The following is a 57,671-nucleotide window of genomic DNA, read 5'->3' on the forward strand; positions in this document are numbered from 1 at the left end:
TAGAGATGAACATGCCCATAGTCCCCAAGTCGGATGCGACCAGACGTCGCTCACAGTTGGGAGGCCGTGTAACGGAGTTCCCGGCCCCAGACAGTTGGACAAAATGTCCTATACCTATGGTTACTTTACAGGCTGTTTCGCCAGTTTGCGAGTCAGGGTGCGACGGTGCATCCCAAGTCGACGGGCGGTGGCGGAGATGTTGTAGTTGGTCTCGACCAGCATCTCGTGAATGCGTTCCCATTCCAGATTCTTGATCGAGGTCGGGCGTGGGGTCAGGGCCACGTCGGTACTGGGTTCATCGTGCTCGAACGCCGCGATAATCTCATCGGCGTTGGCGGGTTTGGCCAGATAATGCGTGGCCCCCAGCTTGATGGCCTGCACCGCCGTATTGATGCTGGCATAGCCGGTCAGAACAACAATACGCATGTCCGGGTCGAGCGCATGCAGGCCTTTGACGCACTCCAGGCCCGACGCTCCGGGCATTTTAAGATCGACCAGCGCAAAAGCGGGTTTCAGGGTCTCAGCCAGCGCAACCCCGTCTTCCGCCGTGTGGGCGACATGGGTCTTAAAGCCGCGTCGGCCCAATGACCGGGCCAGAGACGCGGCCAGATCCTTGTCGTCATCAACAATCAGGGTCGTCAGATTGGTCACAGGTCACGCTCATCTTGCAAAAGGATGGCCCCCAGAGGCAGCCTCAGTTCGACACGCGCACCCGGCCCCTTCCCATCTGTACTCGCCCGGTTCGAAGCGATGAGTTGTCCGCCCAGCGAACGGAGCGTGTTATGCCCCAGAAAGAGGCCGAGTCCCCGACCACTCCGGCCGGCCTCGTCCTTTGTTGAGAGATAGGGTTCACCGATCCGCGATAAGATATCCGGATGGAAGCCCGGCCCTTCGTCGTCAACGGCCAGGATCAGCGTGTCAGCTTCTACTCTGGCCATAAATACTACCGTCTTGTCTCGGCCAGCGGCTTCAACGGCATTATCCAGAAGGTGCGTCAGGGTCTGAGACATGACGCGGTCAGCGGCCACGCTGACATCAGGCACATCAAGGTAGGCATCCAGAATGACGTCCGGGTTTTGATTTTGCCAGTCGCCCAGCGTCTGCTCCAGAAAGCCTCTGAGTGAAGTGGCCATCGCGCCTTCACCTCTGGCTGAACCCGAAGCTGACAAAATGCCGGTGATGATGGCTTTACACCGCTCAAGCTGTGTCTGCATCGTTTGGATGTCCGCCAGTTGCTCGGCGCGCTTACGCGGCACTGACAGGTCGTGCCAGTCCTTGAGGATTACCGACAGGGTCGTCAGAGGCGTGCCCAGTTCGTGCGCGGCGCCCGCACTCAACAGCCCCATCCGCACGATTTGTACGTTTTCCGCAGACTGCTGCTGAAGCTGCGCCAGTTCCTGATCGCGAGCCCGAAGATTGGCCGTGATCCGCGACACAAAAAACACCACCAGACAGGCTGCCATGGCATAGGCAATCATCATCCCGTGCACGTGCATGTCAAAGCCAGCAGAGGTGCCGCCGTGGTGTTCATGCGCTGCCGGATAGGATTGCCGGAAGAAGCTCAGGCCTGCGTAAAATACCAGCGTACTGGCCGCGATACTCCAGGCGTAGAGCGGTTTTAACAGCACCGAACCGATGATCACCGGAAGCAGGTACAGAAGGATGAATGGGTTGGAGGTGCCGCCACTCAGGTAAAGCTGCGCGGTAAAGGCCACCACATCGACCATGAGCCCGGCAAACAACTCAAAATCGCTGATACGCGCTTTGGATTTGTATCGATAAAGAGCCCAGAGGTTGAACGCAACGAGCGCGGCGGTGACCCAGAGCATCTCCCCGATTCGGATAACCAGGTTGAAGCCGTAATAAACTGTCAGGATCGTCGCCAACTGGCCATAGAAGGCCATGCCGCGCAGATGGATCAACTGCAGCAGGTTTTTGCGTAGCGTTTCCTGTTCAATGTCTTGAGAGTGATGGGCCATGGTGCGGGCTGAAAGAGGTAAACCTTGCTGATATCGGGAGAGAGCGGGGTGTCCACTGGACAGATTGTCCCACACGCTCAGATCAGTGATTGTGGGAATGGGCGCTCACCTGCCCGGTTACCGGGATGTCGAGTTCCACCCTACCCTCTCGCTCAAACGTCAGGATCACCTTTTGTCGCTCTCCTTCGACCAAAGGACGGTTCGTCCCGGTGAGCATGATGTGCGCGCCCATGGGCGCGAGCACCAGACCGGCCTGGGCAGGGACGCTGAAACCCTCCGGAGCGGGGGCCATTCCCATAAGTCCGTCCCTCATCGACATAATGTGCAAGGAGGCCGTCTCGGCGCAGGCGCATTGCGCACTCAGGAGGCGGTCCGGGGTCTTTCCCGTATTATCCACCGTGAGATAGATCGCGCTCACCGGAACCGTGCCGCGTGTGGCACGCATGGCGTACTGGCTGATGCGCAAGGCTCCGGCCTCAACAACCGGCGGCGCCGCCTCGCTCAGGACCGGGGCTTCAAAGCGATGCACGGGGGCGCTCAAGGTTGTCAGGCAGGCGGTGACAACGAGAACCGCGCCAAATAGCCCCACCTCGCCTTTAACCACCCGGCGCAACAACTGACCGGCGGCTTCGCTTTCAGCGAGGCGCGGAACCAGCCGCCAGCGATTGAAGGCGGCAAGGCCAAGCAGCCCCGCAACCAGGGCGACCTTGAGGACCAGCCATCCGACGTAAGGCTGAGACAGGTCGATTTCGGTTCCCAACAGAATGACGGCCATGAAGGGACCCGCCATCACAAGCGCCAGAACCGCGCCAAAGGCCTGTTGGCTGAACCTCTGCGCGACCTCTCCTAACTCAGTCGGGCTTTCCAGCGACAAAAGACGCCAGAGCCCCCCGAACCACCAGGTCGCCAGACCGATATGCAGTCCCACGAAAATCGCCCCACCGACCCCAGCACGCGCAGCCATATGGCCAGAAAAGGCCAGTCCGGCCACGAGACCGACGGCCCCCGCCAAACGAATGAGCGGGCGAGTGCCCCCTAGTCCAATGGCAACCGCGCTGACGAACTGAAGGATAAGGCTTAAGCCCGCGGCCGATCCGAACAGAGCCGACAGGGTCGGCGCATCAAATCCGCCCCCCAGACGCAGGAACAGGAAACAGAACTGGGTCGCCGCGATCAGGCCGGTAAAGGCCGCCAGACCCAGACTGTTCAGCTCAAGCCGTCGGCGGTAACCGTAAAGCGAGGCATCCGCAAAGATGAGCCCTGCGGTCGCAAACACACCCCCATAGAGCATGGTTTTGAGAAGGGTGCTGAACACCAGTTCCAGGGTCAATCCACCGTCCATCAGGGGGCTTTGCGGATATTGACGATGATCACGCCCTCGACCACATGACCGTCCGGCGACAAGGCCTTCCATCTCAGTTCATTGCGCCCGGCCGGCAGGTCCGGGGAGACGGCAGTAAAGCTGTCCGACTCGCCTGCGGGTGAGAATTTCAGGCGCTTCTGTCCGTTTGCATGTTTGCTGACCAGAGAGGTAAGCCGCACGGGCTCGGCAAAGGTCAGAACGATTTCCGGCGGAGATTCCGTGAGTACCTCGCCGCTTTGCGGCACCGTAGCGATCAGGGGCGTGTGGGCACTGGCTGCCACAGGCAAGCTGATCAGCGCGGCTACAAGCGTCAGGACCTTGAGTTTCATATCGCCTCCTTAAGGTTTCGGCCAGGGATTGGAAAATCTAGGGTCCCGCAGGACCTCTTCATCAGTTTGCGCCCGCAGGAAGGCTTTGAGGTCTTCCCGCTCTTTTTCGGTCAGGGAAAAGCCCGGCACAAACGAGCTCTTCAGAGGATTGAGGCGGCCTTCTCCCTTGTTCGGCCCCTCTTTAAGGGTACGCCCGCCCGCCGCATAGTGATCAATGACCTCATCCAGCGTTGCTGCCGAGCCATCATGGAAATAAGGAGCGGTCACCGCGACGTTGCGCAGGCTGGGGGTGCGAAAGCGTCCCATATCTTCGGCGCGACCCGTGATTTCCTTGATCCCCTGATTATCGGGCGGATAAGCGCCCTTTCCATCGAGATTGTAAAGCCCGGTATTGTGGAAGGCAAAGGCCCCCAGCCTGTTGCGCGCATGGCGCTCCGAATCTGAGAGGTTCAGACCATTATGGCAGTGGTGACATTCCAGCTTCTCGCTGAAAAACAAGGCCTCCCCTCGCAAAACCGAGTCTGAGACGGCATCGACATCGCCCTCATAACGATACCGGTCATAAGGCGAGCGAAACGAGACGATCGAGCGTTGAAACGCTCCCAGCGCCCGCGTCACGGTCGCCAACGATATCTCTCCCTTCTCGCGTGGGAAAGCCTTGCGAAACAGGGCGGGATAGACGGGTTCGGCCTTCAGCCGGGCAATCATCTCGTCTTCCCGGCCGGATAGCCCCAGTTCCACCGGCTCCGTCCCGGTCAGCGGAACGAGGGCCTGCTGCTCGAACGAATGAAGCAACGGGTTCGACCAGGTCATCACCGGAAAATAAGCTGAATTGACCAGAGACATCGAATTGCGCTTGGTGTGCTCACCCGTTACGCCGGGCGATGTGGCGCGCCCGTCCGTGAAGGCACGCGCCTGTTCATGACACGAGGCGCAGGACATCGAGCCGTCCCGTGACAGGCGCGTGTCGTAAAAGAGATAGCGGCCCAGTTCGACCTTAGCGGCCGTGGTCGGGTTGCCCCTGGGCTCCAGCGGTTTGGGGGCCCAGGCGGGCAGCCTGAAATCAAAGTGGCTTTCCACCCAGTCCCCGAGCGCTTCGACGCGCGAAGCGCCGCTGGCCTGCAACCCTGCAAGGCCAAGGGCTACGACGATCGAACCTATGACAACAGCGCGTTTGATCATTTTACGGTTATGAAGGCCTGACCTTGCGACGGCTTGCCTCTGAAAGTCAGGCCCAGACGGTCAAAGAGGCCCACGCAGTCATTGTCCTCTTCGCTCGACATGCAACCGGATGGGCTTTGCGGCGCATTGGTGGTGATGTCGGTCGTCGCCAGAACCGCGCCAAGGTCCATGACCAGCGTATTGGTCTTCGGATTAAACGCGGTAAAGCGATATTCGGGACGGTTGGGGTTGCTGCAGGCCATTTTCGGCGGCGTCACCCACGACCCCTCCCCGCAAGCCGTGCTGCCAAGATGAATCGAAAAGCCGCTGGCTGAGGCCGTTTTTCCCGCGGCTGGAGCGGTTTCAAGATCGATGGTCGTGAACTTGTAACCCACTCGCCACGGCCAGGCGGTGGCCGACAGATTGAGGGGCGCCGGGGCCAGAGTGGGGTCCTGATGATTGATCTCAAAGGGAACACCGATGTCAAACACCACGCCCGAATAGTCGCCCTTCGGCGCCGTGCCTTTGATCGTTGTGTTCAGGGGGGCGTTACCGTTGCAGTTGCCGGTTGCGTTCTCAAAATCAAGCAAGGCCACCTTGTCGTCCTGCCACACACCGTCCGGTGTCAACGCCATCGGCACCTCTTTGCCGTCCTTAGTGAGGAGGCGGAAATTCGACACATAGATCCGGAAGTCCTGCAGTTCAAGGCTCGCGCCCGTGCTGCCGATGCCCGTGTAACGCTGACCACAGGTGAGCGGCGCACCGTTCACAGCGGCGGCAAAGCGGATTTCAACCGACTGGGATTTTGGCGCCGCCAGTGCCGGTGCCGCCAGCGTGGTCAGTGCCATGGCTGCCATTAAGCTGACGCCGGACCGGGATTTTGCAAAAGACATGAGTGTTCCTTTCGGCAGGGGTCAGAAGTCCAGTTTGAGTGACAGACTGACGCTACGCCCCTCGGCGGGCAGGATGTAGCGGGAAACGTGGAGGTGGCTGGCGACATAGTAGTCTTTATCAAGCAGGTTGCGGATATTGACTTGGAGCCTCACTGGGTTTCCAGCCATCTCCATACGGAACCCTTGAGTCAGATCGACACGGGCATAGGCCGGCAGTTCGATAGTGTTCTGGCTGTCGGCGAAGCGCTTTGACTGCCCATACAGACCCAAACCCGTATAGGCGAAGGCGTTCCAGTCATGGGTCACAAAAACGCTAAGGGTATGGCGCGCGGTATTGGCGACCGATTTGCCAGCCAGTTCACTGTTGCGGGTATATTTCGCCTCGGTCAGACCGTAGGCGAGGTCAAGCCGAAGACTGTTGCTGATTTCCCCATTTGCTGCCAGTTCGATCCCCCGCGAGCGCCCCTCCCCGGCCAGCGTCTTGTCAAACGCATAGGCCGTTGAGGGATCATCGGCGAGCAAATTGCTCTGATCCAGTTGGTACGCCGCTGCGCTGCCCGTGAAGCGACCGTCCAGGAAGCGCCCCTTCCATCCGGCTTCCCACTGTTTGGAGATACGCGAGGGCAAGGACTGGTTGAGCTTGGAGGTCGCCTGGTTCGGTGCCATGCCTTCAGAATAGGACCCAAAAACCGCATGGTTTGAACTTACCTCGTAGGTCACACCGAGCTTTGGGTTGACACGATCTTCCTGAACCGGAAGCACGCCCGTCGTCCCGTAAAGAAAATCCTGATCAACATATTGCAGACCAAGCACCAGACCGAGCCGGCCCAGATCAATCCGATCCTGTAAGGTGAGGCTCTTCGTTGTTACATCCATACGGGTCGAAGTGGCGGTCAGCGTTCCCGATGGCGCGGTCACAAGCCCAAACACCGGTGCGAAGATATTGATATTGGGGGAGTTGGCGGCCGGGACCCGCAGAGACAGAAGGGCGAGCTCTTCGGTTTGATAATCGAGGCCCAAAAAGAGATTATGAGCCACGCCACCGAAGGTTTCGGTTCCAGTCAGCGATAGCTGAGCACTATCGGTATCGCGCTTCCCATAGGGTTCATAGGCCGTGGCGCGGGTATAGACGCCGGGCTGGCCAGCGACCGCCGAAAACACGGAGTTACGAATAGAGGTCTGATGACCGTCCGCGTGCAGGAGGCGCGTCGATACTTGCCAGTTTTTAGACAGCCTGAGATCGCCCTGAAGGGTATAGATGCGATTATTGAGGGTTGACGGCGCAAATGGCTCGCCAAGTTGCAAGGTGAGTGGAACCTTTGCCGGACGACCATTTATGCCCGGCACCCCGAAATCCGGCTCGTAGGTCTGATCGGTGGCTTCAAAGTCAAACAGCACGCGGTAGAGATCGGCATGGCTCTTGGAGATCGACCACTTCAAACCGTTGAGTTTGTCCTTCGCGTCGCGCCATTCGCTCGATGTGGATCGCGTCAGAATAAGGCGGGTGGCCAGTTCATTTTGCGCAGACAAAACGAGGTTGCCGTCCAGATAGGCCTCGCCCTGATTGTGAGAGCCGACCTGGGCGTAGGCGGACGCGAAGGTGCGGGGTTGCGGCGTTTTGGTCACGACGTTCACACTGCCGCCCGGCTCCGTGCGCACCGCCGTCAAGGCCCCAGCACCGCGGACCACATCCAGCCGTTCAACGAAGGCGCTGGCGTACCCGTAATTGCTCAGACGCACGCCATCACGCATGACCCGGCTGTTGCCCGTCCCGGAGTCGGCGATCGCACCCCTGAGCATAAAGACGGGTGAGTGCACACCGGTGAAGCTGAAATCGGGCTGTGCGCCAGGAACGTTGCGAAGGGCATCATTGAGCGTCAGACCGCCCTGAATATCTACCGTTTCAATATCAACGCTTGAGGTTGAGAACGGTACCTTCTGGTCCGGAGCGGGGGCACCGGCGGCCAGATTGGATGACGCGCCGCGGACGATGACCTCTGTAACAGGGGCATTCTCTGTTGTTTCCGCGATGGCAGGAAGGGCTGAAGCCAGAAGCGCGATGGCCGTCGAGGTCAGAAAGAAGGGTTTCATGAGTCTATATCTATCCAGAAAGCGTGTCTCAGACGGGGGATTTGGCCGCAATGGCGCGGGCCTTGGCATCCATTGGCGCCAGCATGTCCGTGATCATCTTACGCATCCGGGGCTCGGTCGTCTGAGGCGTACCCCCCGGTATGGGCGGTTCCGGGGCGTATTCAGCCATCAGCATCAGCCCCTGAGCGTAGGCGTCACCGCGCAGCAACCGCGTTACCGTTATGGCCATGTCGATACCCGCCGAAACACCGGCCCCGGTGACCATCTGACCGTCAACCACAACGCGGGCATCGACCGGACGCCCTCCGAAGGCCTCAAGCGACTGACGTGCCGCCCAGTGCCCTGTGCAGGTCTTGCCCTTCAGGAGCCCGGCGGCGGCCAGAACAAGCGAGCCGGTACAGGTGCTGGTGATGAATTTCGCCTTTTCCGCGCTGTTTTTCAGGAACGACAGCACCTGTGGGTCTTCCATGGCGCGCAGGGTACCGGTCGTCCCCCCCGGGTACAAAAATGACGTCATAATTCGGTCTGGCGGAGGCCAGTGTTTTGGTGGGCAGAATGGCCACACCCGTGTCTGTCATGACGGGCGCGACCTTATCCTCCATCGTGAGGATATCGACCTTTGCCCCCATCAACTGCGAGAAGAAGTATTGGGGCCCGATGAGATCAAGCGCCGTGAACTTGGGGTAAACCAGCATGGCAATCTTTTCGTTGCCGAGCAGCTTCAGTTCGGGAATGGCCGCCATCATCTGCTCATGGCTCTGAGCCGCGTCAGCCTCCTGAGCGTTGGCCATAGGTGCCATAACGCCCAGGCTCGCCAGCATAGAGGCTATACCCATCATATCTCGACGACTGATCGACATGGCTGCCCCCTTAATAGGCCAGACGCAAGGTCACAGAGGCCGTGCGCGGTGCGCCCGGCTGTACCCAGTCCTGCACAAACTGATGCGATCCGGTGTAATAGCGCTCATCGAAGAGGTTATTGACGTTGAGCTGGATAAGCGCGGCCTTGCCACTGACCTCGAAGGCCCGCGATACCATGGCATCGACCCGCGTGTAGGCCGGCATGACAAAGGTGTTGCCAATGTCGCCATAACGGTCACCCTGATAGAAGAGCCCTGCCCCAACACGCCATTTCTCCGAAACACTGTAGGTGGCCCAGAGGCTGGCAGCGTGCTCGGGCACATTGGCCAGCGCCTTGCCCTGATAGTTGGCGTCCTGCGTGACCTCGGTATCTGTGTAGGCGTAGGAGGCAATCAGCGACAGGGCGGGCGTCACTTCACCAATGACATCGACTTCCAGCCCGCGGGAGCGCGCTTCACCGGTCGTCAGGATCTCGCCCGTCACATAGTAGAGCGTGAAGTCAGCCCGGTTTTTCTTGATCAGTTCGTAGAGGGCAACGGTGGCTGAGAGCTTTCCATCCGGGGCCTGATATTTGTAACCGATCTCGGTCTGTTTCGCGGTTTCGGGATCGACGGCCTTGCCCAGCATATCACGACCATTATTGGCGGCGAGAGATGACTGGGCCTGCGCATAGAGGGTCTGGTTGGGCGAAAACGACCAGACAAGACCGGCCCTTGGCGAGGTGTACTCAACCGTATTGGTCGTCACACCGGGGAGAATATACCCCGCTTCTGCCTTATCGTGGCGCACCGCCAGAACCAGATTCAGCCCGTTGCCGAAATCGATCTGATCCTGAACACTGAGCCCTTGCCAGTTGTTGTAGTCCACATAGTCCAGCGCATCGAGAACGACCGTGTCGCCGAGCTTGGGCGTGTTGGTGAAGACAGGATTGTAGATATCCACGCCGCCGATGGCGGAGAAGAGCGTAATGCCTTTCTTTTTCGCGCGATAGGCATCAGCACTGATCAGCAGATTGTGGGTGACCTTGCCCGCGGTGATCTTACCGGTCAGGTCGAGCGCATACTGTCCCATCGAATTGGAGCCGTCGGGACGCGCATAGTAATAGTACCGGCACAAGGGGTTCCCGTCCCCATCGCAGGCACCCGACATGGCCATATCCATACGATAGGGTGTGATATCGACCTCGCGCATGTCGGCATCAAAGCTGATGGCTTTGGCCTTCAGGCTCCAGTTATCCGAGAGCCGATGAGCGACTTCGAAGCGCAGGACGCGGCTTTCGATGTGCGAGAGTTCTGGTGCATTGTTGAACTGCGTGTGCAAAGGCAGGTTGGCGACGGTATTGCCGATCGCCGGGATACCGTAGTCATTGCGGTAGCGATGATCGAGATAATCCGCCGAAGCGGACACCGTCGTGTTGGGCGAAGCCTGCCATTGAACTTTCAACCCGACCGAGGCCAGCTTTTCCTCGACGAAGTCACGCACCGAGTCTGTGGTGTAATAGCTGGCGGAACCGCCCACCAAAAGCGTCTTATCGTCAGTGACGGCCCCGCCGCCATTCAGGGAGGTCGAGGACAGGCCATATTCACCCAGGGTCTGCGCGAATTCGAGACCCGGCATGGCGCGCAGAGACTTGGTGACCACGTTCACAACCCCGCCGGGCTCGCCGCGGCCAAACAGGACCGAGTTCGGGCCTTTCAAGACCTCCACCGCCTGAACGTTGGTCATGTTAACCGGCAGGCCTGAGACCCGTGTGCCGTCGAGGTAATAGTTGGAGGCCCCCAGCATCGAGCCAAACGCTGTCATCGAGGTTGACGGAAAGCCCCGCAGAACCAGCAAAGGCTGCGTCAGGCCATTAAAGCCGAAATCTGTTGTGACGCCCGACACATTGCGCGTGGCATCAGACAGGGTGAACACCTGCTGGTCCTGAAGAACCTCAACGGGCACAACCTGAATAGCCTGAGGTGTAAGGAGGTTCGGGATCGCTGTCCGGTTTGCTTCGGTTGTACGGGCCGGTAAAAGCTTACGGCCGGTCACCACGACCTCGGTTGTTACCTCACCCGCCTCGGCCGCCTGAGAGACAACAGGGGTCGACAGGGCGGCCATGGCCGCGGTCATCAAGAGATGGGTTTTCATTAGGTTTCCCGGCATCAGCGAAAGATATGCTCACGCTCGTAGCCGTTGGTGCGTCCCAAAGAACTTGGACATTTTGTCCCGTTTCATGACCTCCGCTTTTGAGTAGCGTGACATTCCTTCTCTCGCCCGTCACTTAGACGGTGCCCGCAGACAAAAACTGAGAGGAGCCATGGACAAAGTGTCCAATCCCGGTCCTGCCTCCTGACGTATAGATATTTCGCTCACCCGACGACCTGACCCTTATCGAATTTCTATCTCCGATCCGACATCTGTTGTCGCCCATCACCGCTCTTGAAAGGATCGATCATGAAGTCCATGGCTTTCGCTACCGCCCTCGCCCTGCTGGCGACGACCACCGTGCCAACAGGAGTACGCGCGCAATCCATCTCCGCGACCTCCGCTGATGCGGCCTTTACCCTGCCCACCCTGCCCTATGCGGCAAATGCGCTGGAACCGGCCATTGATGCCGAAACCATGACCATCCATCACGATCGCCATCACAAGGCCTATGTCGATACGCTCAACAAAGCCATAAACGAGACCCCCGCGCTTAAGGGGAAATCGCTAGCAGAGCTTCTGGCTGGCGCTGGTAGCCTCCCTATGGTGGTGCGCAATAATGCCGGCGGACACTGGAACCACAGTTTCTTCTGGCAAACCCTGACCCCTGCGGCGCAGTCCGGCCAGCCGTCTCCGGCACTGGCTAAGGCGATTGCGGATCAATGGGGTTCACTCGACGCCTTCAAAGCGGAATTCAAGAAAGCCGGAACCGGCCGTTTCGGATCGGGGTGGGCCTGGCTGATTGTCGGGAAGGACGGCAAACTGGCCATCACCTCCACACCCAATCAGGACAATCCGCTGATGGACGTCGCCGAGGTTAAGGGCACGCCAATCCTCGGTAACGATCTTTGGGAGCACGCCTATTATCTGAAGTATCAAAACAAGCGCGCCGACTATCTCGACGCCTTCTGGCAGATCGTCAACTGGAAGGCCGTATCTGACCGTTATGCCGATGCCATAAAGAAATGAGCCAGTGCCCGGCCACCACGGCCGGGCATTTCCCTACAAAGGATCTGGGAGGCGGTTACTCTTCCGATCTCTCCAAGTGACCTCTATAGCCAGCGGAAAACCCGGAAACTCGATTTTACGTCTTTTCGAAGAATTCAGGGAGGCGACCTTCCACGGCTTTCAACTCAGCCCCGGAGATGGTGAGCCAGGCGAGTTGCAGACCATAAAAGAACATCAGGAGCGAAAAGGGTAACGAGAACGGCTCGTGCTCTTTGGCGAACCACAACGCACGTGATGCGAGGGTCAGTGCTGATGCGCCAGGCACCCAGATAAGTAGCGACTGGAAAGGATGCAGATCGAACAGATTATGAAACGTCGCTTTTAGGGCCTGCCAGAAACAATAGACCGCTGACAAGGCCAGAGCCGCCACCGCGACCGCCGTCGAGAAGGGTTTATTGCCCGAAAAGATTACGACGAGCGCGAACAATGAGACATTGATCAAAGTCACGCGATGTCGACGTGAGGCGAACCAAAGCCAAAGATTGGAAGGTCCTGCAAAAGTCGGTCGTGAAGTCATAAATGGAGAGCCCCGCAGTCAGTGTAGACGGCGGCGTATCCCTTTAAGAGGCTTGTGAGAACTGGACAAAGTGTCATTGGACATTCCGCCCCATGGGACGGAATGTCCTTTCACCGTTATCGCATCTGCCGTTTACCCGGCCGCGCGGTTAAGAGCCTGATCAATGTCGGCGATAATGTCGTCGACATGTTCGATGCCAATCGACAACCGCACAAGATCTTCTGAAACCCCGGCCTTGGCCAGTTCCTCAGCGTTCAACTGACGGTGTGTCGTGGAGGCTGGATGGCAGGCGAGCGACTTGGCATCCCCGATATTCACCAGTCGGTAGATAAGCTGCAAGGCGTCGATGAAGCGGGCCCCGGCTTCGCGCCCGCCCTTGAGGCCAAAGGACACAATGCCCGACCCCTGACCCTTGGTGTAGACCTCAGCCAAAGCCTTATAGCGATTGTCTTTCAGCCCGGCGTAATTGACCCAGGCGACACCCGGATGCTTGGTGAGATACTCGGCGACCGCCTGCGCATTGGCGCAATGCCTTTCGATACGCAGCCCAAGGGTTTCTAGTCCCGAAAGGATGAGAAACGCATTGTGGGGCGACAGAGCCGCGCCCTTATTACGCAGCGGAACCACGCGGCAGCGACCAATATAGGCCGCCGGCCCCAGAGCCTCTGTGTAGACAACGCCATGATAGGACGGGTCTGGTTCGTTCAGACACTTGAAGCGGGCCTTTTCTTTCACCCAGTCGAACCGTCCAGAGTCGACGATTATGCCCCCAATAGCATTGCCGTGGCCACCGATGTATTTTGTCAGGGAGTGCACAACAATATCGGCCCCGAAATCAAAAGGCCGGCATAGGAAGGGCGTCGCCACCGTGTTATCGACGATAACCGGCACACCGTGCCGATGGGCAATCTCACTGACGCGGCGAATATCCACGATGTTACCCGCCGGATTACCAATGGACTCGATGAAGACCGCCTTGGTCTTTTCATCAATCAGACGGTCAAGGGCATCGAAGTCATCGGCATCGAACAGCCGCACCTCAATCCCCTGACGCGGAAAGGTATGGACGAAAAGATTATAGGTGCCCCCATAAAGCTGGCTGACGGAGACGATGTTGTCGCCGGCATCGGTAATCGCCTCAATCGCATAGGTAATGGCCGCCATGCCCGAACTGACGCAAAGCCCGGCCACACCGCCCTCCAGTTCGGCCACCCGCTGCTCCAGAACGGCGGTAGTGGGGTTCATGATCCGCGTGTAGATGTTGCCGGCGACTTTCAGATCAAACAGGTCAGCCCCGTGCTGGGTATCATCGAACGTGTAGGATGTCGTCTGATAGATGGGAACAGCCGCCGAACGCTGCGGCGCTTCGGGCTTATAGCCGTGGTGAATGGCGAGGGTTTCGGGCTTCATGGTGACCTCTCTGTGAGACTGAAACGTGTGAAGTGGAATGCCTGTCCATTGGCGTCGGTGCCGCGGCCTTAGGGGCCTTGTTCTGCAAGCTCACGCGTGAGGCTGAAAACGACCCAGGCTACTGACGCAGCCAGACTTTTCCCATTGTTATTATGGACTTAGCAAACATCTTATTCCTACCACTGCGTATTTAATTGTGTAAGGAAGAAATGCTCGCTGCATAGAATAGGCGGTCTAATCTGACCGAGGCACACGCTGGTGCTGGGCATCTACGAGTGCATGCGCCGGATCAGGTAGCGGGTCAGACCCGTTGCAAACAGAAGGATCGGGAACAGGCCTGCAAACATGACTACGAGGCGCCCAAAAAGTCCAAAGGCCTCACCGGTATGGAGGGGATGTAGCCAGTTCAGAATGATATCTGAGGCGCTGTCATGGGCGGGGTTGCGAGTGGCAATGACCTCGCCTGTGTCGGCCCTCAACCAGACCGTCGTTCGCGGAAAGCGCTGAGACGGTTCAAAGCGCTGTGCCATGATGATCCGGTAGGTCCCGGCACCCTCACCCGGCGTCTCAATCCAGCGGATGCGCGCCGTTGGAAACACTTTAGCGGCGGTGCGCATGGCGTCATCGACGGTTATCCGCGTGGGCACTTGCGCATAGGGTGTGAGGTCGGGTGCCTTAAATGTCGGTGCAAGCGCATTCAGCCCCGGACGGAACCATTCCGGTGCAGCCAGGAGGCTGCCGGTCACGCAGAAGAGCAGTAAAAAAGCAGCCCCCATTACCCCCATGAGCCGATGCCATTCAAACGAAGTGCGTATCCAGTGATACGGCTGATTGATTTGAAGGCTGGCCTTCAATCGCCCTTTGCGGGGCCACCAGAGCCATAGACCGGCGAGGATCAGACAGATGCCGATTAGCCCCACAGATGCGACGATTACCTTACCTGGGCCATCAATGAGCAGGTGATAATGCAGGTCATAGACAAATGTGACAAAGAAGCGGCCCCATACAGCGGTGCGGACGACCTCCATGCGGGTCGGATCGACCCAGACGATGAGGGGCGCAAAGGCCCGATCCTGAGTCTCAATAGGCTTATAGTACCGGGCAGAGATAACCCCGCCGGCTTGAGGCACTTCAATGCGCCATGGCCCCGCCCGGTCTGGTTCGGCTTTGCGGAGGGTTTGATAGACCGCCTCGTAACTGTCTGGTCTTGCGTGTGTGGGCACGGCTCGCAAGGAGGCGTGCGCGGTGGCATCTATCTCGACATAAAAGCTCAGGACCATACCGGTCAGGCCCAACAGCAGCAGAAACCCACCGACCGTCAGACCCAACCACCTGTGCAAACGCCTCAGTCCACCTCTCATTCGAGTCAGTACTTAAGTCGAAGCGAAAGGTAGGCCGCGCGGGGATCCGCCGGAGAATGCAAGGTTTGGCTCCCGTCCCACCACACATATTCGGAATAGGCATCCGTCAGGTTCTTCACCTCGGCCTGAACGTCAATCCTGGAGGTCAGTGCGTACACCACAGTGGCATTCACCTTTGAATAGGCACCAAAGCGACCGGTTGTATTGGTTTGCTCGAGATAATAGCTATCCTGAGCATTTCCGGCCAGGGACACCAACAGTTTTGATGTGGCCTGCCAGTCGACCCCGAGCGTGTAAATATGTGCCGGCACATGATCAATCGTCTTGCCGAGCGCCGCGGGCACTGCCGGGTCTGGTGTAATGATCTTTGCCTTCTGCCAGGCCAGTGCCCCCCACAGACTGAGCGTGGGCGTCACCTTCGCCGATACCTGAACATCGACACCTTCGCGTCGGGTGGCACCCAGATTTTCCGAGTCGCCCAAGGGATCATTCAGCTTGCGCTTGACCTCACCGGTGGCCTCCTGTTGCCAGACGGCAATACGACCGTTGACGGCCTTATGGCTAAATTTCAGACCGGCTTCCCACCCTTCATTGATAGACGGTTCGAGATCAACGGTGCGCGGTGGGATAAGATAGCTGCCCGATCCAACGCCGATCTGGAACGTGCGTCCCCAGTTGGCATAGCCCAGAACCTGCGGTGAAATCGCATAACTCACGCTCAACTTGGGCTGAGAGATCGTGCCATAATCATTGACCGGGGCCGCGACCCCACTGCGGTAATCGTAATAGCCACCCCTGATCTGATCCAGACGGACGGCCGGAACGATGCGCAGTCGAGACGTTGGCTCCAGAACCGCCTGAATATAGGCACCATAGGTATCCAGTCCATAGGCCTGATTGCGCGTTTGCGAGGTTCTTGAGCGTTGCACGGTCAGATAACGCTGGCTGATCACGTCCTGAGTCTGGAGGTCTGCCCCCGCCTCAAGGGTAACCGCCTGCCAGCCCTGCACCGGTACCGTCAGCAGCACGCGCGCCGTGACGCCCGACTGCTTTTCGCTCGCGATACGTTCCTGTTGCGAGGCTGAAGCAGAGAAACGGATGTAGCGGGTGTCATCGAACCGATTGTGATAGGCCCGCACCTCTGTCGTCAGGTTCTCGCCAATAGCGCCGTCATAGCCCACAATAATCTGAGACAGGGTCCGCTCATCGCCGTCTGTTTGGGAAATCCCGTAGGAGAGTTGCGGTCTGGTCCGCGCATCTGCGCCCGTCAGATACCCCGGTTCATCAGCCGTAACGGTGTAGTAGCGTCCCGACACCCACAGATGGCTCGCCCCCGAAGGGGTCGTATAGCCCAGTTTGGCAGACGCACCTTTACGCTCCATATGCGCGTGATCCCGGAAGCCGTCTGATTGTCGCCAGTTGAGCGCGTAGTTTTGGGTCAGGGCGCCGGACTGTATCCCTAAGGCCGTCTGCACCTCTTGCGTAGAGAAGCTGCCCACAGTGATCCGGGCCAGGCGATAGTCGCCGCCTGAGCGCGTCGTGAGACTGGCGTTACCGGCGATGTTATTTAGTCCGTAGCGCGGATCAACCGTCCCTCGCACGAGTTCTGCGGCTGTGATTTCCAGAGGGAACACACTGTCTATAAAGGTGATGGCACCATCATTGGTGTTTGACGGCACACCATCAATCAACAGCTTGACGGCATTGAGTTCGCCCTCACCATTGAAACCCCGGATCGAAAACCGCCCAGACGAGGTGCCTTGTCCGAAATCCGTCAGTAGAACGCCCGGCAGTCTGCCAAAAAGCGCCCAGCTATTCTCCACCGTTTCGGCCTCAATCGCCTTGGCAGACAAGACATCCACTGAGGTATAGAGGCGCGATCGGATCGTGGTGCGCCGGGCCGCGACAATCACCTCCTCGGCCTGCCCCACATTGAATCGCGTATCCTGAGGCACTGTCTCCGGATCAGACTGCGCCAGAGCCGACGTCGCGATCAGGGGAAAAAGGCAGGCTGTTATGAAAAGTACGCGCTTCATTTTGGTCATCCATTGTCGATGCTGCGCCGGGTAGCGGTCCCTGAGCGCAACATCGATTGGACAAAATGTCCCAACACATGGGGTTATGGCCCCGAAGGCGAAATCCGTATAAAAGCTGTGTGTATCGGCGTCCACTCCGGGACGTCCTCATCCCGTTTTAACCGCCAGATTTGCAACAGTAAACTCTGGAATGCCTGGGTCCCGATCGGTGCCGATCGGGACCCAGGCATTCCAAATATCTCATCGAAATCATATGGTTATTGAAATTACCGTGGTCTCTCTTTTGACGCCGATCTACAGGCCAAGAAATGGGGAGCATGTGTGGACGGCTCCCTATTGGCAAGAAGATTTTGGTGTATTGATATCGGTCGGGTGCAGGCATGTGTCCGGCCTTTTGATGCGGCCGTTCATTGCCGCTGGCCCTGATGTATTCCGCAGATTGGATCCCAGACACGTCATCGCGCTTTTTTTGCGCCAGCTCCCAACGACGGGTTTTTCCAATCTCGGTATCGACCGCATTCATCACACCATCAGCACCTCACCAATTCGCTGAACCTGCGCAGGTGGCCTACGCGGTCATTCCGTTAAAGCGTGTTCCGTTCACCATGAGCGCCCAGGCAATGCGCGCCATCTTGTTGGCCATAGCAACGGCCACTACGGTGTACGGTTTTCGAGACAACATTCCAGCACCCCACGCCGCTGTCGTCGATTTTGCGCTTTTGCTAAATCGCAAGACGGCCGCCGCACCCACGACCAGCAATCGTCGGATATAGGGATCGCCCTGCTTGGTGATTTTGCCAAGCCGCTCTTTTCCTCCAGACGAGTTTTGACGCGGCACAAGGCCAAGCCAGGCGGCAAGCTGCCGGCCCGATTTGAACAAAGATGCATCAGCTACCGTAGCGGCGATAGCGCTGGCCGTAATCGGGCCAATCCCGGGTATAGTCTCAAGCCTTTGGCTGAGATCATTCGACCGGTGCCAAGCCAATATCTGCTTATCCACCTCGCCAACCTGCAGGTCCAGGTCCCGCAATTGTTGGGCGATCGGGAGTAAGGCTGTACGAGCGACTGTGGTGATCATGTCGTGGTCTTCGTCTTCCACTAAGGCTAACAGCATATCAACGCCGCGGGCACCCAGCTGGGTCACGAGCCCAAGTTCGGCAAGGTGCCCCCTAAGGGCGTTTACAAGCATAGTCCGTTGCCGAATGAGGAGTTCGCGGACGCGGTGAAGCATCAGCACGCTTTGCTGTTCCTCGGTCTTCACCGGCACAAAGCGCATCGTCGGCCGAGTGACTGCCTCGCATATGGCTTCGGCATCAGCGGCATCATTCTTTTGTCGCTTCACGTAAGGCTTCACATAAGCTGCCGGAATGAGTTTGACTTGGTGGCCCAAATCAATCAGTTGCCGCGCCCAGAAATGAGCTGTAGCGCACGCTTCAATACCGATTAGGCAGGATGGAAGCCCTGCGAAAAAGGCTCCAACCTCGTTTCGACGTAACTTTCGTCGAAAAACAACCGCCCCATCGGCCGCTATCCCATGGGCTTGGAAAACATGCTTGGCAATATCAAGACCGATCGTGGTAACCTCTTTCATGGATGGCTCTCCAATGTTGTGACCTTTGACAGCCACAGTATGGCACCTAGATGCCGGGAGCGGGAGCCGTCCACCCCATCACGTCATTAGGGGCCAGAGCCAACTCTAAACTGGATTAATTCCAGGGGGCAACGTCGGCACCAGCTTTTTGACCAAGTCTAAGTTGCTTCTCGATACGGGCACTTTTACGCCCGAAGACAGGGTAATTTTCAAATTTCGGCCATCAACGTCAACCCTATGGATAGCAGAATAGGATACCCAATGGCTTCTGTGAATACGCAGTCCGAGACTGACTGGGATCTGCGAGAGAACCATTTTTAGGGTCGCGGCCTCAAAATAATTCGAATGGTTTGTATGCACCCTGACGTAGTTACCTTCGGCACTAATGTGCAGAATGGAGGTAAGCGGTATTCGTGAGTTGCCGACCACAACTGTTCTTTTTTCATCTTTAATGCTCTGCGCCGGAACAACGGTTTCTTCGTTTTGGGCCACTTCATCGGTCTTGACGACATCATCGATCGGTATTGACCCAACAGAATAATCCCGAGAGCGTATTTCAAGCAGAATTTTCGGAATAAAAACCGTCCACAAAACAATGCTGACATGAACGATTATAAATATGTAGAAAACATATAGGAATAAACTTGTGGGGTTGAAAATATTTACTGATCTATTATTAAAAATAGCCAAACAGTAGGTGGTAAACAAGCTTGCAAAGGCGCCTGTCAGATCAAAAATGATTGAAGGAACTCTACGCAAAAGCCTTCCGGAAACCGCCCAGGACAGCGCCAAGAGGGTCATCCATGCGATAGACAGTCCGACAACGCTGGATAAGGCGTAGATGGCTACCCTCAGCCAAAGCGGCATGCCCTGTGTCCAGGGTTGTTGATTCATCGCTACTGTCATCAGCGAGAGTGCCGAATAGGTTAACAGTATCCACGGGTGAAGGAATACGGATGTCACCTCCTGCCGTGACAGGCTAACGACCCGGCCGGTGATCAGGACAACGTCAAACCTGTTCAATTGATTTGGTGCCTGCATCTCATGACCATTTTAAAAGAGTCGCGATACGACAATTCGTCCAATACCGCAGATATCTCACTCCACGGAATCATGCAACACAATGACTTTTTCGATCCATTGAAGCCCGAATTCATCCTCAAAATCTGACTTGTATATTTTGTTGAAGACACCTGTTTCCACGCCCTCACTAATATCCGGGCTCTGTGGATCTTCGGGTCAATCCCACCAACTCTCGGCCAAAATATGCAACAACCATTGAAGGGATCCGGGTCCTCGACATCAGAAACAAACAAACGCTTCGCCGAAGCGGTAACCGGAACAAATTGGAAAGCATTGGGTCCGCTTGTTATATCCCCTGAGAGAGACCTTTAGATTCCGGTTACGACATAACCCGGAGCGTCGCCGCACCGCAGGAAAACCTGGGCGTCCCTGAGCCCAACTATATCTCATACCGCGGGCGAAGGGTTTCGTCGCACCGATGCGGAGGCAGGTCGCCTAAACCTTCAGCCGGGCCTCTAGACTACCGAATGCATGCGTAATGACAAAATCCTGTCAGCTTGCCCAGTGCGCATTGTATAAATGCCACTCCGCCAGTCGAACAGTTTGCGCGGCTTCGCCCACATCGAACGATCCTGCGGCGGCGTAGATCCGCTCCAACCCCTCAGTTAGGGCCTCTGGTCCAATTGCCTCAAAAATAGCTCGGCGCTTCTCATCATTCAGAAGGGAAACGCAGTACTCCAGGCAGTAGGGGTCCACAACTTCACGCAAATAATAACGGCCAGGAGGCTCAACAGTCTGGTCAATAATGCAGTCGTCTTTAAGTTTGTAGGTCATGCACCCCACCTCATCGATTACGGCCACGTAACTACGCTCGTACCTTGCGTAGAAATCTGTCCACTTCTTCCCGAAGGGCCGTGCTCGTCCCGATTAGGTTCGAGGATGCAGATTGAAGCTCCTTTGCTGAGCCAAAAACCTCCTCGTTTGCACTCGCAACGTCACCAATTTTGGTGACGACCTCTTGTGTTCCTGCTGCTGATTTTTGAATATTTGCCGTAATATCACGTGTTGCGGCGCCCTGTTCCTCGACCGCTGCCGCAATGGCAGTGGCGATCCCGTCGAGGCCTCCAATTAGAGCCGATATCCTCTTCATGGCCGTCACGGCAGCCACCGTTGATTCCTGGATTCCGTTGACCTGTTCGGAAATCGTCGATGTCGCGGTGGCGGTTTGATTGGCAAGCTGTTTGACCTCAGACGCCACCACGGCGAAGCCTTTCCCAGCATCTCCCGCCCTTGCCGCCTCTATCGTCGCATTCAACGCCAGCAAATTGGTTTTAGCGGCAACATTGTTGATAAGAGCGACGACGTCACCGATTTTCTGTGCGGCAATCGAGAGTTCCTCAATTTGACTTGATGTACGATCGGCGTCCAACTTCGCGTTATTTGTCGCCGTGGAGGCCTCAGACGCCTGTCTTGCAATCTCGCCTATAGCGCCCGACAATTCTTCTGTAGATATGGCGATTGTATTGACGCTATGAGAAGTGTCTTTTGATGTACCGACAACGTCACGAACACGATTTGCGGCTTTACTCGCATGGCCCTCAATCGCATCAGATGACTTACTAATTTTATCGGCAGATTCAATAACTCGATTACTCATAGCGGCCACTGATTGTTCGAAGTCCAGAGCAATCTTGGCAAGCATATCCCGACGGTCATTTTCACCCGCAGCGATATATACAGCTATCGCGAAATTCATATCCATCATCACCGCCCTAGTGATTGCGGTGGAAAGGGTCTGTCTTTGCAGTGCATTCAACTTATCCCGCCGCCAGGGCAGCAGGTTTATCTCATTGATGCGCCTGATAATCTTGGTCAAAAGAAAGCTGTACCCGCCGATATACCATTTCGGCTGCAACCCTATCTTGTTATGAACATCCCCAATTTTATTTACAGAATTAAAGTATGCTTCATCAAACTTTCCATCGGTTATAATTTCCCAATGCTCGATCTGTTTCTGTTTGGCGTGAGATATATGATCATCAGACTTAAAGAAGGATCTGATTTCAGTAAATTTTTTCACATGCTCATAGAATTCATCAAGAACCGTGGGAAGCATGTCCATTATATAGGACTTATGCTCTCGAAGAATTTCGCCAACCCCAGAGAAAATTTCAAAAAAGGCCAGCTCAGTAGCAACTGCACTAGCATCGAATTTTTTTGACTCACTCATAGGCATTCTCCTGTCGATTGTTTTTGCCGCGTTCGACTCATTATTCAGGAGATTGATCTCAGTAGCGCTCTCTCCAAGCCATCTCAATATTTCAAACTGAACCGAAAATTGGCTGGACGGAACGATAAAGCTATTCGTCATTGACGATTGGGGAGTGAGAACTGACGAGCCCGAAGAGTTTCTGCTCATTGACCGTATTCTGGACGGGGGTGCAACTCGTCCGGGATGAATGGGCGAACTTTTAGAGGCCGTGAGTCGACGGCATGATAGCTTTCAGCGTTGGTCACTTGACGGGCCATGGGTGCACGCGGCTATCTACAAACAGTGCAACGTCATTGAGCGCATGTTCAGCCGCCTAAAGGACTGGTGCCACCTCGCCACACACTTTGACCGAAACATAAAAAGCTTCGTGGGCGACGTCGCGCTCGCCGCCGCTGCTATCTGGTGGCCATAGTGAGTCCGGACCCTCAGGCGCCGAGTTCCTCCTGTTCTAACCACATCTAGCTAGCTTTTCGACCCGACTTCCCGGCGATGGCAGCGCGTCAATGTGCACAGTGGTCTTGAGCTCGTCGAGATAGTCAGACCACCATTGGGCCATCTCAACCCGTTCACTCCAGTATCGGCCACGATTATACGTACCACGGACCTTATTCTTATCCTTGTGCGCCAGCGCGACCTCAATGGCATCCGGCTGCCAAAGACCGCTTTCGTTCAAAAGCGTACTGGCCGTGCTACGAAATCCATGGCCGGTCATTTCATCGGAACCATATCCGAGGCGGCGTAGGGCCACATTCACCGCGTTCTCGGACATCGGTCGCTGCCAGGTACGTATCGAAGGGAACAGATAGGCGTGATTGCCGGTAATCTCGTTCAAATCTCGCAAGAGAGTGACCGACTGCCGGGAGAGCGGTACCCAATGTTCACGCCCCATCTTCATTCTATTCGCTGGGATGCGCCAGTAGGCCTCTTCCAGATTGAACTCCGTCCATTCAGCTCGACGCAATTCTGATGGACGCACAAAGACGTGGGGTGAGAGCTTGAGTGCGTACCCGATAGGTTTGTAGCCGTCGAACCCATCGATAGCCCTCAGCAGGCCTCCCAAAGGCTTGGCCTCGACAATCGCAGCATGATTGGTCACCTTTGGCGTGCGAAGGGCCCAGGCCAGCATAGCCGTCGGGTCTGACTTGGCGCGGCTTGTCCATATGGCATACCTGAAGACCCGCCCCGCAAATGAGCGAAGCCTGTGGGCGGTTTCGAGATTTCCCTTCTTCTCCACTTTCCTCAGCACATGCAGAACTTCGAATGGCTCTATATCGGAGATCGGGCGCGGGCCGAGGTTGTCAGCAAATTGCTTCAGAAGCCAAAGAGTCTTCTTTTCAGTTGCGGGGGCCATGCCATCGTCCCGCAATTTCTGAACGTATTCCTCGGCGACGATGTTGAACGTGCTCGCTGCGGCGATTGAGGCGGCCACCGCTTGGCGCTTCTTTTCAGTGCCCGGGTCACCACCTTTCTCCAGAACTTCTTTGGCTTCATCACGCGCCTTGCGCGCCGCCTTGAGACTGGTTGCGGGATAGCTGCCGAGGGCTAGCGCGCGGTCCTTGCCGTGGATGCGATATTTGAACCGCCATAGCTTCGAACCAGAGGGCTTTATGAGCAGGTAAAGTCCGCCTTCATCGAATAGTTTGAATTCCTGATTTTTGCTTTTAACACAACGGATTGCGGCGTCCGAAAGTGACATTTGGGGGTCTCGCTTTTGAGGTTCGTCGCGAGACCCCCAAAAAGACCCCAAAAACGCCCGGATGCGGGCGGAACGGGTCGGACTTCGGCGGACCTCACTGAGGCCCTAAACTATCAATTTTAAAGGATTTTTTCAACGCGACGCACGCCGCTGGAAGGCTCAATGGTGCCGTTGGAGCCGGCCCCGCATGCGCCGCGTAAGCGCTTGTTCGAAATGACCGGCCTTAAAACCCATCGGAAACCGTTAGGAATCGTGGCCCCGTGCGATCGCTATCCGGCGTTGGATCCAAGCCATCACCTCCCCTTCGACCCAGCCGACATTGCGTCCACCGAGCCCAACGGGCTTGGGAAACTGCCCCTCCCGTATACGCTCATAAACGGTTGACCGGCTAAGTCCCGTAAGGGCCCTCACCTCGGGCAATCGGACGATTCTCGTGGCAGGCAGTCTTGGCGACACGGCGTTTTCATCTGTCGCGATAACGGCCATTCCAGCCTCCCGTTTCTCGAAGAGTAATCAACGCATCATGCCCTGAATGCATAGAAATGTGGAGAGGGCAGCGGAGACTTTGCGGCGACCTACGAGATACCGCGGCTCCAGGAGCAGGAAGCGGCTCTTTATACCGCTACCGCGAACCAGAAAAAGATGGCGAATAAGGCTATTGAGAAGGTCCGCACACACGAGGCTCAGACGAAAAAGCGTCTAACCCAAGTGTCCTATTCACTTCAACGACCAAATAAGACTGCAAAAACGACACCTTTTGTGGAAATTGGCCGGCGCGGAGGTTTTGCCAATAACAAGAGGAAATAAGAGGTTAGACACATGCTCGGTAATGGTGTCAGGACAGGCAACACAACTACTTCCTCCACAGTGTGTCTACCGCCCAGTCTATCACTGACCTGATGGGATGGACTTCCCCCGCTCCCGGAATCTGGGTGCCACACTTTGGCTGTCGAAGGTCACAACACTGGAGAGCCATCCGTCCCACCACGTCACAATCCGCGAGAGCGAACTCTAAACTAAATCAATTCCAAGGGGCAACGTCGGCGACCGCAAAATCGAAGAAGGAGAGACTCGTGACTTGACCCCATACTGACCCTCACCATTATACCCTGTAGGCGGGTCACTTCTTAGTGGAACAATGCCCTAGAAGCGTACATGTGACTGAGTATTGCGATCAGAGCGACCTCATTTACGGAACACGGGGCGCTCTGACCTGATTCTCATTGGGCGACTGACCTCTCGGCGTACATGCCTATAACCGCACCTGTGAATCCGCCGGCTGCTGCCGTCGTAAGGGCCGAAGCGTCGGTGTTTTCAACAACAGGGAAAAAGCGCTTATTGTCCAATGAGTAGCTGAAACTGATCTTGGCCTTGTCGATGGTTGTTCGCAGGTAGACGGGGACATTGGTCTTCGTGCCAACCCTAACTTCCCCAAGGGTGAGCCCCTGTTCCGGGTCTTTTTCACCCTGACGCTTGCGAACCTTTAGGACCGGTTGACCCGCAGAATTCAAACTTAGGCCAAACGCGAAGAAGTGCTCGTTGTTCTGCACGGCCATCAAGCCAGCTTCGTCTCCGGCGGTTTGGGGAGAGAATGTCAGCTTTGTAGTCCAACTCGCGCTCATGTGCATCAACCGGCGCCCTATAAATGACGGTTGTCCGCCCGTGGCCAGGCGATCTGCTCTTGGTTCAAGGTTCAGTTGCCCACCCGCTATGTTCCACCACTGAATTTTGGGCGTTCGTATAAACAGCCACTGCGGCGCAAGCTTTTCTGAATCGAAACTCTCATGAAGGGTGAAGTTCCCAGTCGTCGGTAGTGCGGGCGGTTTATCCCGGGGCAAATCCGGGCGCTTGGGCCGATAGGGCAAAGCCACGCCCTTCTCCAGAATCACCGGCCACCCGTCTTTCCAGCTTACGGGGAGCATAAAGGTCTCGCGCCCCGTGGCAAAACGGCCAGGATCCTGCGGCGGGGTCGTTAGATCGTAGACGCGGGTGCCCAGGAACACAGCCCACCACTGACCCTTGGTGTCCTGAAACATGTCGGCATGACCTGTGGCCGTGACGGGATTCTTGCGACTGTCAGGCAAACCGAACTGCGTCAAAATCGGATTGTTCGGGTTAGCTACGTAGGGGCCAAAAGGTTTGTCCGCTTTATAAAGCAACTGCCCATGATAATAACCCGTACCGCCGCCGGCCGCCGAAAGGTAATATTGTCCACCAACCTTGTAGATGTGCGGGCCTTCGATGTAGTCCGTGTTCCACGGCATCTTATCGCCACCGTCGACCAGCATTATGTCTTCCGATCTGGGTGCGAAGGTCTTTGGGTCCACCTCCATGATCCAGATAGCCGTGTGCGCGTCATAGCGTGGTTTGAGCGGGTTGCGATGATGAACGACGTAGACCCTTCCATCGTCATCAAAAAATAACGACGGATCAATGCCTTCTATGTGCGGAAGCCAGATGGGGTCTGACCACGGACCTTTGGGGTCTTTAGTGGTAATCACAAAGTTTCCACCGCACCCCACGCAAGTCGTAATGATGTAAAATAGACCGTCTTTATAGCGGATGGTCGGCGCATAAATGCCGTTGTAACCGAGGTGCAGCTTGTCAAACGGCATCATACTCGGTCGGTCAATGGCGTTTCCAATCTGTGTCCAGTTCACGAGGTCACGACTGTGGAATACGGGAATTCCCGGATAAAAGGCAAAGGTGGAGTTGATGAGATAGTAGTCCTCACCCACCCGTGCCACGCTGGGATCAGGATGATATCCAGCCAGGATGGGATTTTGATACGTGTCTGGGGACGTAGGTTCAGCAAAAACCTCATCCGAGCCCTTGTACTCAAACCAGTCAAACGCAGCCCTGCCCTCGGCCGCGTGAGCGCTCTGGCCCGGCAGGCTTGCACACGCACTTAATAGAGCGACGCTTAAAGCCAGCGCTGCACGAAAGTTTCGGGTACGAGACATCTTAATCCTCCGACTTTTTTGACAGCGCTATCATACTTTCAGGACAACCGCAAAATCATGGTTTATACCAAGGGTCATTGAAAATGACTCTTGGTATTCCATTCGAGAATACCTCATGTCACTGACATATATGAGAAATTCACGTTTCTTCAACGGCCGGATGCGGTCAGCATCTTCGGTCGTTGGTATTACAGACCGCGATTATCTCGGAAACGAGCAAAGAATGGGGCCCTTTTCGACGCCAGTGACACCCCTCGCGCTTAAAAGCGGGCATTGGCCAAGCGGGATCTGAGATTTTCCGGTAACGGTTGCTTTATACCCGCCGGTAGCGTCCAAGTTTCGCGTTTCGGAAAGCCGAACCACCATTTGTGCACAACAACGGTGACCGGGGCTTCGCTTGAATAAATGGTCTTCGTCCCGTCAACGGTCAGGCTAAAGGATTGCGTGGAATTGGCGGCGTTTCGAACTGTTAGTGCGCCGTAGGTGAGATCGGTTCCGGCTCCTACAAAAATGTGGGCGCGCCCTTCTGTCGTTTTCACAACGGCACCGAAGCCCTGCCCTATCTCAAGTACTGGACCACTTTTGTCGGTAAACCGGTAATGACCAGGCTTCGTCGCGTGAACAACCCACGCCTTCCCCGCTTCACCGAACCCGATTTCAACGCCGTTGGTTCCCGCGTCCCCATCGAGACGCCTGACCTCATATATGCTTCCCTTTTCGCCGTTGATCGGCTCGACGACGCTTGCAAAGGGGGCGTCCCAGCCGCTCAAGCCTTCCTGTCGCAGGATGAGCGTCGGGGTGGGGTTAGGCGCACGGCCTGCGCCATCCGGCGTTGTACCGTCCACTAAGGCGGTGTAGGGCGCGTCGACTGTCGCCACTGTGCGATGGGATTGATAGGGCAGCCATAGGTTAAGTCCGACACCAGTCGTTCCGCCAGGTGTGCGCCACTTGGCAACAAGACTGGTCGACACCGACGCTGAGCGCTCATTCGACAGGAATTTGTAACCTTTAGCAACATCTTCCGATAGCCAGTTACTGGCTGTCAGGTCGATCGGCTGTCCGTCGGTCGTCGTCAGTGCCAGTTGGGTCCCAAGACCGTGGAAAAGGTAGTCGTTCGTATCGAGATTTGACCGAAAAAGATCAACGTAGAATCCGGTGGCTGGACCGGTGCGCACGGTCGCAACGAGGCGACGCTTCTCGCCGGCACTGACATCAACGTAGGAGACGACGTCAGACACCGCTTGTGGACTTACAAAACCTGCCGTCGGCACGGCCGGGTTCAGGGCGTTGAAGGTCACGGGCCCCTCGCGGTAGCCCTGCACGATGGTGTTACTACCGGTGGCCGACTGGTGATAGACCTGATCCGCGCTCCAATAGGATTCGTAGCCTGCAGCGTCCGGCGCCAGGGCCCAACCGTAGCCGTAGAACTGGGCAGCCAGTCCGTTTTCGGACAGGTGCGCGCCCTTACGCCCCCCATAGACGACGTTCATCAACTCATTTCTGCCATCCCCGGGATTGCGCTGAACGATGAGCCGATGAAATCCAGAGAGAGCCGACGTGGGCGAACGCTCAGATGAGGCGGCTTTAACGACCTCGTCGACGGACGATACCAGTCCGATCCAGGACTGGGCGTTACGTTTATAGGCGCCGGGTTCGACGCCCGCTTGAATCGCGCTGGCAACTGTCGTTGCGGATTGCACATCCCCTTTTCGACCATAATAGGCCAGAAGCGCTTCAAGGCTGGAGAAATCCGCCGGGCCGCCCCGGCTGTCACCAAAGGCGATGAGGTTGCCGCGGGAATCGAGCCACGCGAAAGTGGCGAGTGCGGCCTTTTGCAAGAGCGCGTTGGTCGCCAGGACGTCAACGCCGTTGTTTTCAAGCGGAACCGACATACGTACCAGCGAATTGGTAACGCTGAACGCGTATCCTGGTGATTCCGGCCAGAGGCCCGTCGCCGGATCGTAGGTCTTCAGGATATCCGGCAGAGCGTCATGGTAGACGGACGATTCCGTTACGAAATGTCGGATATAATATTGCTTGCCTTTGCCGTCAGCGTAATCCGCGTCGTCCTTTAAAACGAGGATCTGGGGCAGCATCAGGTTCCAGCCGTTTACGTTCCAATTGCCCGTCTTCCCGCCGCGAACAAACCCGATCGCGACGAAGCGTCGAAACACGGCATCGGCGACCTCTGCGGGTGACTTTCCCGTTGTCTTCACCGCGTCCGATGGATGGTCTTGTAGGTAGGGTTGCAGGAAATCATAGATTAACGCCCCGTGGTAGCCGAGGTCGTCGTGGATCTGCTCGTAATCATAATAGCCGAGAATGCCACCGGGCGCGTACCCCCCCGGTCCGCCTGAAGCCTGTTCAGGATCAAGAGGTGGCTGCATGTAGTAGGTGCCAACCAGCCACTGCTGAAAAATATCGGAAGCGAAACGGGCATAGTCCGGATCGCCGTTCAGCCAATAGATAAAGGCTGCCTTCTCCGCCAGAGTGAGTATCTCGACATTGTTGCTGCGGATGAGGTGGCCGGATTCCTTGTAGGGCACTATGACCGGCGGCTGGTCGGCCCTCTTGCGTGAGACGGCTTTCATATCGCCTGTCTGGTTGAAGGGTATACGGTCTTCCAGGGGCACATTGATGTATTCGTTCCATACGCGCATTCCGGGCAGGCGCACGGTTGGCACAGGCGCATCCCCCTCACCCCGGTCAAAGCGAATTTCCCCGGCCCCACTGTCGGCACGTTTGATCAGGTACACTTGCGTGTAACGCTCGCCTGGCTTCCAGTACATTGCCATGCGCGACAAAATCCACTGCGGATCACGCTTGTGCCTTGAAACATAAGGTTCCACGGCTCTCACGAGGTCGCCATAGGCCTCTTTCGCCCAATCTGCCGACGCTACCTTGTTTTTAATGGCCGCGCGATCCGTGTCCTTTACGTAGACGGTGGGATACTGGGGTGCCGCCAGGCTCGGGCTGGAAACCAGCAATATGGCAACGGCGCAAAGGCTGCTCGCCTGAGCAGACCAGAATCGAGGGCGAAGGGGTATGCGGCGTGACGGGTGCTGATGCAACAAGGTCGTTTCCCCAGATTTCTGCGACGTTTAGATATCGATATCGGACTTGGGGCATTTGCGGACACTCGATATCAATGTAGCGCTCCCCTGAAAAACCCGTCCGATAGAAAATCCCTCATTGATGGTGTAAAAACCGCACCATCAATTGCTGGGACTAAACACCTAAATATGGCGCAGCCTTATTGGGGCTTTACCATGCCGAAAGCCCCTTGTGGATTACCCCGAAGCATAGAAACGTCATCAAAGTAAATCGTACGTGTCTCACCCACTGTGTAGTTGGCATGGTCGTAATCATATTGACCAAATTTGAGATTGATCCAATTGTTGGTCACGTTCGGATCAAGAGTTCCGTTCACGAAAGCACCCGCTCCAAAATTCAGATTTTGAATATTGATGTTTGGAGATTGCTCATTACTGTTGTTGCACCACGCCTTCAACTCTCCGGCCCTTTGGTCAGAGGCCTTGAAGCGCAGTATAACCGTATTCCATGCGCCATGCTGGATGTTGGTCGCCAGTGGGTGTTCAATGGTCGCAGTACACCCGTTACTCGAACGTCTGGCCAAAAACAGGTTGTTATCGCGTATAACGACCATGGAAGACCACGAACTGCATCCACCGCGCGAGAAGATCTGAGCTATAGCCAGTTCCTTATCGGTCGGGAAATCGGCGGGCAGGTAAAAGCGAAATGCGTACCACCCGTCACTGTGTATTTGTAGGCCTATGGGCTGCGCCTCCGCTCCACGGGTAGCTCTTGTCCCATTATAATTAGCCTGCGCCCAGTAACTCTTGACGGCCGGCTCACCATCGATCTGGTCCACACGCATGTAGTTGCCACGTGTCGTGACCCCGGCTTCAGCCTCGAACGGCGTCATCTGTCCGTTTGAAAATCCGGACTCCTTGTGATCCGCTGTATCAACAAAGGTTGTCGCGGCGGCCAGAGCCCCGACAGAAACAACGGACGCGACCGAAGCGGACAACACGGCGTAGACTGTTCGTTTGTCGAGTTTGTTTAACATGTTTCACTCACCTGTGTGGTTGTTTAATAGGGGCATATCCTGTCACTCAGAGCAGGCTTCAATGAGATCATACCTCGCCCAGTTTAAACCAAACCGCGCTCTAATCACCCATTTCATTACAATAAAAGGAAAATGCCCCTAATTATATTTACTTATAAATTGGGCGGGGTCTCAATTCGTTTGAAACCCCGCCCGATCCTTAAAAACACTCTGCTTTCTTAATTTTATTTCATTCAGCAGCCTCTATATTGATAAATCTGCTTTATGAACTTCAAATTAAGGTTGTCTTGCGGCCCTAGAAATCGTGCTTGATCGTCAACCAGAACGACCGGGGCGCATTGCGGCGAACCAGTGTCGCCGAATCCGGCAACTGATTGTAGATGTCGTAGGCGACCACGTTGGTTGGCCAAGTCCCGCCGATCATGGTGTCAACGCGCGAAACATAGGTGGTGTCGAGTGCGTTGCGGATATCAAGGGCGATACGTGTGTCCTTTATACCCGTATACTGGATTGCGAGATCGAGATTGTCCTGAGCCGGCAGATAACGGGTGTCGAGCGGATTGCTTGCCACCTTGCGTTCGTCCATCCAACGGTGCCTGGCACTAAAGCTAAAGTCCTTATAGCGATAATTGAAAGTATTGCTCAGAACCCAGCGGGGCGACCGGGCAATCGGACCGCTGATCAGTGAGAACTCATCATCCGCTGCCCCCTGCCCGTTTGCACCTATATTACGCCATTGAATCTCCTCGATTACCTTGCCATTGGCAAAGGTTACAGAAGACATCCAGTCGAAGTTACGGTTCAGGTTCCACTTCGCCCAGGCCTCTACGCCTCGCGTGAAGTACAACTGGTCATGGATCGGCAAAAGATAGGCTGAAACGTTATCCGTGTCGGTAGCGGTGGGATATCCTCCTGAGAGCGCAAGGCAAACGGTGTGCGCACAACGAAAGATGCCGCGGGCGGTCTCGTCCACCCGCGGCACTGGTCTCTCATAATTGTCGGGTCGATCAGGCGCGCGAGGCGATGGGTGCCTTGCGGCTGCGGCCCCACAAAACGAAAACGGCGAGCGCGACATAGATCAGGTTAAAGCCCAGAACGCCGACTTCACCACGGAAAAGATGGAAGGGGATCGCGAGCGCCTGTATGGCCAAGAGTCCCGCAGCGGCCCAAACCGTCAACTTTGGCATTATTCGGGTTGCCGCCGGCAGGATAACCCCTACGGCACCGAGAAATTCCACAAAGGCAATGCCCCTTACCAGAAAGACGGGCGCAGTTGAGGTCCACAGCAGACCCATTGCGGCGAGATCAGAAATGGGCATCAGCCCTTTCATGTAGGCAGCCATCAGATAAAGTGCGGCAAGCGCAATCTGAGCGCACCAGATTGCTATGTTCCAGCCTTTACCGGCTGGCGACGATTGGCGTGTCATGTCAAGTCAGCTTTCTGTAAAAAAACATTGAAAGCAGTGTAGCCACTTCTTTACAGTTGATCATCCGAGCCTTTGTTGATGCTTGGTTTCTTCTGGAGAAATAATTATGGATACGCTTGTCAGCGTCCACGTGTTCGCAGCCGTAGCGGAAACCCGGAGCTTTACGGCGGCGGCCAACCGGTTGGGGCTTTCAACCGCGATGACCAGCAAGCACATCAAACATCTTGAAGTTAAGATTGGGGCTCGCCTACTCAACCGGACCAGCCGCAAGGTCAGTCTGACAGAGGCGGGCACGATCTATCTTGAAAGCGTTCAAAGCCTGATTGAAGGGCTTGAAGAGGCTGAAGCCCGGATTTCACAGACTTCGATCAAACCGTCTGGCCGATTAAAACTTAGCGTTCCCGTCTGGATGGCGACGCCACAATTTGCTCACCTCATCAGAATGTTTCACGACCAATGCCCGGAAGTTGTGCTTGAGCTTGATCTGAGCGCCCGTATGGTCAACCTGGTCGAAGAAGGCTTTGATCTTGCGATCCGCGCGGCGACGTCTTTTGAACCTGGACTCATCGGCCGCAAGCTGGGTGATGTGTCTTTCAAGCTGGTCGCTGCGCCGGCCTTTCTGGAGAAACACGGACGGCCCCAGACTCTGGCAGACCTCAATGGGGCTCCCTACCTCGCCTATACCCAGGTGGCGAGGGACGGCAAGGTAAGGCTCCCTACCTCTACAGGAACAACAGAGATTGCTTTCAGACCCGTCTTGCTTAGCGGGAACGAAAGCCTGCTGATGTTCGCGGCCTGCGAAGGCCTGGGATTCAGCTTGATGCCCGCGTGGCTCGTCGATGAGCAAGTGCATTCAGGCAACCTGGAGCACGTGTTACCCGATCTCGCAAGACCGGTCGCTCCGCTTTATGTGGTCTATCCTGACCGCAGTTACCTGCCGGCCAAGGTCAGGTATTTTCTTGATTTTCTTGTGAAGGCAGTCGCTGCAAAACAGACATTTAGCCCGGACACCATCGGACAAGCCTAACCTTCGCTCTTCGATGAGCCAGTAGGCGCGATTTTGGATTCAAGAGGGATCATCATGGCTTCTCTTTACTTCTTACCTCCTCGCTGAAAGCCTTTGTCACTCTGGAGGAACGCCTCCAGCATATAGGGAATGAGGTCGACGACCGGCTCGGTGGCCCCGTAAGCGGCCGCGTACAGGTCCGCATAGTCTTTGAGGCTCTGATGCAACTCCGCGCCTAAGGTGATCGTCAGTTTGACCGGCGTTCGATCCGGGAGTTTCGGGAGTTTGAGTTCAACCATGTCCGGCACCCCCGGCATACGGCTTCAGAATGAGGTCCTTGTGTACGATGACTCGCACCGGCCAGCCGGGACGCACGGTGATAGAGGGTCGGATATTCAGGGCCTTATCGACGATCTGCTGTCCGGACTGATTGGCGGTGTCACGGGTTGCGTCCCGAAAGGCGCGCACAAGGTCACTCTCATCGTCGGACTGGCCGCTATGCGAAGCCAAACCCAGCAGGGTCGATAGCCCCACCCCCTTGAGCAGGCTCCAGGTATGGTAATCCACCTTGTCGGACAGACCCGCATAGCCCTCCGTGTCAGTCGCTGGCAGATTGTCGATTTCGAGGGAGGAGCCATCGGGAAGGATCAGGCGTGTCCACACGACCAGCGCGCGGGATTGGCCGAAAGCGACCTGATCGTCATATTGCCCCAGAAGTCGCGTGCCCGCCGGGATCAACAGGTGTCGGGCCGAAACCGAGTCAAAGACAGGCTGCGAGACCTGGGCGATGACGACCCGGGAAGGTCGGATTTCAGGCCGGTGACCAGGCTGGCGGAAATGACTGTACCTGCCATGACCTGATAGGGTGACACTGGTGTCTGCATCTGGTGGCCGTTGTAGATGCCGCCATAGCCTTTGCGGTCGACAAAATCGGGCTTGGCGAGAGACACACCTTCGGTCGGGCCGACCGGCACCGGCGACATCACGACATCCAGCGGTCGGATGTCAGACGGTGGGGCCTTTTCCGCGACCGTTGAGAGGCGAGGCGCTATCTGGAAGAACACCTCACTGACGGTCGCGGGCGCGGACACGCCACCGCCTCCGGCATTGCCAGACCGCCACTCCTGCGCGGGCACTTGCGTTTCCCGGAGAGATGGATCTCCCGGATAGGCCCGGATGCCGTACCCAGCCTGGAAGGCGAGCGCTGTTTCAAAGAAGTCGAGACGACCAAGAGCGGGGAACTCATCAAGCATCATCAACAATTGATGACGGCTACGCTTGGCGAGATCACCCTCCAGCCGTTCGGTGAGCCGCCGACCGATCTGGTTCAGCATCAGGCGGACCAGAGGCTTTGTGCGCGAGATGTCTGACGGTGGGATCACGAGATAGAGCGACATCGGGCTCTCGGCATTGACCAGATCCGCGATACGCCAGTCGCAGGTAGATGTCGTCGCGGCGACGACCGGGTCCTGATAGAGGCTGAGGAAGGACATAGCGGTCGAGAGCACACCTGAGCGTTCGTTAGGGGCTTTGTTGAGGATGTCTCGGGCGGCTGACGCCACGACCGGATGCACACGCGGCGGTTCGCCCTCGCCGCCCAAATGATTGGTGGCAAGCATGCAGTTCATCGCGTCTACGAGGCTGCGATCGGGGTCAGAGAGGAAACGGGCCACGCAGGCCAGCGTCTTTTCCGGTTCGGCGTAAAGCACATGAAGAATGGCGCCTACCAGTAGGGAATGACTGTTTTTTTCCCAATGCGAGCGCCGCTCGAGTGCCCCTTCCGGGTCAACCAGGATGTCTGCGATACTCTGAACATCGCGGACTTCATTGATGCCTTTGCGCACTTCCAGAAGGGGGTTGTAACGAGCTGAGCGCAGATTGGTCGGGTTGAAAAGGACCGCGTGGGAAAACCGCGACCGCCATCCCGCTGTTAGGTCCCAGTTTTCGCCTTTGATGTCATGGACGATAACGGAACCGGTCCATGACAACAGGGTTGGCACGACGAGTCCCACGCCCTTGCCTGACCGCGTGGGCGCAAACGCCAGAACGTGTTCCGGGCCCTCATGGCGCAGATATTCCGGGCCGACCCGACCCAGAAAAACACCGCGTTCGCGGAGAAGACCCGCTCGGCTTATCTCCTTCAAAGACGCCCATCGCGCCGAGCCATAGGTCGTGACGCGGCGCGACTGACGAGCGCGCCATACCGACGCAGCCACCGCCGCAACACAACCGAGGGCGCCGCTTGACGCCGCCAAGAGGCCACAGCGATGGAAAACCGCCGGTGCTTAGGCCTCGTAATGGAACCACCAGGCAAACACCTGCCAGGGCCGATAGACCGGCCAGGCTGAAACCCGAAACCACGGAGCGCCCAGTTGCGTCTGATAGGCGAGTTGATGCGCCGCCCATTGCGTCGATGCCCATATCCCGAGGATGACGATCCCGAGGACAAGACCTATCTGACCGATGAGGAATTTCGTTGGCGTCACGGATCTGCCTCGCTGCGCTCAGCATCCGGCTGCGCGTATGAGACAGGATCATCGAAGCGGGCGAGATTTCATATCTACGCCTCGTACGCCCTCACTACCCTTACGCCGACTCTCAACCCGGGCGCAGCCGCGCCTGCCCGACAAGGCCGGAGTTTTGTAAAGGGTATGACCGCTGAGGTTACTGAGAGGCCAGGCCATGTTTTAAACCCATTAGAATTTACTCAGCTCTCAATTCATGATAATTATCCTTCCATAGGAGAATAATTATGCCAGCGCTGTCCCGAACCTTTACCCCTGCCCAGGCTGCTGCCGTTACAGGTGTGGATGTAAAAGCGGTGCACAACGCAATCGACAAGCACATCGTGATTGCTCAATCCCGGCCGGGCATTGTGAAGTCGAAACGCATACTGTCTGATCTGGCAGTTCTGAAACTCAAACTCTGGAAAGAAGTCGGGGGCGCTTTAAGCCAGGAGCGAAGGCTTGCGCTCTTTGCAGAGATTGAGCGAGAGCCAAAGGTGAGAACGGTCAAGGCCGGTGACTATCTCATCGTCGACGTCGCGGCGGCTCGGAAGGAAATCGAGAAAGCCGTGAAGGACCTGACAGAGGCGGAATCGGACGTCACGGCAGATCCGGCCGTGTTGGGTGGTGAACCCGTCTTCAAAGACACGCGCATCCCTGTACGGCTTGTGGCCACCATGCTGCGCGACGGGGCGTCTGAGGCCGAACTCCTTGAGGGGTATCCGAAACTCAACGCGCGGCGGCTGGAACTGGCACGGGTCTGGGCGGCTGCGCATCCGGCCGTGGGGCGCCCCAAAAAGCTGCCGGACAGAAGCGGCACCCTCCGGTCCAGCGTGTCACTTGGAAAGCTGTCGGGCGTGGGCGCGTGAGGTTCCTGATCGACGAGTGTCTCCACACATCACTGGTAGAGGTGGCGCAGCAGGCTGGTCATCAGTGCGATCATGTCAACTGGCTCGGGCTCAGCGGCACCACGGACTGGGACCTCATGCCTCGGATTATCGAGGGCGACTATACCTTCGTCACCAACAACGCGGCCGATTTCCGACGTCTGTACCGCCGAGAACCCCTCCACGCGGGTCTGGTTATAATCATTCCGCAGGTCCCGCCTGCACGGCAACGCGAGCTCCTCGCGGCCCTATTGACTCACCTTGGTCCCGAGGGTCAGCTGGTAAACCAAGTCGTCGAGATTGTGATCGACGGCGATGAGGTGAGGCTCGAGGTTTACGACCTGCCTGAAGATTGACTACCCTCATAAACCAGAGCCCGATGACCACGTGGCTACATGTCTCCCTGCTCACCATCACCATCACCATCACCATCACCATCAAAGGCCCATTGGTTCCTCCAGTGGATACCTGACCAAGGGTATTGCCAATGCCTGTCCGGGAGGGCAAGTCAGGGACTTTCAATCGGAGACAGACCTATGAATACCTCTGACCTCATCGACAAAATCGCAACGGAACACGGCGTGACCAAGACGGCGGCCAAGGCCATCGTTGACACGATCTTTGGCAGCATCGTGGAAGCGGCCGTTCTAGGGCAGGAAGTCAACTTTCCGAGCTTCGGCAAGTTCAAGGTCCAGGATAAGCCCGCGCGCGAAGGGCGAAACCCGTCGACGGGTGCCACCATTCAGATCGCCGCCTCAAAGAAGCTGGTCTTCCAGCCGGGCAAGGCGGTCAAGGATCGCCTGAACGCGTAACCCCACCTCCAAACGGCAAAAGCCCCGGGATGTCCCCGGGGCTTTTCATAGGCATTGGCACGAGGGATGCCGCAAGACAGGCCCTCGAAACGATGCTCTGAGCCTATGCCTTCGCCCGACGCGCAGGCTTTGCTGCCACCTGAGACGCCGCCTTGCGTCCCCCTTGTCCCAGCCCGATTTGCTTGGCCAGATTGGACCGGGCCTCGGCATAGGCTGGGGCGACCATCGGGTAGTCTTTGGGAAGGTTCCACTTGGCTCGATATTCGTCGGGGGTCAGGTTGTATTTCGAGGCCAGATGGCGCTTCAGAGATTTGAAGCGACGACCATCTTCCAGACAGATAATGTAGTCCGCGCCAATCGACTTTTTTATGGAGACGGCGGGCGTCTTTGTTTCAGGTTCGGCAACGGGAGCAGATGCCAGACCGTTCAAAGCGACCGAGACGCTGTGTATCAGCTGCGGCAACTCGGCCGCAGGCACAGAATTATTGCTTACATAGGCCGTGACGATTTCAACGACGAGATTGGTCGTATCTGCTTTTTGTTCCAATGTCTGTTGCCCTATACCGTCTTCAAGACGATTACTGTTAAAGGTAGTGTCTGTGACCACTATCCTTTAGCCCGCTCTTCGTCAAAAGTCATGTTAGACACGTCAGGACCTCTGGCAAACGCGCCATCCTAGGCCTGGATCCGCACGACAATCAGATCAACAAGGTTGGCGCCCATGGCGGACGGGTGTGCGCGTGACCGAAAGCCCCGGCCTTGCGCGAACTGGTCGAGTTCTCGGGCCTGTCGGCTCCAGGTCGAAAGATCGCTGCGGCCATCAAAGAGACAGCTGTAATCGCCCGGATCACCCGACGCGATCGCTTCGCGTAACGCCTGGAGCGTCACTTCCTTGACGCGGGTCTGCATGGTCATCGGTCAATGCCTCTCAGGTTACAGTGTGCCACAACTGCAAGCGCGCGGCCACAAGGATCGTCCACGACAGGAGCGGGTTAATCGATTTCGAGGCCCCGCGCCCGGCCGATGGTCCAGTTAATCCCCCCTTCGCGCATCAGACCCGAGACTTCCTGCCCGATGTGTTTGTCGAGAACGGGCCGCCACGGCACAAGGGCGAAGTCTTTGGCCCGTTCGACCACGGCGTATTTCTCCGATTCCGTCGCGATGATTTCCCGCAGCCGTCCCTCCACCAGGCCGCCTCTCGGTACGGTGCGACAGGTCTTTCCGGTGATGGCCTCCAGACCCACGGCGACTTCGGTCATTTCCCGCTGATGCAAGGTCTTGAGAACAGACGGGTCCAGGGTCTCAGCCCCCGGACCCGTAACGGGCATCCAGAGCCCTTCCTCCAGCAGCCATTGACGTCGCGCCTGCAAGGCGGAGCGAAGCGCTTGTCCAAAGCCCGTGTGCGCATAGTCAGTAGACCGGCCTGTGACCCACTGACGGTCAAGCCAGGTCACGCCCTTATAGCTGACCAGTTTATCGAGGGTTCGTGACGCCTGTACCGTAATCGAAACCGGCGAGCGCGCCACGTCTTTGCGCTCATAAGCCAGGGCCTTATCGAGGTAGTCAGGGTCGATACGGAACCGACCGTCGGGCAGCCGGTCGATAGCCCCGGTCGTGCGGCGGATCGCCTCCAGACGCCGGGTATGGGTTTCGGCGAAAGACAGGCGGGCGGTGAGATCGAACCGCAGGTGCATCTCGGTCGTGTAGTAACCGCCATTGGCTTGCGCCACCGCGAGCACCGTTCGATCGACCTCCCGGATGTCCGGCTGGCGGGACGTCACCTGAAGGATCGCCTCTTTGGGCAGTGCCTCTGTCGCGGTGCCCTGCCCTATATCGACGAAATGGGTACGGCCATCAATGCCTTCCAGTATGACGTAGTGGCGATCGCTTTGTTCATCGAGGACCCCGCGCTCAATCAGGCGACCGGTCAGTGTGCCCGCGGACAGCGACGAGTCCGACGAAGGCAGATGCATCTGCGTCTCTGACAACGTCGCCTCTAACCCGCGGTCTGTCAGGGCGCGGTGCAGGGTTTTGATGATATCTCCCCGCTCTCCTATCTGGCGCAGCGTCGTCTCCATTTCAGGGTCAAGACGCCATCGCCCGCCCGACGCTCTTTCGGCCAGACCGAGTGCTTCCAGTTTGACCAGCCGTCCGGCACGGGCAGCCCTCATCACCGTGTCGCGGTGACCTCCCATAACATACCCCTGATCGTCGGCCTCGCGGCGGAGCTGGCGGTCGATAGAGGTCAGGCGTTCCTGACTGACCTCGACCTGCAGGGCCTGGGCGATTTCCCGCTCCGAGCGGGGTCCCAGATCGAGGCTGACCTGGGCCTGCACCCGCTCGCGAAACCCTTCGCTCAGATATTCGCGGGCGATCACCAGATCCCTGTCGCGATCATCGCGACCACGGACCACGATATGGGTGTGCGGATGGCCGGTGTTGAAATGGTCTACGGCCGCCCAGTCGAGCTTCGTTCCCAGATCGGCTTCCATCTATTGCATGACCTTACGGGTCAGCGGTTTGAGGTCGTCATAGAGGTGGGCGTCTTCTGGCGCGACGATGAAGCGGAACTGATGGCGATCCCCATCGCAGCGTCCCATGAACTCAGAGGCCTCTATGCGGTCGGCCTGCGGGCCGTAGAGGACGCCGCGCGCACCCTCGCGGGTGACGCCGTCGCGCTGAAGATAGGCGAGGTGTGCGGCCGCGGCGCGAAGGCCTTTCCCGGCCAGGCGAACAAACCGCGCCTTGACCACCACACGCCGGGCCGTTCGGCCTCGCGTGGTACCGGCGGTCAGGATCCGCCCGACGCCGGCGCCACGGCCATAGGTTCCACTGGTCTTTGTCGCCGCCATTCCTGCCCGCTTGACGCAACCGGCGCGCTGAACCGCACCGATCACGCTGGATCGGAAGGATTTGGGCGCTTTCGCCGTTTGGGACCGAATCCGCCCGAGTCTCGGTTCAAACCGTTCATCAGAGGTCATGTTTACGAGACTCCTCACCCAATGAAATCAAGCCCTTGCGCAACGACTATCTCTCCCTTTAGCCCCCTTATCTCCCGAATTTCCGATGTGCAGACAAAGACTTACCGTCACGAAGAGACGGTCTTTTATCTTGCCCCAAACCCACCCGTCTCTCGCCGAACCTCGTACGATCTCGCCCCGTCACGGTTCCCGCCCCTGGCCATCTTCGGCGGTGCGTTTTATCGCGAAAAGGCCCCTTTCGGAGGGGGTCAGGGAGGGAACGTCGGTGACCGGTGGCTGGTTTTCGGGGACAAGCTTTTTGAGATAGGCGCGCGTTTCGGCGGGCAGGGTTTCGCCCTTCAGACTGGCCGCATAGCGCGCGGGTCCGGCATTATAGGCGGCAAACAAACCGGGATAACCGAACTGATCGAACATGGCGCGCAAATAGGCGGTGCCGGCGAGAATGTTATCACGGGGATCATCCGGATCGGCCCCAAGGTTGTGGGTCATACGCATATCGGACCATGTGCCGGGCATCAATTGCATGAGGCCCATCGCGCCAACTTTCGAGCGGATCGGCTGTCCTTTCAGGTGGGTATGGCCGCCGCTTTCGGCCTGCATGACACGATAAATCCAGTCCTCGGGCACGCCGAAACGCTGCGAGGCCTCACGCACGGGTTCAGCCCAACGCTGGAGGGCGGATGAGGTTTGCGCATGGCTTTCCACCGGCGTCAGCATAAGACCCAGCGCGCTTAAAAGCGATTTCCAGCGGATCATAGGGGCCGCGCCTTTCCGATCACGTGGTCGAGGCTGACCGGCCCAAAATAGCGGCTGTCAAACGAGTCCGGCGCAGCCGTGTTGAGAAGAAACACCTCGTCTGAACGCAACTGCCGACAGCTCCGCCACCATGGCAAGGGCCGGTTCAACCGATCCCGCTCACGGCGCTTCGCCACCTGTTTTCCGTTGATCCGTATATCGGCGTCCATGGCACAGACCGCGTCTCCGCCAATCGCCGCCACGTGTTTGAGCACGGGAACCGTTGCGGGCACATAGCGCCTTTCATCAGCCAATTCACGGGCGGCCTGAGGCAGGCGCGCGACCACCAGATCACCCGTCTCCAGCTCTCGGACGGGTGCGACGAAATAGTGGCCGATCGGCACACTGGGACTGGCATTATAGATCAGCGAGGGCGGATTCTGTGGTTGCCCAGAGAGACCCAAACCGATCAGAGCACCAACGCTCAGACCAATAACCAGCCATCGTCTGCGGCTTAACCTCGTCGAAATCTTGGGGGCTTTCATTACACCCGCGCCTCGACAGGCACGTCGGTCTGGCCAGAGGCGCGCGACCAGCCGTCGATGTCGTCGATATGGTAGCGGACATAGCGGCCATGGCGGCGATAGACGGGCCCCTGCCCTTCGGCGCGAAACTTTTCGAGGGTCCTGCGTGACAGCCCCATATAGTGGGCGGCCTGATCGGTATTGAGAAACGGGCTGCCTTTTTTGGCGCTGGCAGCCCGCGCGTTTTCATCGGACATGGGATCGTTTCCTTGCGATAGAACAGCAAAACCACAGCGGTTTCGCCCCAAGGATGCGGCCCCGTAAGGGGTGTCGGGAGTGTCGAAATCCACTCCCCGCCGATCAGACTCCCCTCTGCCCAGCGGTCTCCATTGCCCTCCATCGACCTCGCGAGCCAGGCCGCAGGCATGGCGAGCCGCGGCCTCCGACACCCGCGGGACCCGGCCAAAAGAGAGGGACCGCGCGGCCCGAAAGACCGCGCGGCGGGGGCGCGTCAGAGGACCGCGGCCATCAGTTTTCGGGCCTTGGTTTCGAGGTCCAGACGGGCGTCCTGATGCGGTTTTGAGCGCGCCAGAGCGGTCAGGCCTTGCACAAAATCGAAGACGCTTTCGGGCTTTTTGCCTTCTTCATTGAGCACGGTTTCGATGATTTTGGCGGTTTCGGGTTTCGAGAAGCCGCGCTTTTTCAGGAAGTCTTCGCGGTCTTCATCGGTCTTTGCGACCACGGTTTCGCGCGCGGCCTTGATGCCTTCAATGAAGGCTGCGGGCGAGGAATTGGCAAACTTTGTAAGCGCCGGGGCGGCCTCCCACGCAAAGCGGCTGGCGGCATTTTTGCTGTGGCGAATGCTGATTTCCTGAAAGTTTTCGACGCCCCAGAGATTGCGGTTCTGGCACACGGCACGCAGATAAAACGAGGCAATCCCAAGCGTTTTTGAGCCCACTTCGGAATTCCACGCATAAAAGCCCCGGAAATATAGATCGGGCTCGCCATTAGGCAGACGCCCGGCTTCGATGGGGTGGGTGTCGTCGACGAGGAACAAAAACACGTCACGATCTGAGGCATAAAGCGTCGTGGTTTCCTTCGTCACATCGACAAAGGGATTGTGGGTCATCGTGCCCCAGTCCAGCACCCCGGGGACCTTCCAGCGCGTATCGCCCAGACCATTTCCGGCGATCTTTTGGACGGCCTGCACCAGTTCATAATCCCAGATGCGGCCATAGTCGGGTCCGGTAACGGCACGCAATTCAAGCCCACCGGGGTCGGTCTCAAGCGTCTTGATCAGTTCGGCGCGGTGGTTCAGCAGACCATGCTGTAGGTTAATGGCGGCCAGAGGGGCCGGGAGCTGGCGCAGATAGCCCGACGGTGCGCCAACCAGCCCGCACAACTGCCCAAATGATCAGTGTGTGGGGGCCGTCGGGGTGTCAGGTCCGGGGCAGACCAGAGCGAAATGACTTTGAGTGGAATCGCCATTTCGCTCTAAATTTTTGTTTTGTCGCGATGTTTTTGCGGAAAACCGTTCACACTTTTCCGCACATCGCTCTAGCCGCAGGCTCTCAACGTCGTCGCACTCGGCGATGACACGTACCGTGTCGGAGGCATTTTCGGAGCCGCCTTCGGTTTCGACGATCTTGGCCTTGAAGTTCAGCGAGACGGTCTTGATGGTGCCGGTAAAGCCGGTGTCGGATTTTTCAAACGTGCCGGGCATCGGGGCATCACTGTTCGCGGACGTTAAAACTCACGTCTGGGTCATCGTCTTTGCAGGCTGGTATAAGCTGAGGGCGTGCGCAAATACCAGACCCACGCCGGGGTCAGCGTCGTGGTGCATCCGAGGCCTCTGGAATTCGGTCTTCACCGTCTCAAAAACCTGGGCTGCACCACCCTTAGCTGCTCGTGCAGACCTTGAAAGAGGTCCGAATGCGCTTCACGATCACGCACATCTAAACCTTACTACGGATTGGTGAAGGCCATTAACTCCGTAACGCCTGTTCGCCCTTTACCGTCGTGCTTGAAGGTCACGCGGATTTTCTGCGTCTGCACAGGTTTTACGACCACTGTATTCATGGCCGAAGTCCTTGGTTTATCAGGCGACCTGGAAAGAACATCGAAAGGCTGCCAGGCCTGACCATCCCAATAACTAACCGTGTAGTTGGTGGGCGCGCGCACTGCGTCGGCATCGCCGAACAAATATAGCTCCAGCCTCGCTACCGTCTTGCTCGCCCCGAAATCAACGCTGACCCAGTCCTCGCTGTTTGGCGAGTCATACGCCGTCCAGCGGTTGCGTGAGTTGGAAGTGAACAGAACTTTTCCATCGTTGATCTCTTCTACCCGATCGAAGGGGGATGTGTAAGAGGCGGAGACTTTTGGAAAAGGCTGATTACCCGGATTATAGGCGAGGTCTTCTACTGGTGCGGTGGGCGCTGTGAGGGGAAGGCTTGCCCTGCCCCAGGCTTCAATTTCGGTAAGTCCGGTAAAGCCACCCTTAGCATGTGTGAATGAAACGCGGAATCGTTCGGCCTCAATAGTCTGACCAAACTGAACCCTATTGGGTTTGCGTCCCTGCGCCTTCTGCGGCCTGCGGGTTTCACCGGGAACGTTTCGCCATTGCGTTCCCGTCCAGTATTCCACCTTGTAGGCGGCCGGTGGAACTATACCCTTCTCATCATCAAGAAAGTACAGTGTCAGATAATCAACCGGGCGTTTGGCCCCGAGATTGAGAATGAGGGCATCTGATCGATTGGGAGACCCCTCGGTGGTCCAGCGATTGGCTGGCGCTTTAAGGTACCAGGCGGCTCCATCATTGAGTGTCTGAAGAGGTGTTTCTGGATTTGTGTAGGTCGCCCGGATATTAGGAAAGTAATGACCGTCATTGTTGACTGCGAAATTCACCCGATCATCTGTGACATTCTGTACGGATTGGGTTGCAGGCAGATCAACTTCGATTTTTTGCACTGTTGGACTGTGCGCGACCCGTGTTCCGTTGACAAAAAGACTAAGACCTGCCCCCCTACCGTAGCGCTTCCCGTCCTTATCCCAAACCAAGGAAACCAGATGTCCGTGGTAGGGTACATCGTCTATAGCGAAGTAATTCCAATCATCCGGAATGAGGGGATTGACCTCAAGGCGATTGTCGGCGCGCGGCCGCAGCCCAGCGAGCCCGGTGATGATCAGGTCCGGATATGAGGAATGGAAGTAATGTTCGCTATGGCCCGGCACGATCTGCCACTCACCCGTATCGGGATTATTGGCTTCGGCGATAAAAGGCTGACCATCTTTAAACTGAGATGTAATATAGGACTTCAGAACCTTATAGTAGTCTGCCTTTGTAACGACAGACTGCTGATAGTTGTTGAGAAGATTCGCCATGGCTTCCAGCGTCTGAGCCGTAGCGTAGGGCCATGACGTCCCACTCCATTCGCAACAGCGACGACTGATCCGGAAGAGCGGGTCATTGCGTTCGACCGACGTCAGACCGTAGCGGGCGTAAAAGCCTTCGGGATCAGTAACCCATTTCCAGGCTTCTTCATAACCTGGGTCCGGCAGGTTAAACTGCCATGGAATGTACCCGATGAGTTCTCTGCCATGCGGGTTTCCGGCAAACTTGCCGGTCTGGTAGGTCAATGTGCCTGCCTTGATCCCATCCTGTTCGTCATTAGCAAACATGTGGAAAAAGAACTTGCGCGATGGATCCCAGAGCCGCGCCTGGACTTGCGCTTTCAGATCAGCGGCTTTTTCGGCGAAAAGCTTAGCTGTGGGCTCATCGCCGGATAAGGCTGCGGCTTTCGAAATCGCCAGAGCATCGGCATACATATAACTGTTGAGTGTCGGGCGGAAACCTTCGGCCCCTCGGAACCAGTCAGGCGTTTGCCGCGAATTTATGTTGGTTTCCATACCGTCTTGCATGCCGTTCCAGACGAACATGCGCGCGTTCTGATCAAAACGCTCTTCCTCCCAACCGCGATAGTTGGTTTTCATGTCCTCCAGCATCGACAGGATGAAGGTCTTGTCACCCCAGGCTTCGAAAAGCCCCCACATGCTTGCACCGAACCAGTTAGAGTAGGCGCGAGGCAGTGCGCCGGGTGTGTTGTACCAGTAGCGTGCATAGTCGCGGGCCAGCCTTTGATCCCTTAACCAGCGAATGTCGGAGAACTGAAGCCCCAGGGGGCAACTGATAGCGCCGTAAGCTCCAGACCATCCCGGACGATCAATAAATTCTGTAAGGGTGTAACCCGTTTCAGGGGAGCCGTAGACCTTGTGTTTTGTGATCATGTCGTAGCGGTAGTAATAAACCGCGTTAAGGTCGGCGTCAGGTGTCTCCAAAAACGCGATGTTCGCCTTGTACCAATCTGTATCACGATTATCCAGAAAGCTCTGCGCGGCCAAAAGGGCGTCTTTATTCAGAATGCCGTTCACCATCGTCTCGGCGCATACCACCGGGGTTGCGAACGCACACATAACGGCAGCCGCAAGAGCTGAATTCCTGTATGACATCTGGAGCCCTTTCATTTCGTGCAGTTGGGGGTAGCTTGGTTTCTTGGGGCCTGCTGCGGCGGCACGATCATGTCCGGTGAAAGGGCTTCCCATTCGGTAATGCCCAAAGCGGCGTAGCTTTTGCCATCTGTAGAGGCGTCGAAAACCGCCCTAAGGCATCGCGTGGTTACAGGTTTGAACTGAATGTCTGAGAAGGTGCCGCTTTTCACGATGTAGCTTTGCGTGGCCGATACAGGTTTCCATTCCGTCTCGGTCCAGTATTCCAGATGCCATCCCGAAGGGGGCGCCACGCCCTCCCCCGAACCGGTTTGCCGGTCCCCCCAAAAGAACAGTCTGGAGCCGTTGAGGGTGACCGGTTCATCCCATTGGTATTGAATCCACGGGCGTTGCGCGTCGTTGCGACCCGTCCAGTTGGCCCACATGTCGGGCGGGAGTGGGGCTAACGGTGTACGACCATCGTTCAAAGCCCGCATACGGTATTGAACCGGAAGCGGCAGATTGCTGGCAGTAATTCGTGCTGTTAGAGCAAGGTTCGCTGTGGGGGTAGGATCTACCGGCCTGCGGGTCTGCGCTACTCTTTTGAGGGCCGGAGGGGAGACAGAGTCATCCCATTGCACTTCGTCAATCGCCACGCTGCGACGGAAATGGGTTCCGCCTTTGGCATCAGCATTGTGGTACGCCATGTACCATTTGTCTTTGAAGGGTACGATCCCGCCATGAGATGTCGCCGAGCTGACCGGATCAAGAAAAACACCCCGATAGGTCCAGGGCCCCAGCGGGTTTGACGACGTCGCGTAGGCCTGACAGGCATGGTAGACCGCTTCCGTGCATGGCGAAGCAGGCCCCGCATTGTTGGCGGCATAGTGCAGATAGTAGACACCTTTGCGCTTCATAATCCATGGCGCTTCAAAGAACCCCTGCAGGCGCATGTCCACAGGCGGTCCTTTTGGCGTTTTCATATCCGCCGCAAGTTCCATACCCCGCAACTGACCATGCGTACCCCAGTAAATGTATACGCGACCGTCATCATCGACCAGGACGGTTGGATCGATGTTTTGCATACTGTTTCGTACGGGCGCTTTTTGCGAGATGATCGGGCCCTCAGGGTGGATATCCTGCCACGGGCCCACTGGCGTGGGGGCCTTCGCAACGCCTATCCCGAAACAGTCACGGGCCCCGCAGTCCTTTTCCATAATCGGCGCATAGAGATAAAACTGCTTGTCTGGCCCCTGAACAATCTGCGAGGCCCAGGCACCGTCCTCGCGCGCCCAGCCGAAAATCTTCTCAGGTCGCAATAGATCAGGCAACACCGCCCAGGTCTTTGTCGCTGGATCCGAAGATACAAACATCTGCCAGCTCATCATCTGGAATCCGCCGCCATCCTCTGGCGCTTCGTCCCGACCCGCGAGGATGTAAAATACGCCGTCGGCGACCAGAGGTGCAGGATCGGCAGAGTAGCGGCTTCCATCCGAGATGATGGGATTATACTGAGGCCGAAGTAGAAGGGGTTCGGGCAAGTCCTGCGGATAGGGCGGTAGAATCACCGGCGGTTTAGGCGCTGGCTTTGCCCTGATCAGATCAGCATCAGGGAACATTGCAGGCACTTCAATGACGACATCGAACGCTCCTTCATTATCCGCGAGCACATCGTCATTTATGCCAAACTGGAGGGCGCGCGCGCCATCGGGAACCCGACCCTTCCACGCCTTTCCGACGGCGAAGGGACGCCCAACGACCTTACCTCCGGCATCGACAAACACCCCCATCAGTTCATTGAGATGAATAGGAAAGGCATCGGGATCGGCGTATTTGCTGGGAAACAGACGTCCGCTGCCGCCGGGATAATCGTCTGCGACGTAGTCTCGCTGCCCGTCAGGACCGAACCGGGGCCCATTCGGGAAGGTTGAGGCTTCGCCCGTTGCCGTGATGAGGATTTTCTGACCCGCCACAAGCTTCAGACCTTCCGCTTTTGCAGGAGCCTGCCCGTCGCCTGTCCCCTGAGGCATACTGGCATTAGGCGATTTCTCCCATGCCGAGGCCGTTGCAGGGACTTTGACGGTCATCTGACCCGCCCAGCACGTCGTTGCGCCCATGACGCTCAGAGCTACTGCGGTGGTCATAAACAGTTGGCTAGATCTCATATCCGCACGCTCCCATCTCGAGTGCTTACCCATTTTAAGCAACGCTTTTTTGTATATCGTATACGACATTGCGTTGAAATGAAAGGGGCGATATCTCAGAGTTTTTCGCTGAAGTGGATACCGGTTGGGCGAAAACGAGTCTGCAAATTGATGCAGGTGGGCATCCATTCTAGAAGACCTCGCCGTAGACTTGGCCACCGCTAAGTACCACCACCTCATGGCCATTCTTGCGGACGGCATTGCCCGGTGCTCCGCCTATACGGACCTGACTTTGTCCAGGCATTGCGGCATTGCCGCCCGCCCCGCCTGTAACGCCGCGATTTCCGCCGCCCCCGCCGCCGCCCGGCGAACCGGCGCGGCCTAAGGCGCCCGCTTCAAAAAAGCCGGTGTCAGACGCTCGCGCGCTACCGCCGAGGCCCGGATCTCCGTTGGGAAAACCACCCCCTCCACCGCTGCCACCTTGTCCTGCTGCGGCTTCGGCACCTGCACCGCCGCCCCCACCGCCCTTGATGGAGCCCCCTTTTAAGACCACTACCGTCATTGGGGTGTCGGCTACGACAGCGTCCCCTCCCCGCCCTCCCTCCGTCGGAACCGGGTCCCCGCCGTCACCGCCGCGCCCTCCGCCGCCGTAGACGTGACCGCGCACGAGCAGCCATATCTCAGCCGCTTCAGGCCATTGTCCACTAACCAAAGCCGGGCCTCCATCGCGGCGTCCTTTTTTGCCTCCCGCTACCCCCATGATCACCGTCCCGGCAGGCACTTCGAAAATGAAATCTGCCCTCGCCCCGCCATCATAACCGGCCTTATCGGCCATTTCCCTAAGGTTACCCGCAGACGTCACGGTGATGACTTTCGGATTGAAGTCAGGCTTGGTTTCAGGCATCTCATCGAGTGGCTTTACCTGCGCCAGCGAAGCACCCGCAGGCACACCAAGTGCAAATAGCAGGGCCATCAGGCCGCATTTCAAAACACGAGATTTCACCGTTTTCTCTCCCCATAAAAGCCTCTGCTGACGCGCGGCAGAAAAGGCACCCAACCATACTGTGTGGCGAATTCAGGCATTGAAGGCCTGACAACTCTCTCGCGCTTTTTCCTATTCCATCGGCGAACAGATCGGCGACGCCGGAACCTTTGTATCCGCCGCCTCAACCAGAACGGCCTTCGGATAGAGGGCCTCCCATTCCTGAATAGCTACGGCGGCATTGGTTTTCCCATCGGTTGAGGCGTCAAACACCGCCTTCAGGCAACGTGTGGTGACCGGATCGAAGGCCACTTCTGTCCAGATTCCGACCTCTGCCGTTGGATAGCTGGCGGAGATCGCCTTCCAGCCCTTTTCTGCGTCTGACCAGTATTCGAGGTGCCACGCCTTGGGCGGCGCCACGCCTATACCGGAACCGGCCGGCTGATCGGCCCAGAAATAGAGGCGCGTCCCATTGAATTTCAGCGACTGCTCCCACTGATAGACCAGCCACTGCCGCTTTGGATTGTTCGGCGACCACGTCCCCCAGGTATCCGGCGGCAACGGCGCTTCGCGCACCTTGCCGTCATTAAGGGCGCTGATCCAGTATTGCACCGGCACAGGTGAATTCGACGCCACGATGCGTGCCGCCGGCGCTAGATTACGCTGAGGCTGCGGGGCGGGTGCCGGCGCACGGGTCTGTTCGACTTTTTCAATAAGTGGCGGGTTTACGCTGTCGTCCCACGACAATTCATCCACGGCGACCGAACGACGGAAATGCCCGCCACCTTTGGCATCCGCCGTATGATAGGCGATGTACCACTTGCCCTTGAACTCGGAAATGCCCGGATGCGAGGTCGTCGAAGATACGGGATCGAGCACAACCCCGCGATAGGTCCAAGGCCCCAGAGGCGAGGTCGCTGTGCCATAGGCGATACAGGCATAATAGACGGCCTCGGTACATTCCGAGTTCGGCCCCGCCGTGTTCCCGGCATAGGCCATGTAATAGATGCCCTTGCGCTTGAAAATCCACGGCGCTTCAAAGAAGCCGGTCAAGCCGGTAACATCGGTGGGTGTGCCTTTGAACGTCACCATGTCACGTTCCAGTTCAACGCCTTTCAGGCGACCAAACGTCCCCCAATAGAGGTACACTCGGCCATCCTCATCGACCAGCACCGTCGGATCGATATTCTGAATATCGTTTTTAACCGGATAGGACTGCGACACGACCGGCCCGGATGGGTGGGCATCGACCCAAGGCCCGGTGGGACTGTCAGACACGGCCACACCGATGGCAAAACCGTCCTTGTTGGTTGAGCCTTCCTGCATCACCGGCGCATAGAGATAGAAGCGCTTATCCGGCCCCCGCACGATCTGTGCGGCATAGGCGCGGCCGGGTGTCGCCCATTTGAACACCGCATCCGGCTTCAGGAAATGCGGATAGTGGGTCCATTGGCCCGACTTAGGGTCGTCGGTGACCAACATCTGCCATTCGGGCATGATGAAGTCGTTGACACCCGGCTCCGCCGTGTCGCGCCCGGTGAGTATGTAGAGCTTGCCATCGGCCACCAGAGTCGCCGGATCGGTCGTGTAGTCCTGACCCTCCGACAGTATGGGGTTGCTGGCGGAGATCACCTGGCGCGCTTCAAACGCCGGATTGGCCATGACCGGTCCACCAAGACTCAGTAAAGCTACCGGAAGACTGGCCCAAGAGAACCAAGCCTTAGACAACTTCGTCATGCGAAAAGGGCGCACAGCGGCCTCGCTTAATTGTCAGACATAATTCATATTTATACAGTATACCAATTTGGATGCAAGCTATGTCTGCGGTCCGAGAGCATTTGTTGCCTAAAGCCGCATAATGACCGATCACGTTCCTTCTTGCGCCGCATCATTGCATATTGTATACGGTATATATTCTTACGCAAGCAGTTGGAGTAAACTATGAAAGTCGATTGGCGCGGCGTATTCCCGGCGGTCACCACTCAATTCAAAGAAGACCTATCCATTGACGTGCCCGAAAGCCAGCGCGTAATCGACGATCTGATCAAGGACGGCGTGACCGGCATCATCGCGCTCGGCACCTGCGGCGAGAACAATTCGCTGGAGCCTGACGAAAAGCGGATGTTGCTGTCCGCCATTGTCGAAGTCGTCAATGGTCGCGTCCCGGTCGTCGTCGGCACTTCCGAACTGACCACGCCGCGCGCCGTCGCTTTTGCGCGCGATGCCGAAACCATCGGTGCCAATGGCCTGATGCTGCTGCCGGCCATGGTTTATGTGCCGAAGACGAATGAGCTGGTTGAGCACTTCACGCAGGTGGCCAATGCCACCGGCCTGCCGATCATGCTATACAACAATCCGACCGCCTACCGCGTCAATATCGGCAATGATGCGCTCGACGCGCTGCGTCCGGTGAAGAACATCGTGGCGATCAAGGAATCGGCCGCCGATACGCGCCGTTTCACCGACGTTTATAACGCCTTTGGCAGCCGCTATTCGATCTTCGCGGGTCTCGACGACGTGGCCTATGAAGGCCTGTTGCTGGGCGCGCAGGGCTGGGTGTCGGGCCTGACCTCGGCCTTCCCGCACGAATCCGTCAGGCTGGTCAAGGCGCTCGAAGCCGGTGACACCCAGACGGCGCTGGAAATCTATCGCTGGTTCCTGCCGCTGCTGCACCTCGATGCCGAGCACGATCTGGTGCAGTCGATCAAGCTGGCCGAGCAGGTCATGGGCCGTGGCTCTGAGCGCGTGCGTATGCCGCGTATGCCGCTGATCGGTGAGCGCCGCGCCCAGATCATCAAAATGGTCGAAGACGCCGCCGCCTCGCGCCCGTCGCTGAGCATCAACAAGGCCGCGTAAACACCCCCAGACCAATCTATGGACTATTTAACCCCCGCCCCCCTCAACAGGGTGTGGGGGTTTTGCTTTGTGTGGTTTTGGCGGAGGACAAAATGAAAGCGCGTCCACCGCAGATCTGACACGCGGTGGACGCTTGAAGTTGGGCGGTTCTGATCGGGAGAGGAGGTGCAATCATGTAAAACCGCCGCCGGTAGGCGGGGACAGAACCATGATCGCCGGAGAACGTCATAATTCTGATCCCAAGCCATACAACCACCCTCATCCGCCGTGGTCAAGTATATTTTATACGATTTTTGATTTGTCTGTTTTATTTTGATTGACCTCGGTTTACCGGAGTTAAGATAACCGTCGCCCCACCCGATGGAGCCAGAGTCAACGACAGGGATTGAGTGCGATCGGTTTTGGCCTCAGACGTCACCAGTTGCGTCGGGGTCGCCCCATCCTGCCACAGGCGCGCCTGATAGGCGCCCTCTTTGAGGAAATCGAGCGGTAGGCGGATCGTGCGGCCCTCTTCATTGGTCATGGTCCCGATGTACCAGGTCTCACCCTTGCGGCGCGCCGTGACGATGAACTGTCCGATATCGCCCTCAAGAACGCGGGTTTCATCCCAGCTTACCGGCACCTTCTGGATAAAATCCACGCCGTCTTCCCAGCTTCCGTCAGGTTTTTTGTAAGCCTGTGGCGCATCCGATACCATGACCAGAGGGCTGTCATAGACGACATACATGGCCACACCCTGACCACGGGTCGTCTGGGTTTGAGGGCGGTTTTCGTGGATCACAAAGGTCTGCGGCGTGCGGTTGGCAAAGCCGCCAGGCGTATAGTCAATCGGCCCCAAAATCATGCGGGTAAACGGCAGGGTGACATTGTGGGTCGCCGTGATGCGGGTCGTCCACTTGTTGTATTCCGCGCCCAGTACGCCTTCCTGAGTGATGTAATTAGGGTAGGTTCGGACGAGCCCGTTGGGCGCATAGGCACCGTGCAGATCGACCAGCAGCTTGTGTTGAGCGGCCTTGGACAAAACGCGGTGGAAGTAATCGACGATCTCCTGATCCGAACGGTCCATAAAGTCGATCTTGACGCCCGCAATGCCCCACTTTTCGTAGGCGGCAAAGGCTTCGTCCAGTTGCCAGTCGAGTTGTTGCCACTGCAGCCAGATCATCACGCCGATCCCGTTTGCTTTAGCGTATTCGAGAATGGCAGGCATATCGACGGCCGCAATCGGCTTCGTGACATCCGATCCCGGCTTCGGCCGCGTCGAAGACCCCGTGTACCAGCCCTCGTCGATCAGGATGTAATCAAGGCCCATGCTTTTGGCGAAGTCGATATAGGCCTTATAGGTTTCAGTATTGATACCGGGATTGGCGACTGGCGCATTAAAACCGTTCCACCAGTCCCAGGCGCTTTTGCCACCCTTGATCCAGCTGGTGTCGGCAATCTTCGATGGCGCTCCCAGCGTGGCCACAAGGTTTGAGGCCACCAGATCACGCGGACTGTCGCCCAGCATGACCACGCGCCATGGCGTCTTAAAGTCCTCTGAGGCGGCTGAAATTCTGGCCACATAAGGCTTGATCATATCGGCATCAAGGCGCGGCGGCAGTTGCACCGCCACCCCCAGACCATTGTCGCCCTTGCGCGTATAATAACTGGCCGGATAGTGGGTTACGTCCGACTCTGCCAGAGCAAAGGTCGTCTCTCCGGAGCCCGTCTTACAGACCAGTGGCGAATCGAACAGATTGTGCTCACGGATCACTGACGCCTTGACCCGGTCGAACTCACCTTCGTGGGCGTTGTGATACTTACCGAGGTTCAGCCCCCAGCAGTCGTAATTTGCCGCAAAGGCAAATTCGGTGCGTTCGCCATAGATGCCCACCTCGGCATATTCCGCCTGTGCGGGCAGAACATAGCGGACTGCCGTTCCGGTATCATAGGCGCGCACCACCACGTCCAGACGGCGCGGACCATTGGTTTCGCGCAGGCTGAGGGTCAGTTCACGGTAGTGGTCCGGGGCCGTGGCGGCCTTACCGACAACGATTGAATAGACCTCATTGACCTCACGCGTTCGGCTTTCGGTGACAACGAAGCCCTGACTGCCGAACCCCTGAAGGTCGGTTCGCAGGCCCAGCGCCGAGGGTGCGATAACGGTTTGCCCTCTATAGGCCACGCTCCAACTCGGGAGGCCGTTTGTCGATTTATCAAGGACGATCTTCACTCGCCCGTCCGGAGAGACCGCCTCATAGGTTTCGGCCCCGGCAGATGTCGCAACAGCGGTTGCCGTCATGGACAGCAGAAGAAGCAGAGAACGATGCACGTGAGGCCCCTAACAGTATGGACGAAATGACAGAAAAAATATACCGTATACGAAATGACCTTGTAAAGCCACGAACGGAGCCCTTGTTCTGCGCAAACGAATTTTAGGTCTATCTGTGGCGTTCACCCTGATATTGCCTATGTCTCAGGCTCTGGCGAAACCGCCAAAGGGCGACTGGGTCTTCGACAACTCACCCGACTATCCGGATTTTACGCGTGTCATCATCAAAGAGACAGGCGGTAAACTGACGGGGGTGATCACCTCCCGCTGGTATGGCGACCTGCCTATGCAGGATCTGTGGGGAGCAGGCGATACGCTCGTCTTCAAAATCAGCAACGGCAATCCGCGCGTGACCCCGACCGACATCGTCATCAAGGCCGAGGGCACATCGATCCGCATGACGGGCAAACTGTAGTACCAGAGCTTCGACCTAACCACACACAAGGCCTCAAAGCGCGAACTGAAGGCCCTCGATTTCCCCATCTATCCACTGCCGCCCCATCGGGTCGTCGCTCAAAAAATGCTCGCCCCTACCCCGCCATGGGCTGGAGCTCTTGGAATCGCTTCAACACGGAGATTGATGACAAGACCGTGCGCGAAATCGCCGATGCAATGGTAAGCAGCGGGTTGAAGGATGCAGGCTATGTTACGTCAATATTGATGCCGGCTGGCAGGGGAAGCGTGATGCCAACGGCGTGCTGCAGCCCAATGTCAAGTTCCCCGACATGAAGGCCCTGGCCGACTACGTCCATTCCAAGCGACTAGAGCGAAATGACTTTAGATGGAAACGCCATTTCGCTCTATATTTTTGTTTTGTCGCGATGCTTTTGCGGAAAACCGCTCACACTTTTGGCTTCGCCGAACTCCGTTTCCGCACATCGCTCTAAAGATCGGCATCTACTCCTCTAAGGGACCAAAAAGCTAAGGGACGGCGCCACCGCCGTCCGGCTGTTCAACCGCTCTGATAAACCCGTCACCCTCACCGGATCGTGGAATGAGATCGGCGTGGGTGGCGCTAAAGAGGTACGCGACCTCTGGGCACACACGCAGGCCCACGCCGAAACGGACTACAGCTACACCCTGCCCGCGCATGGCGCGGCTCTGCTGAAGGTCCACTGAAAACGAAAGCGGCCCCTCATGACACCGAGGGGCCGGATACGATGCCTGCGGCTCTGCTGCGCCTACTTCGCGTCAATCAGATGCTGATAGAAATAGCCGGTCAAGCGGTTCCAGTAATAGGGCTGGTTCACATTGTGCGGCGTGTTGGGCAGGATAACCAGATCGTGCGGCTTGCCTGCCGCCGTCAGCGCCGCCGACAGACGCATCGTCGCCGCCACCGGCACATTGTCGTCAATGTCGCCGTGGATCAGCATCAGGTGGCCTTTCAGATTGCCCGCCACCGAGATGTTGGAGTTCTTCTCCCAGGTGGCGTCGTCGGCATTGCCCATTGTGGTTTCCGGCCACCACGCCTTATCCAGCCTCAGATCGTGATTGCCCGAAGAGGCTACCCCAACCTTGTAAAAGTCCGGACGCCTGAGAACGAAGCGGGCTGTGTCATAGCCGCCGGCCGAGCCACCATAGACACCGACGCGATCCAGATCGAAATAGGGGTATTTCGCCTTCATGGCCTTAAGAACATGGATATGGTCGTCAAGGCCGACCTCACCCAGATTCTGCCAGGCAGGCATGCGAAAGGCCTTGCCGCGCTGAGACGTGCCCGTCCCGTCAATGGTCACGACAATGGCACCCAATTGCGCCAGGGCAGCGATGTTGGTTGGAACATTGCCGCCATAGGTTTCAGAAAAGCGGTGGGTCGTCGGGCCGGTATAGACGTTTTCGATCACCGCATAGGATTTCGACGGATCGAAATGCGCCGGGCGATAGATGGTGCCATAAAGCTTCGTCTTGCCATCCTCGGCCGTCGTCTCGAACACTTCAGGCAGGGTAAAGCCCGCCGCCAGCAAGGCGCTGTGATCTGCCCGGCCCAACTCAAGGACAATCACACCGTCAGACGCCCGACGCAGAACGGTGCGGGGGGGCTCAGACGGGGTGGACATGCGGTCGATGACCCATTGTCCGTCTTCAGAGACGGTTATGTCGTGATCCAGCGGTTCCGGTGTCAGATTGATGATCTTCCCGTCGAGCATAACCTTGTACAGGCTGCGAAAATAGGGGTTTACGCCCGTTTCCCGACCGATACCCGTGATCAGGATCGGCCCGCCCTTGGCCACATGCGAAATGCCGGTGACTTCCCACTCACCCTTGGTCAGGGCTCTACCGCCGGAAGGATTGTCACCATCCTTCAGGAAATAAAGCTGTGCCCAATTGCTGCGTTCGGAAATGATCAGATAACCGCCCAGTTCGGGGGCCGCGCGCATGGCCGTAGACGTCACATAGACGTTTGGCGACAGGGCCTCATGTACGCGCACCTGCGCCTTGCCTGTGACGGGATCGGCCTCATAAAGATTGACCTCGGTATAGCCGCGCGCCTGCCATTCATAGACGATCTTTCCGGTCTCGTTGAACCACAGGTTCGGGTCCCCCGGCCACAGCAGGGACTGTGCGGGCAGCTCAGGCAGGGTCAGGGCGGGCTTTCCTTCAAGTGCCTTCGCCACGTCAATGACCACCGGATATACCTGCGGCACGTCCTTCGCACCCGCGTTTGGGTAAACATAGCTGAAGGTACGCGGGAAGCGGCTGCCCGGCGGATTGGGCTGAACCGCGTGCCAGATATAGCTGCCGTTGCGATCCAGACGATAGGTCAGAAGGCGCCTCGAATCGCCCGACCACTGCACCGACACGCGCATGTCGGGCGTCTCAGAATTGGCGGCCACCATGTCACCCAGTTGCGGATAGTTCTGGCCATAGCGGCGGTCATAAACGCCATCCGTGGTCAGGGCGGTTTCGCGGCCCGTCGCCACCTCAACCAGCCATAGATTGTAGTTGCGTGAAATGACCCGGTACTTGCCATCAGGTGAAAGGACGCCCGTCTCTGCCGGGGCCTTCTCTGCGGCAGAAAGCTTGCCTGTGATCCGTTCATAACGCCATTCGCGGCCGCCCGCATAAATGGACAGGATGTCTTTGTCCCTGTCATATTGCGAGGGCGAAACCTCGAAGCCGCCGTCGACCTTTATACCCTGCGCTGCCAGAAGGGCTGTCAACGTGGATTCAGTGGCCAGTTCGCTG

At 57.3% G+C, this 57,671-nt stretch carries 49 protein-coding genes and 4 pseudogenes (2 of these 53 cut by a window edge); 9 read left to right on the top strand and 44 right to left on the bottom strand.

What is annotated here, in order from left to right:
- The 11 genes and pseudogenes from EM6_RS04145 to EM6_RS04190 form a co-directional block, all read right to left on the bottom strand.
- Nucleotides 1-13: the 5' end (the start) of a TonB-dependent receptor gene (locus EM6_RS04145; RefSeq protein WP_232037088.1), read on the bottom strand. 2,303 nt of this gene lie to the left of the window's left edge; 13 of the gene's 2,316 nt are visible here — the first part of the coding sequence; it begins with the start codon at nt 11-13; its stop codon lies beyond the left edge, outside the window.
- Between the two features lie 107 nt (nt 14-120).
- Nucleotides 121-651, bottom strand: a complete 531-nt coding sequence (locus EM6_RS04150; protein WP_126420458.1) for a response regulator transcription factor — start codon at nt 649-651, stop codon at nt 121-123.
- Nucleotides 648-2,054: an ATP-binding protein gene (locus EM6_RS04155; RefSeq protein WP_126420459.1), complete on the bottom strand. Its 1,407-nt coding sequence runs from the start codon at nt 2,052-2,054 to the stop codon at nt 648-650. Before EM6_RS04155 ends, EM6_RS04150 begins: the two co-directional genes overlap by 4 nt.
- Nucleotides 2,055-2,061: 7 nt before the next feature.
- On the bottom strand, nt 2,062-3,321 hold the full coding sequence (locus EM6_RS04160) for a copper chaperone PCu(A)C (protein WP_172961125.1): 1,260 nt from the start codon (nt 3,319-3,321) through the stop codon (nt 2,062-2,064).
- Nucleotides 3,321-3,671 carry a copper resistance CopC family protein gene (locus EM6_RS04165; RefSeq protein ID WP_126420461.1) on the bottom strand — a complete coding sequence of 117 codons (351 nt, stop codon included), beginning with the start codon at nt 3,669-3,671 and terminating at the stop codon, nt 3,321-3,323. The genes EM6_RS04160 and EM6_RS04165 overlap by 1 nt, the downstream gene beginning before the upstream one ends.
- A 9-nt stretch (nt 3,672-3,680) precedes the next feature.
- Complete coding sequence (locus EM6_RS04170) at nt 3,681-4,853, bottom strand: methanobactin export MATE transporter MbnM (protein WP_126420462.1); 1,173 nt, start codon at nt 4,851-4,853, stop codon at nt 3,681-3,683.
- Entirely contained in the window at nt 4,850-5,689 is an 840-nt protein-coding gene (locus EM6_RS04175) for an MbnP family copper-binding protein (protein WP_172961126.1), read from the bottom strand. The genes EM6_RS04170 and EM6_RS04175 overlap by 4 nt, the downstream gene beginning before the upstream one ends.
- 57 nt (nt 5,690-5,746) lie before the next feature.
- Entirely contained in the window at nt 5,747-7,816 is a 2,070-nt protein-coding gene (locus EM6_RS04180) for a TonB-dependent receptor (protein WP_172961127.1), read from the bottom strand.
- A gap of 28 nt (nt 7,817-7,844) precedes the next feature.
- Nucleotides 7,845-8,333, bottom strand: coding sequence for a DJ-1/PfpI family protein (locus EM6_RS04185; protein WP_126420465.1), 489 nt, complete (start codon nt 8,331-8,333; stop codon nt 7,845-7,847).
- 28 nt (nt 8,334-8,361) lie between these two features.
- Nucleotides 8,362-8,676, bottom strand: a pseudogene (locus tag EM6_RS17725) (DJ-1/PfpI family protein); the annotation flags it as partial.
- A gap of 10 nt (nt 8,677-8,686) precedes the next feature.
- Nucleotides 8,687-10,810 carry a TonB-dependent siderophore receptor gene (locus EM6_RS04190; protein ID WP_172961128.1) on the bottom strand — a complete coding sequence of 708 codons (2,124 nt, stop codon included), beginning with the start codon at nt 10,808-10,810 and terminating at the stop codon, nt 8,687-8,689.
- A gap of 306 nt (nt 10,811-11,116) precedes the next feature.
- Between EM6_RS04190 and EM6_RS04195 the strand changes: the two genes are divergently transcribed.
- A complete protein-coding gene (locus EM6_RS04195) occupies nt 11,117-11,836 on the top strand; it encodes a superoxide dismutase (RefSeq protein ID WP_232037089.1) in 720 nt (239 codons plus the stop codon).
- A gap of 115 nt (nt 11,837-11,951) precedes the next feature.
- Here EM6_RS04195 and EM6_RS04200 read toward each other — a convergent pair whose 3' ends face one another.
- The 4 genes from EM6_RS04200 to EM6_RS04215 all read right to left on the bottom strand — a co-directional run bounded on the left by EM6_RS04200 (nt 11,952) and on the right by EM6_RS04215 (nt 17,199).
- On the bottom strand, nt 11,952-12,392 hold the full coding sequence (locus EM6_RS04200; RefSeq protein ID WP_126420467.1) for a hypothetical protein: 441 nt from the start codon (nt 12,390-12,392) through the stop codon (nt 11,952-11,954).
- Between the two features lie 132 nt (nt 12,393-12,524).
- The gene (locus EM6_RS04205) at nt 12,525-13,802 is read right to left on the bottom strand and encodes an O-acetylhomoserine aminocarboxypropyltransferase/cysteine synthase family protein (RefSeq protein ID WP_126420468.1); all 1,278 of its coding nucleotides are present in this window, start codon (nt 13,800-13,802) and stop codon (nt 12,525-12,527) included.
- A gap of 269 nt (nt 13,803-14,071) precedes the next feature.
- The gene (locus tag EM6_RS04210; RefSeq protein WP_172961129.1) at nt 14,072-15,130 is read right to left on the bottom strand and encodes a PepSY-associated TM helix domain-containing protein; all 1,059 of its coding nucleotides are present in this window, start codon (nt 15,128-15,130) and stop codon (nt 14,072-14,074) included.
- A gap of 38 nt (nt 15,131-15,168) precedes the next feature.
- Nucleotides 15,169-17,199, bottom strand: coding sequence for a TonB-dependent receptor (locus EM6_RS04215; RefSeq protein ID WP_126420470.1), 2,031 nt, complete (start codon nt 17,197-17,199; stop codon nt 15,169-15,171).
- A gap of 253 nt (nt 17,200-17,452) precedes the next feature.
- Here EM6_RS04215 and EM6_RS04220 point away from each other — a divergent pair, with 253 nt between their 5' ends.
- Complete coding sequence (locus EM6_RS04220; RefSeq protein WP_126420471.1) at nt 17,453-17,752, top strand: hypothetical protein; 300 nt, start codon at nt 17,453-17,455, stop codon at nt 17,750-17,752.
- Nucleotides 17,753-17,767: 15 nt separating this feature from the next.
- On the opposite strand, the gene EM6_RS04225 is transcribed toward EM6_RS04220, so the two are convergent.
- The 11 genes from EM6_RS04225 to EM6_RS04275 form a co-directional block, all read right to left on the bottom strand.
- Nucleotides 17,768-18,790, bottom strand: a complete 1,023-nt coding sequence (locus EM6_RS04225) for an IS110 family transposase (RefSeq protein ID WP_126420472.1) — start codon at nt 18,788-18,790, stop codon at nt 17,768-17,770.
- 105 nt (nt 18,791-18,895) lie between these two features.
- The gene (locus EM6_RS04230; protein ID WP_126420473.1) at nt 18,896-19,831 is read right to left on the bottom strand and encodes a LytTR family DNA-binding domain-containing protein; all 936 of its coding nucleotides are present in this window, start codon (nt 19,829-19,831) and stop codon (nt 18,896-18,898) included.
- 534 nt (nt 19,832-20,365) lie between these two features.
- Nucleotides 20,366-20,647, bottom strand: coding sequence for a hypothetical protein (locus EM6_RS04235; protein WP_126420474.1), 282 nt, complete (start codon nt 20,645-20,647; stop codon nt 20,366-20,368).
- A gap of 31 nt (nt 20,648-20,678) precedes the next feature.
- Complete coding sequence (locus EM6_RS04240) at nt 20,679-22,043, bottom strand: globin-coupled sensor protein (protein ID WP_172961130.1); 1,365 nt, start codon at nt 22,041-22,043, stop codon at nt 20,679-20,681.
- 490 nt (nt 22,044-22,533) lie between these two features.
- Entirely contained in the window at nt 22,534-23,781 is a 1,248-nt protein-coding gene (locus EM6_RS04245) for a tyrosine-type recombinase/integrase (RefSeq protein WP_126420476.1), read from the bottom strand.
- 243 nt (nt 23,782-24,024) lie between these two features.
- Complete coding sequence (locus EM6_RS04250) at nt 24,025-24,267, bottom strand: helix-turn-helix transcriptional regulator (protein ID WP_126420477.1); 243 nt, start codon at nt 24,265-24,267, stop codon at nt 24,025-24,027.
- Nucleotides 24,268-25,001: 734 nt separating this feature from the next.
- The gene (locus EM6_RS04255) at nt 25,002-26,744 is read right to left on the bottom strand and encodes a glycoside hydrolase family 43 protein (RefSeq protein ID WP_126420478.1); all 1,743 of its coding nucleotides are present in this window, start codon (nt 26,742-26,744) and stop codon (nt 25,002-25,004) included.
- A gap of 260 nt (nt 26,745-27,004) precedes the next feature.
- A complete protein-coding gene (locus EM6_RS04260; RefSeq protein WP_126420479.1) occupies nt 27,005-29,818 on the bottom strand; it encodes a hypothetical protein in 2,814 nt (937 codons plus the stop codon).
- A gap of 179 nt (nt 29,819-29,997) precedes the next feature.
- Entirely contained in the window at nt 29,998-30,834 is an 837-nt protein-coding gene (locus EM6_RS04265) for a heparin lyase I family protein (RefSeq protein WP_126420480.1), read from the bottom strand.
- 295 nt (nt 30,835-31,129) lie between these two features.
- Nucleotides 31,130-31,807, bottom strand: coding sequence for a TonB-dependent receptor (locus EM6_RS04270; protein ID WP_126420481.1), 678 nt, complete (start codon nt 31,805-31,807; stop codon nt 31,130-31,132).
- A gap of 34 nt (nt 31,808-31,841) precedes the next feature.
- Nucleotides 31,842-32,261, bottom strand: a complete 420-nt coding sequence (locus tag EM6_RS04275; RefSeq protein WP_126420482.1) for a DoxX family protein — start codon at nt 32,259-32,261, stop codon at nt 31,842-31,844.
- A 106-nt stretch (nt 32,262-32,367) separates the two neighbouring features.
- Here EM6_RS04275 and EM6_RS04280 point away from each other — a divergent pair, with 106 nt between their 5' ends.
- On the top strand, nt 32,368-33,288 hold the full coding sequence (locus EM6_RS04280; RefSeq protein WP_126420483.1) for a LysR family transcriptional regulator: 921 nt from the start codon (nt 32,368-32,370) through the stop codon (nt 33,286-33,288).
- Nucleotides 33,289-33,353: 65 nt separating this feature from the next.
- Here EM6_RS04280 and EM6_RS04285 read toward each other — a convergent pair whose 3' ends face one another.
- The 3 genes and pseudogenes from EM6_RS04285 to traG form a co-directional block, all read right to left on the bottom strand.
- Nucleotides 33,354-33,566, bottom strand: a complete 213-nt coding sequence (locus EM6_RS04285) for a DUF2274 domain-containing protein (RefSeq protein WP_126420484.1) — start codon at nt 33,564-33,566, stop codon at nt 33,354-33,356.
- Complete coding sequence (locus tag EM6_RS04290; protein ID WP_197723631.1) at nt 33,559-34,005, bottom strand: TrbI/VirB10 family protein; 447 nt, start codon at nt 34,003-34,005, stop codon at nt 33,559-33,561. Before EM6_RS04290 ends, EM6_RS04285 begins: the two co-directional genes overlap by 8 nt.
- A 428-nt stretch (nt 34,006-34,433) precedes the next feature.
- Nucleotides 34,434-35,753 (bottom strand): annotated as a pseudogene (gene traG / locus EM6_RS04295) (IncP-type conjugal transfer protein TraG); the annotation flags it as partial.
- A 266-nt stretch (nt 35,754-36,019) separates the two neighbouring features.
- Between traG and EM6_RS04300 the strand changes: the two are divergent.
- From EM6_RS04300 to EM6_RS04310, 3 genes are all read left to right on the top strand, one after another.
- Nucleotides 36,020-36,640 carry a DUF433 domain-containing protein gene (locus EM6_RS04300; RefSeq protein WP_126420485.1) on the top strand — a complete coding sequence of 207 codons (621 nt, stop codon included), beginning with the start codon at nt 36,020-36,022 and terminating at the stop codon, nt 36,638-36,640.
- On the top strand, nt 36,637-37,014 hold the full coding sequence (locus EM6_RS04305; protein WP_126420486.1) for a DUF5615 family PIN-like protein: 378 nt from the start codon (nt 36,637-36,639) through the stop codon (nt 37,012-37,014). Before EM6_RS04300 ends, EM6_RS04305 begins: the two co-directional genes overlap by 4 nt.
- A 180-nt stretch (nt 37,015-37,194) precedes the next feature.
- Nucleotides 37,195-37,470, top strand: a complete 276-nt coding sequence (locus EM6_RS04310) for an HU family DNA-binding protein (protein WP_126420487.1) — start codon at nt 37,195-37,197, stop codon at nt 37,468-37,470.
- Nucleotides 37,471-37,573: 103 nt separating this feature from the next.
- On the opposite strand, the gene EM6_RS04315 is transcribed toward EM6_RS04310, so the two are convergent.
- The 13 genes and pseudogenes from EM6_RS04315 to EM6_RS04370 all read right to left on the bottom strand — a co-directional run bounded on the left by EM6_RS04315 (nt 37,574) and on the right by EM6_RS04370 (nt 50,980).
- On the bottom strand, nt 37,574-38,017 hold the full coding sequence (locus tag EM6_RS04315) for a MucR family transcriptional regulator (RefSeq protein WP_126420488.1): 444 nt from the start codon (nt 38,015-38,017) through the stop codon (nt 37,574-37,576).
- 128 nt (nt 38,018-38,145) lie between these two features.
- Complete coding sequence (locus tag EM6_RS04320; protein ID WP_232037090.1) at nt 38,146-38,385, bottom strand: hypothetical protein; 240 nt, start codon at nt 38,383-38,385, stop codon at nt 38,146-38,148.
- A gap of 77 nt (nt 38,386-38,462) precedes the next feature.
- On the bottom strand, nt 38,463-39,962 hold the full coding sequence (locus EM6_RS04325) for a DUF3363 domain-containing protein (RefSeq protein WP_197723589.1): 1,500 nt from the start codon (nt 39,960-39,962) through the stop codon (nt 38,463-38,465).
- Nucleotides 39,963-40,322 (bottom strand): hypothetical protein, encoded by a 360-nt coding sequence (locus EM6_RS17465; RefSeq protein ID WP_197723590.1) that lies wholly within the window; start codon nt 40,320-40,322, stop codon nt 39,963-39,965.
- 309 nt (nt 40,323-40,631) lie between these two features.
- Nucleotides 40,632-41,207, bottom strand: coding sequence for a lytic transglycosylase domain-containing protein (locus tag EM6_RS04330; protein WP_126420489.1), 576 nt, complete (start codon nt 41,205-41,207; stop codon nt 40,632-40,634).
- Complete coding sequence (locus EM6_RS04335; protein WP_126420490.1) at nt 41,204-41,731, bottom strand: S26 family signal peptidase; 528 nt, start codon at nt 41,729-41,731, stop codon at nt 41,204-41,206. Before EM6_RS04335 ends, EM6_RS04330 begins: the two co-directional genes overlap by 4 nt.
- Nucleotides 41,731-41,967, bottom strand: a complete 237-nt coding sequence (locus EM6_RS04340; RefSeq protein WP_126420491.1) for a helix-turn-helix transcriptional regulator — start codon at nt 41,965-41,967, stop codon at nt 41,731-41,733. The genes EM6_RS04335 and EM6_RS04340 overlap by 1 nt, the downstream gene beginning before the upstream one ends.
- A 254-nt stretch (nt 41,968-42,221) precedes the next feature.
- Nucleotides 42,222-43,172, bottom strand: a pseudogene (locus EM6_RS04345) (DUF932 domain-containing protein); the annotation flags it as partial.
- A gap of 186 nt (nt 43,173-43,358) precedes the next feature.
- Nucleotides 43,359-43,433 (bottom strand): annotated as a pseudogene (locus EM6_RS17730) (DUF736 domain-containing protein); the annotation flags it as partial.
- A gap of 242 nt (nt 43,434-43,675) precedes the next feature.
- On the bottom strand, nt 43,676-46,216 hold the full coding sequence (locus tag EM6_RS04355; RefSeq protein WP_172961131.1) for an MGH1-like glycoside hydrolase domain-containing protein: 2,541 nt from the start codon (nt 46,214-46,216) through the stop codon (nt 43,676-43,678).
- An 11-nt stretch (nt 46,217-46,227) separates the two neighbouring features.
- On the bottom strand, nt 46,228-48,525 hold the full coding sequence (locus tag EM6_RS04360; protein WP_232037093.1) for a family 43 glycosylhydrolase: 2,298 nt from the start codon (nt 48,523-48,525) through the stop codon (nt 46,228-46,230).
- A gap of 1 nt (nt 48,526) precedes the next feature.
- Nucleotides 48,527-49,309, bottom strand: coding sequence for a hypothetical protein (locus tag EM6_RS04365; RefSeq protein WP_232037130.1), 783 nt, complete (start codon nt 49,307-49,309; stop codon nt 48,527-48,529).
- Between the two features lie 141 nt (nt 49,310-49,450).
- Entirely contained in the window at nt 49,451-50,980 is a 1,530-nt protein-coding gene (locus EM6_RS04370) for a family 43 glycosylhydrolase (RefSeq protein ID WP_232037094.1), read from the bottom strand.
- A 279-nt stretch (nt 50,981-51,259) separates the two neighbouring features.
- Between EM6_RS04370 and EM6_RS04375 the strand changes: the two genes are divergently transcribed.
- On the top strand, nt 51,260-52,174 hold the full coding sequence (locus EM6_RS04375) for a dihydrodipicolinate synthase family protein (protein ID WP_126420497.1): 915 nt from the start codon (nt 51,260-51,262) through the stop codon (nt 52,172-52,174).
- Between the two features lie 307 nt (nt 52,175-52,481).
- Here the strand turns inward: EM6_RS04375 and EM6_RS04380 are convergent, their stop codons facing one another.
- Nucleotides 52,482-54,485, bottom strand: coding sequence for a glycoside hydrolase family 97 protein (locus EM6_RS04380; protein WP_126420499.1), 2,004 nt, complete (start codon nt 54,483-54,485; stop codon nt 52,482-52,484).
- 139 nt (nt 54,486-54,624) lie between these two features.
- Between EM6_RS04380 and EM6_RS17520 the strand changes: the two genes are divergently transcribed.
- Entirely contained in the window at nt 54,625-54,900 is a 276-nt protein-coding gene (locus EM6_RS17520) for a hypothetical protein (RefSeq protein ID WP_172961132.1), read from the top strand.
- Nucleotides 54,901-55,433: 533 nt separating this feature from the next.
- The gene (locus EM6_RS17315; RefSeq protein WP_172961227.1) at nt 55,434-55,604 is read left to right on the top strand and encodes a hypothetical protein; all 171 of its coding nucleotides are present in this window, start codon (nt 55,434-55,436) and stop codon (nt 55,602-55,604) included.
- Nucleotides 55,605-55,666: 62 nt separating this feature from the next.
- On the opposite strand, the gene EM6_RS04390 is transcribed toward EM6_RS17315, so the two are convergent.
- Nucleotides 55,667-57,671, bottom strand: the 3' portion of a protein-coding gene (locus EM6_RS04390; RefSeq protein ID WP_126420501.1) for a prolyl oligopeptidase family serine peptidase. 311 nt of this gene lie beyond the right edge of the window; the window shows 2,005 of its 2,316 coding nt (coding positions 312-2,316); the start codon falls outside the window, past its right edge — the gene reads right to left on this strand; the stop codon is at nt 55,667-55,669.

It is taken from the genome of Asticcacaulis excentricus, from assembly GCF_003966695.1.
GTDB lineage: Bacteria > Pseudomonadota > Alphaproteobacteria > Caulobacterales > Caulobacteraceae > Asticcacaulis > Asticcacaulis excentricus_A.

Bases quoted from the DNA above. Each gene is read 5' to 3' on its own strand.
- EM6_RS04160 (WP_172961125.1), bottom strand. From the start codon at position 3,321: ATGGACGGTGGATTGACCCTGGAACTGGTGTTCAGCACCCTTCTCAAA.
- EM6_RS04165 (WP_126420461.1), bottom strand. From the start codon at position 3,671: ATGAAACTCAAGGTCCTGACGCTTGTAGCCGCGCTGATCAGCTTGCCT.
- EM6_RS04170 (WP_126420462.1), bottom strand. From the start codon at position 4,853: ATGATCAAACGCGCTGTTGTCATAGGTTCGATCGTCGTAGCCCTTGGC.
- EM6_RS04175 (WP_172961126.1), bottom strand. From the start codon at position 5,689: ATGGCAGCCATGGCACTGACCACGCTGGCGGCACCGGCACTGGCGGCG.
- EM6_RS04180 (WP_172961127.1), bottom strand. From the start codon at position 7,816: ATGAAACCCTTCTTTCTGACCTCGACGGCCATCGCGCTTCTGGCTTCA.
- EM6_RS04185 (WP_126420465.1), bottom strand. From the start codon at position 8,333: ATGACGTCATTTTTGTACCCGGGGGGGACGACCGGTACCCTGCGCGCC.
- EM6_RS04190 (WP_172961128.1), bottom strand. From the start codon at position 10,810: ATGAAAACCCATCTCTTGATGACCGCGGCCATGGCCGCCCTGTCGACC.
- EM6_RS04195 (WP_232037089.1), top strand. From the start codon at position 11,117: ATGAAGTCCATGGCTTTCGCTACCGCCCTCGCCCTGCTGGCGACGACC.
- EM6_RS04200 (WP_126420467.1), bottom strand. From the start codon at position 12,392: ATGACTTCACGACCGACTTTTGCAGGACCTTCCAATCTTTGGCTTTGG.
- EM6_RS04205 (WP_126420468.1), bottom strand. From the start codon at position 13,802: ATGAAGCCCGAAACCCTCGCCATTCACCACGGCTATAAGCCCGAAGCG.
- EM6_RS04215 (WP_126420470.1), bottom strand. From the start codon at position 17,199: ATGAAGCGCGTACTTTTCATAACAGCCTGCCTTTTTCCCCTGATCGCG.
- EM6_RS04220 (WP_126420471.1), top strand. From the start codon at position 17,453: ATGGTTATTGAAATTACCGTGGTCTCTCTTTTGACGCCGATCTACAGG.
- EM6_RS04225 (WP_126420472.1), bottom strand. From the start codon at position 18,790: ATGAAAGAGGTTACCACGATCGGTCTTGATATTGCCAAGCATGTTTTC.
- EM6_RS04230 (WP_126420473.1), bottom strand. From the start codon at position 19,831: ATGCAGGCACCAAATCAATTGAACAGGTTTGACGTTGTCCTGATCACC.
- EM6_RS04235 (WP_126420474.1), bottom strand. From the start codon at position 20,647: ATGACCTACAAACTTAAAGACGACTGCATTATTGACCAGACTGTTGAG.
- EM6_RS04240 (WP_172961130.1), bottom strand. From the start codon at position 22,043: ATGAGTGAGTCAAAAAAATTCGATGCTAGTGCAGTTGCTACTGAGCTG.
- EM6_RS04245 (WP_126420476.1), bottom strand. From the start codon at position 23,781: ATGTCACTTTCGGACGCCGCAATCCGTTGTGTTAAAAGCAAAAATCAG.
- EM6_RS04250 (WP_126420477.1), bottom strand. From the start codon at position 24,267: ATGGCCGTTATCGCGACAGATGAAAACGCCGTGTCGCCAAGACTGCCT.
- EM6_RS04255 (WP_126420478.1), bottom strand. From the start codon at position 26,744: ATGTCTCGTACCCGAAACTTTCGTGCAGCGCTGGCTTTAAGCGTCGCT.
- EM6_RS04265 (WP_126420480.1), bottom strand. From the start codon at position 30,834: ATGTTAAACAAACTCGACAAACGAACAGTCTACGCCGTGTTGTCCGCT.
- EM6_RS04275 (WP_126420482.1), bottom strand. From the start codon at position 32,261: ATGACACGCCAATCGTCGCCAGCCGGTAAAGGCTGGAACATAGCAATC.
- EM6_RS04280 (WP_126420483.1), top strand. From the start codon at position 32,368: ATGGATACGCTTGTCAGCGTCCACGTGTTCGCAGCCGTAGCGGAAACC.
- EM6_RS04285 (WP_126420484.1), bottom strand. From the start codon at position 33,566: ATGGTTGAACTCAAACTCCCGAAACTCCCGGATCGAACGCCGGTCAAA.
- EM6_RS04300 (WP_126420485.1), top strand. From the start codon at position 36,020: ATGCCAGCGCTGTCCCGAACCTTTACCCCTGCCCAGGCTGCTGCCGTT.
- EM6_RS04310 (WP_126420487.1), top strand. From the start codon at position 37,195: ATGAATACCTCTGACCTCATCGACAAAATCGCAACGGAACACGGCGTG.
- EM6_RS04320 (WP_232037090.1), bottom strand. From the start codon at position 38,385: ATGACCATGCAGACCCGCGTCAAGGAAGTGACGCTCCAGGCGTTACGC.
- EM6_RS04325 (WP_197723589.1), bottom strand. From the start codon at position 39,962: ATGGAAGCCGATCTGGGAACGAAGCTCGACTGGGCGGCCGTAGACCAT.
- EM6_RS17465 (WP_197723590.1), bottom strand. From the start codon at position 40,322: ATGGCGGCGACAAAGACCAGTGGAACCTATGGCCGTGGCGCCGGCGTC.
- EM6_RS04330 (WP_126420489.1), bottom strand. From the start codon at position 41,207: ATGATCCGCTGGAAATCGCTTTTAAGCGCGCTGGGTCTTATGCTGACG.
- EM6_RS04335 (WP_126420490.1), bottom strand. From the start codon at position 41,731: ATGAAAGCCCCCAAGATTTCGACGAGGTTAAGCCGCAGACGATGGCTG.
- EM6_RS04340 (WP_126420491.1), bottom strand. From the start codon at position 41,967: ATGTCCGATGAAAACGCGCGGGCTGCCAGCGCCAAAAAAGGCAGCCCG.
- EM6_RS04355 (WP_172961131.1), bottom strand. From the start codon at position 46,216: ATGTCATACAGGAATTCAGCTCTTGCGGCTGCCGTTATGTGTGCGTTC.
- EM6_RS04360 (WP_232037093.1), bottom strand. From the start codon at position 48,525: ATGGATGCCCACCTGCATCAATTTGCAGACTCGTTTTCGCCCAACCGG.
- EM6_RS04365 (WP_232037130.1), bottom strand. From the start codon at position 49,309: ATGGCCCTGCTATTTGCACTTGGTGTGCCTGCGGGTGCTTCGCTGGCG.
- EM6_RS04370 (WP_232037094.1), bottom strand. From the start codon at position 50,980: ATGGCCAATCCGGCGTTTGAAGCGCGCCAGGTGATCTCCGCCAGCAAC.
- EM6_RS04375 (WP_126420497.1), top strand. From the start codon at position 51,260: ATGAAAGTCGATTGGCGCGGCGTATTCCCGGCGGTCACCACTCAATTC.
- EM6_RS17520 (WP_172961132.1), top strand. From the start codon at position 54,625: ATGTCTCAGGCTCTGGCGAAACCGCCAAAGGGCGACTGGGTCTTCGAC.